The organism is Allobosea massiliensis (assembly GCF_042655245.1).
GTDB classification, from domain to species: domain Bacteria; phylum Pseudomonadota; class Alphaproteobacteria; order Rhizobiales; family Beijerinckiaceae; genus Allobosea; species Allobosea massiliensis.
The window spans coordinates 1-55,124 of record NZ_JBHSLU010000019.1 but is presented as its reverse complement, the minus strand read 5'-3'; the positions used below and the strand labels follow the sequence as shown (position 1 = coordinate 55,124).

Here is a 55,124-nt window from a genome sequence, read left to right as displayed (position 1 = left end):
CCGGCGGTGGCCTCGTCGACCCCGGCTGCGCCGGTTCAGGTCCGTGCGCCGTCGCCGGTCGACGACGCCTCGCGCGAAGAGCGCGTCAAGATGACGAAGCTGCGCCAGACCATCGCGCGCCGCCTCAAGGAGGCGCAGTCCAACGCGGCCATGCTGACGACCTTCAACGAGGTCGACATGAGCAACGTCATGGCGCTGCGCAACCAGTACAAGGACGTCTTCGAGAAGAAGCACGGCGTGAAGCTCGGCTTCATGGGCTTCTTCGTGAAGGCCTGCGTGCAGGCGCTGAAGGAGATCCCGGCCGTCAATGCCGAGATCGACGGCACCGACATCATCTACAAGAACTACTACCATATCGGCGTTGCCGTCGGCACCGAGAAGGGCCTCGTGGTTCCGGTGGTGCGCGACGCCGACCAGCTCTCCATCGCCGGCGTCGAGAAGAAGATCGGCGAGTTCGGCAAGAAGGCCCGAGACGGCGCCCTCAAGATCGAGGAGATGCAGGGCGGCACCTTCACCATCTCGAACGGTGGCGTCTACGGCTCGCTGATGTCGACGCCGATCCTGAACGCGCCGCAGTCGGCGATCCTGGGCATGCACAAGATCCAGGAGCGCCCGGTCGTGGTCGGCGGCAAGATCGAGATCCGCCCGATGATGTATCTGGCGGTTTCCTACGACCACCGGATCATCGACGGCAAGGAAGCGGTGACCTTCCTCGTCCGCATCAAGGAAGGGCTGGAGGACCCGGCCCGTCTCGTCCTGGACCTCTGAGGCCGTGGCCGTGCAGGGGGATGGAGCCATGGCGGCGCTGGGCGTCGCGGGCGTCGTCCTCCTGCTCGTCCACATCGCCGCCCAGGTGACGAGCGTCACGCGCGAGCGCGGTTCGGCCTGGAATGCCGGCCCGCGCGACGAGGGCAGCGCTCCCATGGGGAAGTTCGCCGGACGCGCCGACCGCGCGCTGCGCAACTTCCAGGAGACCTTCCCGGCCTTCGTGCTTCTGGTCGCGCTACTGATGCTGCGGGATCGCGCCGACGGGATCGGGCTGCTCGGCGGCCTGATCTGGCTGGTGGCGCGGGTGGTCTATCTGCCGCTCTATCTCGCGGGCGTCCCCCGCCTGCGTACGCTGGTCTGGCTCGTCTCGCTCGCGGGGCTGATGCTGATGGCGGTGCGGGTGGTTTTCTGAGGGCAAGGGAGACGTCCATGGCCATCCGTCCCGTTCGCTTGCGTCCGATCCCGGGCCCCTCCCTCGCCCGAACCTGATATCATCGCCTGAATCTCACGAGAGAAGCTCCATGTCCTACGATCTCGTCGTCATCGGTACCGGCCCCGGCGGCTATGTCTGCGCCATCCGCGCCGCCCAACTCGGCCTCAAGGTCGCGGTGGTCGAGAAGCGCAAGACGCATGGCGGCACCTGCCTCAACGTCGGCTGCATCCCCTCCAAGGCGATGCTGCATGCCTCCGAGATGTTCGAGGAGGCCGCGCACAGCTTCGGCAAGCTCGGCATCGTCGTCGGCGAGCCCAAGCTCGACCTCAAGGCGATGTTCGCCCACAAGCAGGAGACGGTCGACGCCAACGTCAACGGCGTCAGCTTCCTGCTGAAGAAGAACAAGATCGAGCCCTTCCACGGCACCGCCTCGATTCCCGGAGCGGGCAAGGTCGTCGTCACCGCCGAGGACGGCTCCACCAAGGAGCTCGAGACGAAGAACATCGTGATCGCCACGGGCTCCGAGGCCGCAGGCCTGCCGGGCGTGACGATCGACGAGAAGACGGTCGTGACCTCGACGGGGGCGCTCGAACTCGCCGCCGTCCCCAAGGAGCTGGTCGTGGTCGGCGCGGGCGTGATCGGTCTTGAGATCGGCTCGGTCTGGAGTCGGCTCGGCGCCAAGGTCACGGTGATCGAATATCTCGACCGCATCCTGCCCGGCATGGATGCCGAGGTCGCCAAGCAGTTCCAGCGCATCCTGGAGAAGCAGGGCTTCACCTTCCGCCTCGGTGCCAAGGTCACCAAGGTCGAGACGGGTGCCAAGGGCGGCGCGACGCTGACGGTCGAGCCCTCGGCCGGCGGCGAGGCGAGCACGCTGGCCGCCGACATCGTGCTGGTGGCGATCGGCCGCCGCCCGAATACGGACGGGCTCGGGCTGGAGGGCGCGGGCGTCGCCACCGAGCGGGGCCGCGTCGTCATCGACGACCACTTCAAGACCAATGTCGCCGGCATCTACGCCATCGGCGACGTGGTGCGCGGGTCGATGCTGGCGCACAAGGCGGAGGACGAGGGCGTCGCGGTCGCCGAGATCATCGCCGGCAAGCACGGCCATGTGAACTACGATGCGATCCCCGGCATCGTTTACACCTCGCCGGAGGTGGCTTCGCTCGGCAAGACCGAGGAAGAGCTGAAGGCGGCGGGCGTCGACTACAAGGTCGGCAAGTTCCCCTTCACCGCCAATGGCCGCGCCCGCGCCATGCGCCAGACCGACGGCTTCGTGAAGGTGCTGGCGGACGCCAAGACCGACCGCGTGCTGGGCTGCCACATCATCGGCCCGCGCGCCGGCGACCTGATCGCGGAAGTGACCGTGCTGATGGAGTTCGGCGGTTCGTCGGAAGATCTCGCCCGCACCTGCCACGCCCATCCGACGCTGGCCGAGACGGTCAAGGAAGCTGCGATGGCGGTCGAGAAGCGCCAGATCCATATGTGAGGGCGGCCAATCTTCGCGTCTGGCCCCGTCTGGTGTAGGATGGGGCCATGACGCGGGATGAGGCCACGACCGAACTGGCACGACATGCGGATGCGCTGCGCGCCCGCGGGGCCGAGGCTGCTTATCTGTTCGGTTCGACGGCGCGTGGTGAGTCGCGAGACGACAGTGATCTCGATGTCTTCATCGACGTCGCACCGGGTCGAAAGTTCTCGCTGATTGATCTCGCCGGGATGCACGCCTTCCTCGTCGATGCGCTTGGAATCGAGATCGATCTGACGACGCGCAACAGCCTGCATCCCAAGCTCCGCGATCAGATCGAGAGCGAAGCCGTCCGGATCTTCTGATGGCGCGCGACGTCGCCGTCGTCCTGCAAGAAATCCTGGATGCCATCTCTCTCATCGAGGAGGCCGCAGCCGGGCATGATCTGGCCAGCTTCAGCGCCGACCGCTTTCTCCAACGCGGTACCGAGCGCTTGCTGGAGATCATCTCCGAAGCGGTGCGGCATCTCCCCGATGACCTTCTCGCAACGCGGAAGGATGTCGATTAGCACGGCATCCGCGCCATCGGAAACCTGATGCGGCACGAGTGCTACCGCATCGATCCGGACATTGTTTGGAATGTCGTCAGCGACGACCTGCCGCCATTGCGGCTGGTGATCGAAGGATTTCTGGCCTGACAGGGCCGATGGTGATCCGGATCAGCCGCCTCGCCGCGCCTTGAACGCCGTCAGCGTGTTGCGCAGCAGGCAGGCGATCGTCATCGGGCCGACGCCGCCGGGGACGGGGGTGATCGCGCCGGCGATCTCGACGGCCTCGGCGAAGGCGACGTCGCCGGTGAGCTTGCCGTCGGGCAGGCGGTTGATGCCGACATCGATGACGGCGGCGCCGGGCTTGATCCACTCGCCCCTGACGAAGCCGGGGCGGCCGACGGCGGCGACGACGATGTCGGCGCGGCGCACGACGGCGGCCAGATCCCTGGTGCGCGAATGGGCGATCGTCACCGTGCAGTCGGCCTGAAGCAGCAATTGCGCGACGGGGCGGCCGACGAGCTCGGAGCGGCCGATCACCACCGCCTCCAGCCCCGACAGCGCAGGCAGGACGCTCTTCAGCAGCAGCATCGAACCCAGCGGCGTGCAGGGCACGAGCAGCTGCTCGGGTGCGATCTTGCCGCCGGCGAGACGGCCGGCATTGAGCGGGTGCAGCCCGTCGACATCCTTGGCCGGGTCGATGGCGTCGATCACGGCGGCGGTGTCGAGATGCTTCGGCAGCGGCAATTGCACGAGGATGCCGTCGACCGCGTCGTCGGCGTTGAGCTCGGCGAGCTTGGCCAGCAGCGCGGCCTGGGTCGTCTCGGCCGGCAGGCGGTGAGCGACCGAATTCATGCCGACCTCGACCGCCAGCTTCTCCTTCGACGCGACATAGACGCGGCTCGCCGGATCGTCGCCGACCAGCACCACATGCAGGCCCGGCACCTGGCCGCTCGCTGCCCTGATGACGGCGATCTCGGTCGCGATCTCGGCACGCAAAGCAGCGGCGATGGCCTTGCCATCGATCAAGCGGGCCTGCGGCATGGGGACACTCTCCATCGGCGGGAAGCCGCCCTCATGCGGCGCCGGCTTGCCCGCCGTCAAGCGCGCCGGTATCGATCGTGCATGGCGAGGCCGATGGAGATGCTGTTCCCGTGAGTACCGGTTTCGCCGCTGTGCCGTCCGCCCCGTCCTTTCGCCTGACGGCCGCCCGCGTGCCGCTCTGCCTCGTCGAGGCTGGCGGGCTCGCCGCCGATCGCGACGGACTGGCGCTGGTCGATCTCGCGCTGGAGGAGGGGCGGATCGCCTCGATCCTGCCGGCTGGGGCCGAGGGGCTTGGCGAAGGGCCTGCCGTCGATCTCGACGGCGGCATCGTGCTGCCGCGCCTGGTCGATTGCCATATCCATCTCGACAAGGGCCATATCTGGCCGCGCCGGCGCAATCCCGACGGCAGCTTCATGGGCGCGCTGAACAGCGTGATGGCCGACCGCGAGGCGAACTGGTCGGCAACCGATGTCCGCGCAAGGATGGAGTTCGGCCTGCGCTGCGCCTTCGCGCATGGCACGGCTGCCGTGCGGACGCATATCGATTCTTTGGGGAAGCAGATCGGCCTTTCCTGGCCCGTGTTGGCGGAGTTGCGGGCGGAATGGGCGGGGCGGATCGCGATCCAGGGCTCGCCGCTCTTCGGCATCCAGTTCGCGCTGGACGAAGGCCATATCCGCGATGTCGTCGCGGCGGTGAAGGCTCATGGCGACCGCCTGTTCGGCTGCGTCAGCTACATGATCCCCGAGCTCGATGCGGCGCTGGACGTGGTCTTCCGCACGGCGATCGACCACGGTTTCGATCTCGACTTCCATGTCGACGAGACCAACGATCCGGCCGCGCGTTCGCTCGAGCACATTGCGGACGCCGCGATACGGCATCGCTTCACCGGCAGGATCCTCGCCGGGCATTGCTGCTCGCTGGCGCTGCAGGAGCCGCAGGCCGAGGCCCGCATCATCGCCAAGGTCAGGGAGGCCGGCATCGCGGTCGTCTCGCTGCCGATGTGCAACATGTATCTGCAGGACCGCCAGCCCGGCCGCACCCCGCGCTGGCGCGGCGTCACTGCGCTGCACGAGCTGAAGGCGGCCGGTGTGCCGGTGATGATCGCCTCCGACAACACCCGCGACCCGTTCTACGCCTATGGCGATCTCGACCTGATCGAGGTGCTGCGCGAGGGCACCCGCATCCTCCAGCTCGACCATGCCGGGACCGACTGGGCCAATGCGGTGGCGCGGACGCCGGCTGCGATCATGGGGCTGGACGGGAAGGGCGTGCTGTCGCCCGGCGGCCCGGCCGACCTGATCCTGACCCGCGCACGCGACTGGACCGAGTTCTTCGCCCGCCCGCAGGCCGACCGCACGGTGCTGGTCGCCGGCCGCGCGATCGACACGACGCTGCCGGACCATCGCGAACTGGACCACCTGATGGGCGTGCGGTCGTGAGTCTCTTGTTCGCCTTGACCGTCATGGTCGGGCTTGTCCCGACCATCCACGTCTTGGTTCGTCGAGACCTGAGTTCAAGGCGTGGATGCTCGCCACAAGGGCGAGCATGACGGTGGAGCCGCATCACATGACCACCCGCTACGACATCGCCGCGCTCAAGGCCCGCCTCGGCTCGATCCGCAGCGAGGACAATCCGGCGCTGGTGAAGCAGAAGAGCCGCGACTTCTTCTGGTACTCGCCGGTGCTGAAGCGCCAGCTCGACCATGTCACCGCAGATCTCGTGGTCTCGCCCACGAGCGAGGCGCAGGTGCTGGAGGTGCTGGGCGCCTGCCATGCGCTCGGCATCCCGGTGACGCCGCGCGGCACGGGCACGGGCAACTACGGCCAGGCGATGCCGCTCTCGGGCGGGGTGCTGCTCGATCTCTCGGGCTTCGACCAGGTGCTCGACATCGCACCCGGCCGCTATGTCGCGGAGCCCGGCGCGATCATGGCGCGGATCGACGAGCAGACGCGGGCGCATTCGCGGCAGGAATTGCGGCTGCACCCCTCGACCTACCAGACGGCCTCGATCGGCGGCTTCATCGCCGGCGGCTCGGGCGGCGTCGGATCGATCAAATGGGGTGGCTTGCGCGACTGGGGCAACATCATCCGGCTCAGGGTCGCGACGATGGAGGCGAGCCCCCGCATCCTCGAGCTCCAGGGCGAGGATCTGCACAAGGTCGCCCATGCCTATGGCACCAACGGCATCATCACCCAGGTCGAGATGCCGCTCGGGCCGGCCTATGAGTGGGTCGACGCGATCCTCGGCTTTCCCACCCTGCGCGCGGCGACCGAGTTCGCTAACAGTCTCGGCGAGCAGGACGGGCTGGCGCTGAAGAATCTCTGCGTCGTGGCCGCGCCCGCGCCGCACGACTATTTCCTGCGCCACCGCAAGTTCCTGCCGCGCGACAGCCATCTCGTCATCGTCATGGTCGCGGATTTCGCGGTCGAGTCGCTGCTCGCCTATGCGCGACGCTTCAAGGGGGCGGACCTGCTGCTGCGCTCGGACAAGCTCTCGCCGGAGGAGGCGAAGGGCCTGCCGCCGGCTTACGAACTGGGCTGGAACCACACCACGCTGCGGGCGCTGCGGGTCGATCCCGCGATCACCTATCTGCAGGTGCTCTATCCCTTCCCGAACCAGGTCGATCTGGTCGATCGCATCCATGCCCGCTTCGGAGACGAGGTGGTCTGCCATCTCGAATTCGTTCGCTTCGACGGCAAGGTCACCTGTTTCGGCCTGCCCCTGGTGCGCTTCACCACGGAGGAGCGGCTGGAGGAGATCATGATGATCCATGAAGAGATGGGCGCGCCGATCTTCAACCCGCACCGCTACACGCTGGAGGAAGGCGGCATGAAGCAGACCGACGAGGCGCAGCTGTCCTTCAAGCGCGAGGCGGACCCGCAGGGCCTGCTCAACCCGGGCAAGATGATCGCCTGGGAAGACCCCTCCTACGACTACAAGGCGGGCGGCACCTTCCTGTTCCGCAGCCTGTCCGAAGCCGGGGTCGCCTGAGGATGCGCGTCCTCGTCCTCTACGCCCATCCCAATCCCGAGAGCTTTGGCGCGGCGCTGCATGCGACCGTCGTCGAGGCGGTGACGGCGGCCGGGCACGAGGTCGATGATTGTGATCTCTATGCCGAGGGCTTCGATCCGCTGCTGAGCCGGGCCGAGCGTGTCGGCTATCACGACCTCGCCACGAACACCGATCCGGTTGCCGGCTATGTCGCCCGCGTCCAGGCGGCGGAGGCGCTGGTGCTGTGCTTCCCGGTCTGGAATTTCGGCTATCCGGCGATCCTCAAGGGCTTCTTCGACCGCGTCTTCCTGCCCGGCATCTCGTTCAAGCTGGTCGACGGCAAGGTCCGGCCCAATCTCTGGAACATTCGCCGGCTCGTCGCCGTCACCACCTATGGCGGCACCCGCTGGCGGGCGTTGCTGATGGGGGACCCTCCACGCAAGGCGGTCTGCCGCGTGCTGCGGGCGGTGTGTCACCCGACAGCGCGGCCGCGCTATCTCGCCCATTACGACATGAACCGGGCGACGCCGGAGGGACGGGCGGCTTTTCTGGCGAGGGTCGAGGCGCAGATACGTGCTCTGTGACAGCGCGGCCGGAACTGTCATCACACCGTCATCTTGCCGGGCGAACACGCAGCCGGCGAAGCGACTTCCTGATCCGCATAAGGATCAAGCCCGGAGTTGAGCTGGGGAGCGAGCGAGATGACCAAGGCACTCGAGAAGAGCGTCGGGCGGGCCTTGCTCGTCACGGCGCGGCTGCATCGCGCCCGGATGGGTGAGCGGCTCAACGCACTTGGCCTGTTTCCCGGGCAGGAGCAGGCGCTCAAGGCGCTCCAGCCGGCGCCGATGACCATGGGCGAGCTCGCCTCGCTGTTGCGCGTCAAGCCGCCGACCGTTTCCAAGACCATCGGCCGGCTCTCGACCCAGGGCCTGGTGACGCGTGAGGGCGGTGGGCGCGACGGGCGGCTCGTCCAGGTCGCACTGACGGAAAGCGGACACAAGACCGCCGAGGCGCTGGATGCTGTCTGGACACAGGTCGAGGAGGAGCTGCTCGACCGGCTCGACGGTAAGGAGCGCAAGCAGCTGCGCCGGCTGCTGCGGAAGGCGGCCAAGGGATTGTCCAAGGCCGGTGTCGAGGCCGACGACGCGGATGCGGATGGCGACGAGGCGGACAGCGACGCCTGAGCCCCACATCGCGGGCGCAGCGCGTCCCGGTCGCGCATGGAGCGCATGCGCCGCGGCGCTGGCCGACCGGCGCAAATCGGTTCAATCTGGCGCGGCCATTCCAGCCGCGCATGACGGGACCCGTATTGCCCGCCGCCTCCACCCACCTGCCTGAAACCCGCCGCTCCCGACTGATCGCCATCGCGCTGATCTGCGGCGCGGTGCTGTTCTTCGCCCTGCTCGATACCAGCGCGAAATGGCTGTCGGCCTATATGGATCCCGTCCAGATCGTGTTCGCGCGCTATGCCGGCAGCATGGTGCTGGTGCTGATGCTGCTGAACCCCTGGAGCCGGCCGGGCGTCCTGCGCACGCAGCGCCCGGTGCTGCAGGGGGTGCGCTCGCTGCTGCTACTCGGCTCGACGATGCTGAACTTCGTCGCGGTCAAGTATCTGCAATTGGCCGAGACGGTCTCGATCATGTTCGCCAGCCCGCTCCTGGTCGCGCTGGTGGCGGGGCCGATGCTGGGCGAATGGCCGGGTCCGCGCCGGCTGGCGGCCATCGCGGTCGGCTTCATCGGCGTGCTGGTGATCACGCGGCCGGGCTTCGGAGGGCTGCATCCGGCGGCGATCCTCAGCGTGTTCGGCTGCATCTGCTACAGCTTCTATGCGCTGGCGACGCGGCAGCTCGCGGCCTTCGATCCGCCCGAGACGACGATGGTCTATTCCGGCGTGGCGGGCACGGTGGCGATGTTGCCGCTGATCCCATTCTTCTGGTCGATGCCGCAGACGCCGGTGGTCTGGGCGATCCTGCTCGGGACCGGGCTGATCGGCGGCTTCGGCCACTGGCTGCTGATCCTGGCGCACCGGCTCGCGCCCGCGACGGTGCTGGCGCCCTTCATCTATTCCCAGATCATCTGGATGATCGCCCTCGGCTGGTTCGTCTTCGGGCAGTTCCCCGATGGCTGGACCTTCGCCGGCGCGACGATCGTGATCGCGTCAGGCCTCTATCTGCTTTATCGCGAGCGGGTGCGGAAGGTGCCGGAGACGGCGGCGCGGATGGATTGACTTTAGGCCGTCATTGCGAGCGTAGCGAAGCAATCCAGGGGACGTCGAGCGCTGCGGCTCTGGATTGCTTCGCTACGCTCGCAATGACGGCGAGCCGTCACACCGTGACCTGCGTTCCCACCTCGACGACGCGGCCGGTCGGGATCTGGAAGAAGCTCGTGGCGTCGGTCGCGCTCTTGGTCAGCGAGATGTAGAGATTGTCCTGCCAGACCGGCATGCCCGACTGCGGCGAGGCCTTGATCGAGCGGCGCGAGAGGAAGAACGAGGTCGACATGATGTCGAACTTGAAGCCCTGCTTGCGCAGCACGGCCAGCCCCTTGGGGACGTTCGGGCTCTCCATGTAGCCATAGACGAGGTCGACCCGCCAGAAATCGTCCGTGATGCGGGAGAGCCGCACGCGCTCCTCCTCGGCGACGCGCGGCGTGTCGGCCGAGCGCACGGTCAGGATCACGTTGCGCTCATGCAGCACCTTGTTGTGCTTGAGGTTGTGGAGGAGCGAGGCCGGCGCGGTTTCGGGATCGCTGGTGAGGAACACGGCCATGCCCTTGACCCGATAGGGCGGGCTCTTGGAAAGCATGCCGACGAGTTCGAGCAGCGGCACGTCGGTCTTGCGGGTCTTGTCGAAGAGGATCTTGGTGCCGCGCACCCAGGTCCACATCAGGACGATGAGCATGATCGCGAGCAGCACCGGCACATAGCCGCCGCTGAACAGCTTCAGCATGTTGGCCGCGAAGAAGGCGACGTCGATGACGAGGAAGGGCGTCACCACCGCCAGCGTGGCGGCCAGCGACCAGCGCCAGCCCTTCCAGATGACGATGAAGGCCAGAAGCGAATCCACCATCATCGCGCCGAAGACCGAAATGCCATAGGCATGCGACAGGTTGGACGAGGTCCGGAAGGTCCAGACCAGCAGCAGCACCACGACCAGCAGCATCACGTTGATGCGCGGGATGTAGATCTGGCCCGAAGTCTGTTCCGAGGTGTGGCGGATCTCGAGGCGCGGCAGCAGGCCAAGCTGGATCGCCTGGCGCGTCAGCGAAAAGGCGCCGGTGATCACGGCCTGGCTGGCGATGATCGTCGCCACCGTCGCCATCACCACGAGCGGCAGGATGAAGCCTTCCGGGGCCAGCTTGTAGAAGGGGTTGTCGATGGCCGTGGGGTCGGAGAGGATCAGCGCGCCCTGGCCGAGATAGTTGAGCCAGAGGGCCGGAAACACCATCCAGATCCAGGCGCTGCGGATCGGCCCGCGGCCGAAATGGCCCATATCGGCATAGAGCGCCTCGGCGCCCGTCACCGCCAGGCAGACTGAGCCGAGCACGGCGAGCGAGACGCCGGGATGGTCGAAGAAGAAGCGGAAGCCCCAATAGGGGTTGATCGAGGCGAAGACGCCGAGATCGTCGGCGATGTGATAGATGCCCAAGCCTGCGAGCGTCAGGAACCAGACCATCATGATCGGGCCGAAGAAATTCGCGACCTTCGCGGTACCGCGGCTCTGGACGAGGAAGAGTGCGATCAGGATGCCCGAGGCGATCGTCACGACATAGTCGTTGAGCGCCGGCGTCACGAGCTTGATGCCCTCCACCGCCGACAGCACGGAAATCGCCGGCGTGATGACGGCGTCACCGTAGAACAGCGCCGCCCCGGCCATGCCGAGGAACAGCACGACGCCACCGCGCATGCGGCCCAGGGCCCGCTGCGCCAGGGCGACGAGGGTGAGCGTGCCGCCTTCGCCGTTGTTGTCGGCGCTGAGCAGCAGCACGACATATTTGAGCGTGACGACGATGACGAGCGACCAGAGGATCAGCGAGAGAACGCCGATGATGATCTCACGCGGGATGGGGGCCGCCAGCACGATGTCGGACGCGCCGCCATGGCCGCCCGAGGCCGCGCCCGTCGCAGCCAGCACGGTTTCGCGCAGGGCGTAAAGCGGGCTCGTGCCAATGTCGCCATAAACGACGCCGAGCGCGCCCAGCGCCAGCGCCGCGTAGCTGCCATGGCCATGCTTGGCCGGGCCGTGATGTCCGTTGTGACCGTTGTCCAGGCCGAAACGGGAATCCTCCGTCCTCTGGGTCGGGGGATTCGTCAGGTCATGCCCCATCGGGGATCTCCGCGCGCGCTGCGCTGCAGCGAAAGGCCGGGGCCTCTAGCATAACGGCGTCCTCACGCAAAGGCACCGTCATGCATCCGGAACACGACAGGCGTTGCGCCGTCGTGTCACTCGGCCGCATCGGCGCGCCGGCCGTAGCGCTGGGTCACGTAGTCGGCCACCATCGCCTTGAATTCGGCGGCGATCGCCGGACCGCGCAGGGTCTTGACCTTCTTTCCGTCGACGAAGACCGGAGCCGTCGGCTCCTCGCCGGTGCCGGGCAGCGAGATGCCGATATCGGCATGCTTGGATTCGCCCGGTCCGTTGACGATGCAGCCCATCACCGCGACGTTCAGCGCCTCGACGCCGGGATAGCGCGTCTTCCAGTCCTGCATCGAGCCGGCGATCCAGTCCTGGATGTCGCGGGCGAGTTCCTGGAACACGGTCGAGGTGGTGCGGCCGCAGCCGGGGCAGGCGGCGACCTGCGGCACGAAGGCGCGGAAGCCCATGGTCTGCAGCAGTTCCTGCGCCGCCTTGACCTCGAGTGTGCGGTCGCCGCCGGGCTCGGGCGTCAGCGAGAAGCGGATCGTGTCGCCGATGCCCTCCTGCAGCAGGATGCCGAGTGCCGCCGAGGAGGCGACGATGCCCTTGGAGCCCATGCCGGCCTCGGTGAGGCCGAGATGGATGGCGTAGTCGGAGCGCTGGGCCAGCATGCGGTAAACCGTGATCAGGTCCTGCACGCCCGAGACCTTGGCGGAGAGGATGATCTGGTCCTTGCCGAGCCCGATCTCCTCCGCCCGAACCGCCGAGAGCAGGGCGGACTGGACCATCGCCTCGCGCATGATGGCGCGGGCATCGAGCGGGCGCGGCTGGAGCGCGTTCTCGTCCATCAGCGCGGTCAGCAGCTCCTGGTCGAGCGAACCCCAGTTGGCGCCGATGCGGACGGCCTTGCGGTGTTTGATCGCGAGCTCGACGATCTGGCCGAACTGGCGGTCCTTCTTGTCCTTGAAGCCGACATTGCCGGGGTTGATCCGGTATTTCGCCAGAGCCTCGGCGCAGGCCGGATGCTCCGCCAGAAGCTTGTGGCCGATATAATGGAAATCGCCGATCAGCGGCACGTCGATGCCGACGCGGTCGAGACGCTCGCGGATCTTGGGCACGGCAGCCGCCGCCTCGTCGCGGTCGACCGTGATGCGGACGAGTTCCGAGCCCTGCCGGGCGAGCGCCGCGACCTGCGCCACGGTGGCGGCGATGTCGGCGGTGTCGGTGTTCGTCATCGACTGGACGACGATCGGCGCGCCGCCGCCGACGAGCACATTGCCGACGCGCACGGGCACGGTGAGATGGCGCGGCTGCGGCCCCGAATGCTCGGCGCCGAGGCAGGGGAGGGCCCGCTCGTTCATCGGCCGTGCTCCGTCTCGCGCGTTCCGTTCATGACTGCAGGTTCCGGCAATGCTCGCAGCGCCCGACGATCTCGACGACCTGATGCGAGGGGGCGAACTGGCGAGACTGGGCGATGGCGGCTACGGCCTGCTTCATCGCCGGCGAGGAATCCTCGTCGACGCCGCCGCAGGCCTCGCAGATCAGGAAGGCGACCACATCGCCCGCGCCATGGCCGTGCAGGCAGGCGACATAGGCGTTGCGCGAGGAGAGCCGGTGGACGAAGCCCTGCTCGACCAGGAAATCCAGCGCACGATAGATCGAGATCGGCGCCAGCCGGCGCCCGCCGGCGGGCGAGATGCGGTCGGCGAGATCATAGGCGCCGACGGGCCGGTGATCGGCATGGAGCGCCTGCAGCGCCTTGGCACGGATCGGCGTCATGCGCAGGCCGCGCTCGCGGCAGATCCGCTCGGCGCGGGCGAGCGCTTCCTCGGCATGGGCGCGGTGGTCATGGGCATGGCGGCATTCGCCGGCCTCGTGCGAGGCATGGGCATGGTCGCCATGGCTGTGGGCGTGCGGCTGCATTTTGGTCATGTTGCGTTGCGAAGGGTCATCGGGCAACGTGCGGCGATCCTGTCCGGGCGGTCCCGCCGCGGCGGCGCTGCCCTGTCCGGCCGAACCTAAGCACTTTTCGAGCGATTGTCAGGAGCCCAGACGCCGATGTTTCTCAAAGACCGTGCGGCCGCCATCACCGGATCCACCTCCGGCATCGGGCTCGCCTATGCCAGGGCTCTCGCCAAGGAGGGCGCCCATCTCGTCATCAACGGCATCCTGCCCGCCGACGAGGCGGAGACGCTGCGCTCCGAACTGGCCAACGAGTTCGGGGTCAAGGTGCTGTTCTCGGCCGCCGACATGACCAAGCCCGAGGAGATCGCCGGCTTCATCGCCCAGGCGGAGGCCGAGTTCGGCGCCGTCGACATCCTCGTCAACAATGCCGGCATCCAGCATGTCGCTCCGGTCGACGAGTTCCCGCTGGCGAAGTGGGACCAGATCATCGCGATCAACCTGTCCTCGGCCTTCCACACCACCCGCGCCGCGCTGCCGAAGATGAAGGCGAAGGGCTGGGGCCGGATCATCAATACGGCCAGCGCGCATGCCTTCGTCGCCTCGCCTTACAAGAGTGCCTATGTCGCGGCCAAGCACGGCATCGCCGGCTTCACCAAGACGGTGGCGCTCGAGGTCGCGACCAAGGGCATCACGGTGAACGCGATCGCGCCGGGCTATGTCTGGACGCCGCTGGTGGAAAAGCAGATCCCCGACACGATGAAGGCGCGCGGGCTGACCAAGGAGCAGGTCATCAACGACGTGCTGCTCACGGCCCAGCCGACCAAGGAGTTCGTCACCGTCGAGCAGGTGGCGGCGCTCGCCGTCTTCCTCTGCACCGATGCGGCCAAGTCGATCACCGGCACGACGCTGCCGATGGATGGCGGCTGGACCGCCGCGTGACCGGCCGCAAGAAAGCGGCATCGCCCATCCTGGGGCTCGCCGGCCCCAAGGCGCAGAAATCGGTCTCGCTCGCGCTTCAGGGCGGGGGCGCGCATGGCGCCTTCACCTGGGGCGTGCTGGACGCGATCCTGGAGGATGGGCGGCTCGCGATCGAGGCGCTGTCGGGCACCAGCGCGGGGGCGATGAACGCCGTCGTGCTGGCGGAAGGCTGGATCGAGGGCGGGCCCGAGGGCGCGCGCAGCAAGCTCGAGACCTTCTGGCGGGCGATCAGCGTCGACGGGAAATATGGCGGCTCCGAGCGCTCGCTGATCGACACGCTGCTCGGCGCCTGGGGCGGCAGCAACGGCGTGCCGCCGGGCATGCTCTGGTTCGAGATGTTCTCGAAGGTGGCGAGCCCCTACGACATCAACCCGCTGAACATCAATCCGCTCCGCGGGGTGATCGCGGATCTGATCGATTTCGACAAGGTCCGCGCCTGCACGCAGGTGAAGCTGTTCATCGCCGCCACCAATGTCCGCAGCGGCAAGATCAAGCTGTTCAACGGGCCGGAGCTGACCGCCGACCATCTGATGGCCTCGGCCTGCCTGCCGATGCTGTTCCAGGCGGTCGAGATCGGCAAGGAGGCCTATTGGGACGGCGGCTATATGGGCAATCCGGCGCTGTTCCCGCTGTTCTACGAGGCGGCGGGCGACGACATCCTGCTGGTCCAGATCAACCCGCTGCTGCGCAAGGAGCTGCCGACCAAGGCGCGCGACATTCAGGACCGGCTGAACGAGATCACCTTCAACGCTTCGCTGCTGCGCGAACTGCGCGCTATCGACTTCGTCAACCGGCTGGTCGACAGCGGCAAGCTCGACAAGAACGAGTACAAGCGCGTGCTGATGCACCGGATCGATGGCGGCCCGCCGCTGGCGGAGATGACCTCCTCCTCGCGGCTCAATGCGGACTGGGATTTCCTGCTGCGCCTGCGCGACATCGGTCGTGCGGCGGCCAGGCGCTGGCTGAAGCGCAATTACGAGGCGATCGGCACGGTCGGGACGCTCGACCTGAAGGCGGCGTTCTCGTAGCGGCCGAGCGCCGTCACAGCGTCAGTCTGCGGAGGCTGCTGGCGTGGACGACGGCGAGGATCCGGACGCCAGTCTGCATCTCTTCATAGAGGATGACGTGCGCGCGATGCTCGTGGCGCCGCACGCCCGGCGCGATGGCCTGGGCCACGCGGCCCATGCGTGGATGGTCAGCCAGCAGGCCGAAGACGTGATCGAGTTCGGCGAGATAGGCCTCGACCTGCCGTTCGCCGAACCGCTCCAGGCCGAACAGGGCGATGTCGAATAGATCGGCCTCCGCTCTTTTCGTCAGCCTGAAATCAGCCATTGCGGCCAGCCTTGACCTCCGCAGCACGTTTCGCCTGAGCCAGAATGTCCGGCAGTGTCTTTTCGCTGGTGCCGCTGGCGCGCGATTCCGCGACGATGCGCTGGAGATCCGCCAGGGTCAGCTCGGGATGCGCGCGTCGCTCGCGATCGCGCCTGACGAGGTCGCGGACATAGTCGCTCGTGCTCGCGTATTCGCCCTGCTTGATCTGGGCCTCGATCCATTCCTTCATCGGATCGGGCAAGGAAATCGTCATTGTCGCCATGGCGCACCTCCTTATGCTAGGGTAATCGGGATAAGATCATTTCACAAATAATCTTATTCTACCGTCTCGTGGCTCGGCCCCCTCAGGGCGTTCCCGGCGGTAACGGCATCCATCTCAGAGGCGCACCCGCATGTCCCAGCTCATCGTCACCGCCGGTCCCTTCACCTTCGAAGCCAAGCTCGAGCTCGAAAACGCGCCCAAGACCTGCGCCGCCTTCCTCCGGCACATGCCGTTCACCAGCAAGATCGTGCATGTGCGCTGGAGCGGCGAGGGCGTCTGGATGCCGCTCGGCGATCTCGATTTCGGCGTCGGCTACGAGAACCACACCAGCTATCCGGCGCCGGGGCAGATCATCCTCTATCCGGGCGGCATCAGCGAGACCGAGATCCTGCTCGCCTATGGCGGCGTGCATTTCGCCAGCAAGATGGGCCAGCTCGCCGGCAACCACTTCATCACCCTGACCTCAGGGCTCGAGAACCTCTACACGCTCGGCCGCAAGACGCTCTGGGAAGGCGCGCAGGACATCCGGTTCGAGATGGTCTGAGATCGCCTCAGGTCTGGCGCCGACGAACCCCGTCATCCTGGACAAGCCGCGTAGCGGCGCAGGCCGGGACCCATCATTGAGCGCCGTCGCAGTCCTCCGATGGATCCCGGTCGAGCTTCGCTCGCCCAGGATGACGGCCGGTGTTTCCGAGCCAGTTGTTTCGCCGTTCAAGCCGCCGGCGTCGCGTCCTTTGCATCAGGCGGCTCTCCGGCCCCGCAGAGCGCCAGCATGGCGCGGGCGATCTCGGCTTCGCCCATGATCGTCAGCGTGGCGCCGCAGCGGGTCAGATGCGCCACCTCGGCGTCCGAATGGGCGCGGGCGACGATCGGCAGGGCCGGGTTGTCGCGCCGCGCCTGTTCGCAGACCTGACCCGCCTCGAAGCTCTGCGGGATGGCGACGAAGAGCCGCCGCGCCCGGTCGAGACCAGCGGCCGCCAGCACCGCCGGATCGGCCGCATTGCCGAGCAGCAGCTCCGCGCCGTCGCGCCGCGCCGTCGCGACCGCATCGCCCTGTTCCTCGATCACCAGCACCTTTTCGCCGCGCGCCTTGAGCCCGGCGCCGAGCAGCGCTCCGACTCGGCCATAGCCCACGACGACCATGTGGTCGGAGAGCGTGGTCGGAGTGATGTCGAGATCGGGCGCCGGCTCCGCCGCGGATACCGGTGGGGAGGCGTCACCAACGCCCGCGGCGGGGGATGGCGTCGGCTTGGGCTTGGGCGCAGCGTCGCCGGCGAAGCGGTCGACCAGCGCGAACAGCACCGGGTTGAGCAGAATCGAGAGGATCGCGCCGGCCAGGATCAGGTCGCGGCCCTGCGGCGGCAGGATCGCGAGCGAGACGCCAAGCCCGGCGAGGATGAAGGAGAACTCGCCGATCTGCGCGAGCGAGGCCGAGATCGTCAGTGCCACCCCGTTCGACTTGCCGAAGGCGCGCACGATCAGCCAGGCCGCGAGCGACTTGCCGATCAGGATGATCGCCAGCGTCGCCAGCAGCGGTCCGGGCGCCCGCAGCAGGATCGCGGGGTCGAACAGCATGCCGACCGAGACGAAGAACAGCACCGCGAAGGCATCGCGCAGCGGCAGCGATTCCTCCGCCGCGCGCTGGCTCAGCGGGGATTCGCTCAGGATCATGCCGGCGAAGAAGGCGCCGAGCGCGAAGGAGACGCCGAACAGGCTGGCCGCGAGGAAGGCGACGCCGAGCGCCACCGCCAGCACGGCGAGGCGGAAGAGCTCACGCGAGCCGGTATGGGCGACCCAGTGCAGGATCCAGGGAATGACGCGCCGCCCGACGACGAGCATGAAGGCGATGAAGGCAACGACCTTCATCAGCGTGAAGCCGAGAACACCCCAGAGGCCGAGGTCGAACTGGCTCGAGAGCGGCGAGGGGATACCGGGCTGGGCGCCGTGCAGCGCGTCGGCGACGGCCGGGATCATCACCAGCGCCAGCACCATGGCGAGGTCCTCGACGATCAGCCAGCCGACGGCGATCTTGCCCTTCTCGCTCTGGACGAGCCGCCGCTCCTGCAGCGCCCGCAACAGCACGACCGTGCTCGCCACCGACAGCGCCAGCCCGAAGACGAGGCCGGCGATCCAGCCCCAGCCCATCAGCAGGCCGAGGCCCATGCCAAGCAGCGTCGCGACGCCGATCTGGACGATGGCACCGGGCACGGCGATCGCCTTCACGGACAGCAGGTCCTTCAGCGAGAAATGCAGGCCGACGCCGAACATCAGCAGGATGACGCCGATCTCGGCCAGTTCGTTGGCGAGGTTCTGGTCGGCGACAAAGCCGGGGGTGAAAGGGCCGACCGCGACGCCGGCAACGAGATAGCCCACCAGGGGGGAGATGCGGAGCTTCTGGGCAAGCGCCCCGAAGACGAAGGCCAGGCCGAGGCCCGCGACGAGAATGGCGATCAGCGGGCCGTGATGCATGGGTCTCCCGGTCGGTCAGAAGGCGTCGGAGGCAAATCGGGTGCGAGCGGCGACCATGGCGGCTGCCCTATGCAATTTCAACAGTGAAGCGCGCGGTCGGACCGAAAACGCGGCTGCGATGGTCAGTCTCGCGCAGGTTTCGCGACGAAGAGATCAGGCTCGCGGTTTTTCGAGCAGGATCTGTCCCTGCTTCTCGACGCCAATCTTCAGCTTTTCCGCGAAGACAGCCAGGACCCAGGGCAGCATCATCTCGACCCTGACCAGCGTCTGCTCGACATCGAGCCGGCCGCGGACGGTATAACCCAGAGCGGCCACGCCGAAATGCAGGCTGTCGCCCTCCCAGTGCTCCTCGACGAGATCCATCTTCACCATGCCCAGCCGGTCGCGAATGCGGTCGAGCCCGTCGCGCAGGCGCGCGACGGCGCCCTCGCGGCCGAGTTCGTGGGAGACGGTGATGCTGACGGGCTTGGCCATGGCGGATCCTGCTGCGGCGGGCTGTGCCCCGAGAATGGGGAGCGGTGGTCCCGATTTCCAGAACGAAAACGGCCGGCGCGCGGTGCGGCCGGCCGTGGTTCGATCCCTCATCGCCGAGCGGTCAGGCGTCGCGCTCGTTCAGGCGGCGCTGGCCATGCTCGGTGATGCGCCAGCTTTCGCCGGCGGATTCGACCAGGCCGCGATCCGCCAGCACATGCAGCATCGAGTCGTCGAAGACGAAGCGTGAGGTCTGCTCTTCGATGCTCTCCAGGGCGATCCATTCCGGATCCGAGAGGATTCCGGGGTGCGGGATGAGGAGGTGCTGAACATCCATTCGCGTCTCCTTTCTCTGCAGGATGGGAATCGAGGGATCGCATCCAATCGCGGCCTCCTCGTGACGATGCTGCGTCGCAATGCCGCCTTCTCTGTTTCCGTCCGCTCGATGTGCCAGCCGAGCGGATTCCTCGGGAACACTCCCGGCCATGGGTCGTTCTCTCCGCAACGGCCCGAGCCGCCGGCGACGGCGCCCGCACGGGCATTCCCTTTCGCCGCCCGCATGAGGAGATCCGACGATGGCGACCATGAACAGCTTCCCGCCCGACGTGCCTAAGAGCATCGACGAGGCTCGGGACGATGCCGAGAACCTGGCCGGTACCGTCCGCGCCAAGGCTTCCAATCTGGCCGAGAAGGCGACCGACACTGTTCGCGACGGCTATCAGCGCGCCAAGGATGCGCTGACCGAATCCGACCCCATGGAAATGGCGCGCGAGGGCGGCGAGGCGGTTCGCGACGCGGTGGAGCGGCATCCGCTGGCCGCTTTCGGGCTCGGCGCGCTGAGCGTCGGCCTGATCGCCTGGGCCGCCATGCGCCCCTCGCCTTCCCGCTTCGAGCGTTACCAGCCCGATTTCGGCCGCTGGACGCGGATGCTCCAGGGCTATGGCAGCGAGGCTGTCGATTCGGGCGAAGGCCTGCTCAAGAACGGGGAGAAGTGGCTGCGCAGCCATTCCGGCAGTGCGCGCAACCAGGCTCGCGACTATGTGGATCAGGCGCGCGACTATGCCGATTACGGAAGCCGCATGATCGCACACAGGGCCGAGCGCGAGCCCATCGCCGCCATGATCGGCGTCGGCATCGCGGTCTATGTCATCGGGTCGCTGATCGCCTCGGCGACGACGAGCGACAACCCGCCCCCGCGCCGGCGCTCCACGAAGCGCTGATCCCGACGCACGGTCGAAGCGATCAACGTCGCAATGAAAAAGCCCTGCCGCATCGCTGCGGCAGGGCTCTTTGCGTCAGCGCGCCGCGCGAGCGGCACGCCGTGATCTCACCACCAGTAGCCGGGGCCGTAATAGTAGCCACGGCGATAATAGCCGCGGTTCGCGGAGGCCGCGATCGCGCCGCCGACGACACCGGCGGCAACGCCGGCCGCCACCGCGCTGCCGGCCTCGTTCGAGGCGCGGCGGTTTTCCACGTAGTTGGCGGAGCGGCACTGCTGATAGGCGCGCGTGCCGGGGCGGAAGCCCTGCGCCTCGCAGGTGATCTCAGCATCGGCGAGCGACTCCTGCGCCGTCTGGCAGCCGGCGAGCACAGTCGCCAGAGCTCCGACAATCAGAATGGTACGCATTTCTTGTCCCTTTTTGCAGCCTCCCAAAGGCTGCTTGGACTAAAATGCAGGAGCTTGGGCAGGTCAAGGACAAGGGCGCCTTTTGGGTTAAATCCCTGTGCGCGTTGCTTGTCGAACACCCGCCGCGTCTCGCGCCGTCGGCCGTTTCAGCCCGCCTTGCGGGCCGGCTTCTCGGCCGGCTTGCCCGAGCGGGTCAGGCTGGCGATTTCGAGCGGCGGCATGCCGGACTTCTCGGCGATGAGGCGGTCCTGCTCCATGATGGCGTCGCGGGCCGGTTCATCGCCGTCGAGCCCGCCGAGCAGGGCGGTGGGCACACGCCGGTTGGAGCGGCGCGAGCCATCGACATAGACGACGTCGAACATCACGAACTCAGCCTCGAGCGGCTTCGATTTCTTGCGGGCCATGACAGGCTCCTCTGCAACGATGGGCAGGACCGGCGCCGCGCGGGGATAGGGTCGCCTCGGGGCGCGGCGACGAAGCGCCGGGCCGCTGCGGTGAAACGGGGCCGGAGGATGATGGCGGAGCCCTAGCCGATGAGGGCGCGCCTTGCAATGCGGCACGCCCCGACGAGAACGCGCAGGCCTCCGCGCATGATGCGGCTTGCCGCCGCGACGGCGGCATCCTTAGCTGCGGCCGCAAGCTCTTCTCCAGCGAACGCGCCGCATCCCTGCGGATGGCCGGCGCCACCTGACCCGACGAAAGGTCCCTTGGTGAGAACTCTGATCTTCGGCGGGGCCGGCTTCGTCGGGCTGAACATCGCAGAGGCGCTGCTGCGCGCCGGGCATGCGGTGACGGCTTTCGACCGCTCGCCGATCCCTGAGGCCGCACTGCAGGCCTTCGCCAAGCTGCCGGGCGGCTTCATCGCCATCCAGGGCGACGTCACCGACGAGGCCGCCGTGGCGGCGGCGATCGAGCCGGGCACCGATCTCGTCGTGATGGGCGCGGCGATCACCGCCGGGCGCGAGCGGGACGCAAGCGACCCGGCGACGACGCTGAAGGTCAATCTCCTGGCGCAGGTGCCGATCCTGGCGGCGGCGCGGGCGACCGGCGTGCGACGGGTGGTCAATCTGAGCTCGGCGGCCGCCTATGGCGCGACCGGCGAGCGTGTCGCCGAACTGGAGGAGACGACACCGGGCGATCCCGTCGGGCTCTATGCCATCACGAAATGGGCCAGCGAACGGGTCGGTGCACGGCTCGGCGATCTCTGGGGGCTCGACGTGGTGAGTCTTAGGCTGAGCGGGGTCTTCGGGCCCTGGGAGCATGCGACGGGCGTGCGCGACACGCTGAGCCCGCATTGCCAGATCCTGGCGGCAGCCGTGGCGGGCGAGCCCGCGATCCTGCCGCGGCCGGGTCTTCGGGACTGGATTTACGCTCCCGACGTGGCGGACGCCTTGCTGGCGGTGGCCGCAGCCGAGAAGCTGGGCCACGGCGTCTACAATGTCTCGACGGGAACGCGCTTCACGCTGCTCGACTGGGGGCAGCGGCTGGCGCAGGCCTTCCCGGGTTTCGTCTGCCGCCTGGCCGAGCCGGGCGAGGCGGCGACCATCGATTTCCACGGCCCGTCCGACCGCGCGCCGATGGCCGTGGCCCGGATCGCGCATGACATCGGCTGGTCGGCTCAGACCGAGGGGCTGGCGTCGGCCGACAGGCTGGCCGCCTGGTGGCAGGCTCACGGACGAAGCATGGAGACGGGACGATGAAGCTCGCCGGCAAGACGGCCCTGGTGACGGGCGCGGGCTCTGGCATCGGCCAGGCGATCGCGCTCCTGTTCGCGGCCGAGGGCGCGCAGCTCGCGCTGGTCGACCGCGACGAGGCCGGCCTCGCGGAGACGCTGGCGAAGCTCACCGCGTCGGGAGGCGCGGGCATTGTCCAGTGCGGCGATGTGGGTGAGCCTGGATTGGCCGAGGCAGCCGTGGCGGCCTGCGAGGCCCGTTTCGGCGGCCCGGACGTGCTGGTGACCGCGGCGGGGTTCTCCTGCGGCGGCACGGTGACGACGACGGCGCCCGACGATTGGGAGGCCGTGTTCCGCGCCAATGTCGGCGGCACCTTCCTGTTCGCGCGCGCGGCGATCCCGCGGATGCAGGCCCGCGGCGGCGGAGCGATCGTGACCTTCGCCTCGCAACTTGCGCTCGCCGGCGGGCGCGGCAACAGCGCTTACATCGCCGCGAAGGGCGCGATCCTTTCGCTGACGCGGACGATGGCCCTGGATTACGCCGCCGACGGCATCCGCGTGAACGCGATCGCGCCCGGTGCCATCGACACGCCGATGCTGCGACGCAGCTTCGCCCGCCATGCCGATCCGGAGCCGGTGCGGGAGGCCTCGCGCAACCGCCATGCGATGAAGCGCTTCGGCCGCGCGGAGGAGGTGGCGCAGGCCGCCCTCTATCTCGCCAGCGATGCCTCATCCTTCAGCACGGGCACCACGATGGTGGTCGATGGCGGCTGGCTGGCGGCCTGAGCGGAGAGGGCGCCGTGGACGGCATGAACGCTGCATCGGGGGCGGCCATGAAACATGACGGTCTCTCCCTGCTCGAAAGCCGCGTCGCGGCCGATCTCGCCCGCATCGCCCATCCGCGTGCACCCTGGCTGACGCCGAAGACGGGGCCGGACGGCCAGCCGGCCCATGACGTGATCATCGTCGGCGGCGGCCAGTGTGGCCTCGCCACGGCCTTCGGCCTGCTGCGCTCGCGCGTCGACAACATCCTGGTTCTGGACAAGGCGCCGGCCGGGCAGGAGGGCCCCTGGCGGAGCTATGCGCGGATGCACACGCTGCGCAGCCCGAAGGACTTCACCGGCCCCGACCTCGACGTGCCGAGCCTGACCTACCAGTCCTGGCATGAGGCGAAATACGGCGCCGACAGCTGGAATGAACTGGCGCTGATCCCGAAGGGCTACTGGGCCGATTATCTCGACTGGTTCCGCCATGTCACCGGCCTGCCCGTCCGCAACGAGGCCGAGGTCGTCGACATCGCGCCCGCGGACGGGCTGCTGGCGCTGACGGTCCGCAGCCATGGCGTCGAGAGCCGGCTCTATGCGCGCAAGGTCGTGCTGGCGACCGGCCAGGAGAGCATGGGCGACTGGAGCTTTCCGGGGGTGATTGCGGCGCTGCCGCCGACGCGCCGGGCCCATTGCGCGGAAGCGATCGACTTCGCGGCGCTGGCGGGCAAGCGCGTCGCCGTCATCGGCGCCGGCGCCTCGGCCTTCGACAATGCCGCGACCGCGCTGGAGGCCGGGGCCGCCGAGGTGCATCTGCTCTGCCGGCGCCAGGAGATCCAGGTGGTGCAGCCCTATCGCTGGCTGACCTTCCGCGGCTTCCTGCGCCATCTCGGCGATCTCGACGATGCCTGGCGCTGGCGTTTCATGAGCGCGATCATGGGGCTGCGCGAGGGGTTTCCGCAGGCGACCTATGATCGCTGCGCCACCCACGACGCCTTTCGGCTGCATCTGGGATCGCCTGTCGCGAGCGCCATCGACGGGTTGGGAGGGGTCGAACTGGCGACGCCGTCCGGCGGCCTGACCGTGGATTTCGTGATTTGTGCGTCCGGCATCGAGATCGACTTCGCCGCGCGGCCGGAACTCGCGCGCTTTGCCGGCAACATCGCCTCCTGGGGCGATCGCTACACCCCGCCCGTCGCCGAGCGCGACGAGCGGCTGGCGCGCTTTCCCTATCTCGCCGACGATTATGCCCTGACCGAACGCGTGCCCGGCGCGACGCCCTGGATCGCCGACATCCATCTCTTCAGCATCGCCTCGACGATGAGCTTCGGCGCCTCGGGCTCCTCGATCAACGCCATGACGACGGCCGTGCCCCGGTTGGTGAGCGGGCTGACCCGGGGTCTGTTCCGCGCCGACATCGAAGGGCTCTGGGCGGAATTCCAGGCCTATGACGAGCCGCAGGCGGTGATCCGGCCCCCGGCGGCGGCGGGCTGAGCGTGGCGCGCATGGCACCCCGCTTGCATCCTGTTCCGTTCGGAACCAACCTGTCGACCGAACCACAAAAACAGAGGGGATCATCATGAGCATGCTGCGGACCGCCTGCCTCGCGGCGGCACTGTTGACGACAACGGCGCTGCCGGCTCTGGCGCAGACGCGCGCCGAGACACTGCGCCACGTCACCGGCGCCGCGATCAACACGCTCGATCCGAACATTCCGGGCTCGACCCGCGAGGCTTTCGGCCTCTCGCTCCTGACCTATGACCGGCTGCTCTCTTTCGGAAAGAAGCAGCTCGACGGCAAATGGGTCTTCGATCTGGACAAGTTCCAGCCCGAGCTCGCCGAGAGCTACACGGTCAGCCCCGACGGGCTGAAGATCACCTTCAAGCTGCGCAAGGACGCCAAGTTCCACGACGGCACGCCGGTAACGGCGGAGGACGTGAAGTGGTCGCTCGACCGCGCCGTCACGGCCAATGTGCTCGGCAAGGGCCAGCTTCTGACCGGTTCGCTGACCAGCCCCGACCAGTTCAAAGTCGTCGACGCCCACACCTTCGAGGTGACGCTGCCGAAGCCGGACAAGCTGGCGCTCGCCAATCTCGCCGTGGTCTATCCGGTGATCTTCAACTCCAAGCTCGCCAAGTCGAAGGCGACGCCGGAGGACCCCTGGGCGCTGGCTTGGCTGAAGGAGAACACCGCCGGCTCCGGCGCCTATATCATCGAGAGCTTCAAGCCGGGCGAGACCACGATCCTGCGCCGCAATCCGGACTGGAACCGCGGCTCGGCCGACAAGCCCGCCGCCTTCAAGCGCATCATCACCCAGACGATTCCCGAGGCGGCGACCCGCGCCAACCTCGTCGAGAAGGGCGATGCGGACATCGCCATCGACCTGCAGGCGACCGACGCGGCCGATCTCGAGAAGAAGGGCAAGCTCAAGGTCATCTCGACCCCGCAATACAACGCCATCACCTTCGTCTCGTTCAACAACCAGATGCCGCCCTTCGACAAGCTCGAGGTGCGCAAGGCGATCGCCTATGCGCTGCCCTATGAGGACATGTTCAAGGCGGCGCTGTTCGGCCGCGGCAAGCCGCTCTATGGCGCGACCTGGGCGGATGGCAAGGCGCCGACGGGCGAGACCTTCCCGATCCCGCAGCCGGTGAAGACCGACCTCGCGGAGGCCAAGAAGCTGCTGACCGCGGCGGGCTTCCCCGACGGGTTCTCGACGACCTTCTCCTTCAATGTCGGCCAGGCCGGCACGGCCGAGCCGATGGCGGCGCTGCTGAAGGAGGCGCTCGCCAAGATCGGCATCAAGGTCGAGATCCAGAAGCTGCCGGACGCGCAGATGTCGACGCTGATCAACGAGAAGAAGGTGCCGTTTTTCACCGAGGGCATCGTCGCCTGGCTGCCTTCGATGGACTACTTCTACCGCAACTTCTACATCGGCCCGATCCGCTGGAACTATTCCTCGATCAACGATCCGCAGATCACGGACTGGGCCCAGACCGCCCGCTTCGAGCCGGACATGGCCAAGTATGCGGCGCTGGGCAAGCAGCTCAACACGCGGCATTTCGAGCTGATGCCGCAGATCCCGCTCTGGCAGCCCTCGCAGGACGCGGTGATGGCGCCCTCGATCGAGGGCTATGTCTACCAGTTCCACCGGCAGATCGACTTCCGGGATCTGAGCCGGAAGTGATGTTGGGCTGATCGGCTCGCAAACGCACACCGTCATCCTGGGGCTTCGCGCATGCGAAGTCCCGGGATCCATCATAAAGCACTGCGGTGCCCTATGATGGATTCCGGCCTGCGCCGCTTCGCGGCTTGTCCAGGATGACGGTGAGGAATTGATCAAGGGCGAGCGAGACAACTCATGTCGCAACTCTCCACCACCGCCAAACGGGCCGGCTGGCGCTTCGCTTCGTCGCTGCCGGCGCTGTTCGGCGTGCTGGTCTTCACCTTCCTCTTGATGCGGGTGCTGCCGGGCGATCCGGCGGTGTTCTTCGCGTCCGGCCCCAGCGCCGGGAAGGAGGAGATCGAGATGATCCGCAAGCAGATGGGCCTCGACAAGCCGGTCCCCGAGCAGCTGCTGCGCTATCTCGGCGATATCGGCTCAGGCAATCTCGGCCGCTCGCTGACCACGGGGCAGCCGGTGCTGGCGGATCTCAAATCGCGGCTGCCGGCCTCTCTGGAGCTGACCTTCTCGGCGCTGCTGATCGCGCTGCTGACGGCGATCCCGCTCGGCGTCGCGGCGGCGCTGCGGCAGGGCTCCTGGATCGACCATCTCGTGCGCTTCATCTGCGCGCTCGGCGTCTGCGTGCCGACCTTCGTCTCGGGGCTGCTGCTGATCTACGCCTTCTATTATCTGCTGGGCCTCGCGCCCGACCCGACGGGGCGCGTCGACATCTTCACCTCGCTGCCGCCGCGCGTGACCGGCTTCCTGCTGATCGATTTCGCGCTGGCGGGCGACTGGGAGGGCTGGCGGGCCGCCGCGGCGCAGCTCGTGCTGCCGGCGACGACGATGGCGCTGTTCGTGGTGGCGCCGCTGGCGCGCATCACGCGGGCGGCGATGCTGGCTTCGCTCGGCAGCGATTTCGTCCGCACCGCGCGTTCGCTCGGGCTGCCGCCGGCTAAGGTCATCGTCACCTATGCGCTGCGCAACGCGCTGCTGCCGGTGCTGACCATCGCGGGCATCGTGTTCTCGACCATGCTCGGCGCGAACGTGCTCGTCGAGAAGGTGTTCTCCTGGCCCGGCGTCGCTTCCTATGCACTCGATGCGCTGCTCTCGTCTGACTACGCCCCTGTGCAGGGCTTCGTGCTGCTGATGGCCTCGATCTTCGTCGTGGTGAACCTGACCGTGGACGTGCTCTACGGCATCGCTGATCCCCGGGTGTCGGTGGAATGAGGGGTTTTTCAGCACATGTCATGGTCGGGCTTGACCCGACCATCTCGGAAACGAGGGTCTCCTGCGCGAGATTCTCGGGTCTGCGCTTCGCTTCGCCCGAGAATGACGGCGGAGTCTTTGCGCCATGACCTCCTCGACGCTGCGTCACACCGTCTGGATCCTGCGCGGCAACCCGGTCACGGCGGTCGCCGCCGCCGGCGCCTTCATTCTCTGCGTGCTCGCCGTGATCGGCCCCTGGATCGTGCCGTTCGACCCGATCGCGTCGGATGTCGCCAATGCGCTGAAGCCGCCGAGCGCGATCTATTGGGCGGGCACCGACCAGCTCGGCCGCGACGTGTTCAGCCGGCTGATCGTGGCGGCGCGGCTCGACCTCGCGATCGCGGCCTCTGCCGTCAGCCTCTCCTTTGTGCTCGGCGCGGTCATCGGCGCCCTCTGCGGCTATACCGGCGGGCGGCTCGATCGCTATGTCGGGCGCTTCGTCGACGTGCTGATGGCGTTCCCGCTCTTCGTGCTGGCGATGGCGATGGTCGCCGCGCTCGGCAACCGGGTCGAGAACATCGTCATCGCGACCGCGATCATCAACCTGCCGTTCTATATCCGCTTCGCGCGAGCCGAGGTGAACGTCCGCCGCAATGCCGGTTGGGTCGAGGCGGCGCGCGCCAGCGGCGACAGCCATGTCTCGGTGGTGCTGCGCTTCCTGCTGCCGAACGTGCTGCCGGCGATGGCGGTGCAGGTCTCACTCAATCTCGGCTGGGCGATCCTGAACGCGGCGGGGCTTTCCTTCATCGGGCTCGGCGTCTCCGCGCCGACACCGGAATGGGGCATCATGGTCGCGGAGGGCGCGCGCTTCATCTCGACCGGCAAATGGTGGCTCGTCGCCTTTCCGGGGCTGGCGCTGATGCTGACGGTCCTGTGCTTCAACCTGCTCGGCGACGGCCTGCGCGACATCCTCGACCCGCGGATGCGGACGTGATGGTCGTTTCATGCCGGAACCTCTCCGTCATTCCGGAGCGGCCCGAAGGGGCGAGCCCGGAACCCAGAACCTCAGGCTTTATGCGGAAATGACGGGACGTGCTTCGCCTCCTGCCCAGCCGGCATCGGTTCTGGGTTCCGGGCTCATCGCTGCGCGATGCCCCGGAATGACGAAGAGGGTCCGAGCCACGGGCGCGAGACCATGAACACTATGCCTGCCAGCACCGCCCCCCTCCTCGCCATCGACGATCTGCACGTCACCTTCTCGACGCGGCGGGGGCTGGTCGAGGCCGTGCGTGGCGTGTCCTTCTCGGTCGCAGCCGGCGAGACGCTGGGCGTCGTCGGCGAGAGCGGCTCAGGTAAGTCGGTGACGGCCTTTGCGGTGACGCGGCTGCTCGATGCGTCGGGCCGGGTCAGCCAGGGCCGCATCCGCTTCGCCGGCGAGGACATCACCACGGCGTCGTCGAAGCAGCTGCGCCGCCTGCATGGCGCGGCGATCTCGATGATCTTCCAGAATCCGCGCGGCGCGCTGAACCCGATCCGCACGGTCGGCCAGCAGATCGCCGACGCGATCATGGCCCATGAGCCGATCTCGGCGGGCGAGGGCCGGGCGCGGGCGCTCGAGCTGCTCAAGGCGGTGCTGATCCGCGAGCCCGAGAAGCGGCTCGACGCCTATCCGCACGAGCTCTCGGGCGGCATGTGCCAGCGCGTCATGATCGCCATGGCGATCGCCTGCGCACCCAAGCTCCTGATCGCCGACGAGCCGACGACGGGGCTCGACGTCACCACGCAGAAGACGGTGATGGACCTGCTGTCGCAGATCACCGCCGAGCGCGGCATGGCGATGATCCTGATCACGCACGACCTCGGACTGGCCTCGCGCTATTGCCAGCGCGTCTGCGTGATGGAGCAGGGCAAGGTCGTCGAGGAGGCACAGCCGCTGTCCCTGTTCAGCGCGCCGCAGCACCCCTACACCAAGCGCCTGGTCGCAGCCTCCCCGACAGCGACCTCGACGATCGCCGATCTGGCGCCGGAGGCCTTGGCGCCGTCTGCCGTCGCCCACAGCCCTCATCCTGAGGAGGCCGCGCCAGCGGCCATCTCGAAGGATGGTTCAGTGGTCTCGGAGCCTCCTGGAGCATCCTTCGAGACGAAGCCTGCGGCTTCTCCTCAGGATGAGGGCTCAAGAAAGGCCAAGCCCGCGCCGGGCACGCCGCTGCTGCTCGAAGTCCAGAACCTGGTGAAGCGCTATGACCGCGGCGTGGTCGCGGTGAACGACGTCTCCTTCGCGATCCGGGCCGGCGAGAGCCTCGGCCTCGTCGGCGAATCCGGCTCGGGCAAGAGCACGATCTCGCGGCTGGTCTGCCGGCTGATCGACGCCAGCGAGGGCGAGATCCTGTTTGACGGCCAGGCGATCGGCACTCAAGCCGCGCGCGACTTCCACCGCTCGCCGCTGCGCAAGGACATCCAGATCGTTTTCCAGGACCCGACCGACAGCCTCAACCCGCGCTTCAACGCCTTCGACTGCATCGCCCATCCGCTGCGGCGGCTTCTGAACATGAAGGACGGGGCGGCGCTCACTGCCCGCGTCAGCGAATGCGCGGAGCGCGCCGGGCTGCCGAGCAGTCTGCTGGAGCGCTTCCCGCACCAGCTCTCGGGCGGGCAGAAGGCGCGCGTCGGCATCGCGCGCGCCATCGCTTGCCGGCCGCGACTCCTGATCCTCGATGAGCCGACGGCGGCGCTCGACGTCTCGGTTCAGGCGGTGATCCTGCAATTGCTCGACCGGCTGCGGCGCGAGGACGATCTGGCGCTGCTCTTCGTCAGCCACGACCTCAACGTCGTGCGGATGATGTGCGAGCGCACCGTGGTGATGCAGAACGGGCGGATCGTCGAGCAGGGAGAGAGCCTCTCGCTCTTCGCCGCGCCGCAGACGGACTATGCGCGCACGCTGCTCGACGCCGTGCTGCATCTCGGCGGGCCGACTGCTCGTTAGCCAGCCGATCGCGCCTTGAATTTGCGGCAAAGCGGCGGATCATGGCGGACGATGTTTCGCCACCGCCCGAGGACAGCCTTCATGCCCCGTCTCCCGCTGCTGCCGGCCCTCGTGCTGCCCGTCCTGCTCGGCGCCTGCGCGATCCCGACCTCGCGGTCGAACATCGTCGTGCTGACGGACAACAAGGCGGTGGTGGAATCCTGCACCAGCCTCGGTGAGATCGACGGCGCCTCCGAGCTGCATTCCGTCCTGATCCTCGACAAGGCGCGGGACGCTGCGATCTCGCGGCTGAAGATCCGGGCGGCCGATCTCGGCGGCACCCATGTCCTGACCAGCGTCGCCGACATCAAGTGGAAGGGGCCGTCGACGACCGGGACGGTTTATAAGTGCGGGGGGTGAGGGGGGGCGCGTCGTCATGGTCGGGCTTGACCCGACCATCTCCGGCTCGAGCATTCTCGTCCTGAGGTTCTCGGGGCAAGCCCGAGAACGACGCCAGGACATCGGCCGCCTCACAGCTTCGTCAGCCACTCATGCTCGGCGGCGTTGTGGAACTTCCAGGTCCGCTTCGGGCCGGCCATGACATTGAGATAATAGAGATCGTAGCCATGGCAGGTGGCGCAGGGGTGGTAGCCCTTCGGCACCAGCACGACGTCGCCATCCTCGATCGCCATGGCCTCGTCGAGGCTGCGGTCGTCGGTGTAGACACGCTGGAAGCCGAAGCCCTGCGGCGGGTTCAGCCGGTGGTAATAGGTCTCCTCGAGATGGGACTCGCGCGGCAGGTCGTCCTGGTCGTGCTTGTGCGGCGGATAGCTCGAGGTGTTACCGGCCGGCGTGATCACCTCGACGACGAGGAGCGAATCCGCCGGCTCGTTCTCGGGTAGGATGTTGGTGACGTGGCGGGTGTTGCTGCCCTTGCCGCGGATCTCCTGGCCGAGATCGTCGGGCGCGATCACCCGCACCGGCAGGCCGCCCTTCAAGCCGGGCGCGGTGCAGACCGCGAGTTCCAGATCGGTGGTCGCCGTCACCGACCAGTCCGACCCTTGCGGGACATAGAGCGACCAGGGCTTGCCCTCGAAGGGGCTCATGCGCTGGCCGAGGGTGCCGAGAGCCTGTCCGCCGGCCGCGACCTCGCCCTTGCCCGTGACGAAGACGAGGCAGGCCTCGCGATCGCCCGTCGCCGCCGACACGCTCTCGCCGGCCTTGAGCCGGTGCAGCTCGAAGCCGACATAGGTCCAGCCGGCGCTGTCAGGCGTGACGCGGGTCACGAGCCCGTGGCGGCCGGTGGGGCGGATCTTGAGGTGGGACATGGGGTGCGTCCTTGAGGTCTAAGGTACTGGCTGGCGAACCGCGCCGTCATTCCGGGGCTTCGCGTCAGCGAAGAGCCCGGAACCCATAACCGCTGTCGATGCCGGACAGGGTGGCGGCGTTCCGGACTGTTCGTCGACACCTGCGGTTATGGGTTCCGGGCTCGCCCTGCGGGCGCCCCGGAATGACGGGGGAGGTTGATCAGCCCAGCCCCGCTTCCTTGACGAAGCGGCTGAGATTGGCGTGGCCGAGCTTCGCATAGGTTGCGGGCTCTGCCTTCTTCGGGTCCTGCTCGGCCTCGACGACGATCCAGCCGGAATAGCCCTGCAGCTCCTTGAGCACGCGGACATAGTCGATCAGCCCGTCGCCCGGCACGGTGTAGACACCGGCCAGCACCGATTGCAGGAAGGACCAGTCCTCCCTGTTGGACTGCCACATCACGGCCTCGCGGATGTCCTTGCAGTGGACATGGTGGATGCGCGCTTTCCAGTGCCTTGCGATGCGGGCGGGATCGCCGCCGCCCCAGGTGGCGTGGCCGGTGTCGAGCAGGAGCCCGACGGCGTCGCCGGTGACGGCCATGAAGCGGTCGATCTCGGATTCGGTCTGCACCACCGTGCCCAGATGGTGGTGATAGACGAGCTGAAGGCCGTATTCGGCTTTCAGGCCCTGGGCGAAGTTTGTGAAGCGCGCGCCGAATGGCGCCCAGTCGTTCTTCGCCAGCACCGGGCGGGCCGAGAGCGGCCTGGCCATGTCGGAGTGGATGGCGTTCGAGGTCTCGGCCGCGATCAGAACGGTGCAGCCCATGTCGCGCAGCAGGGTGGCGTGAGCCTTCACGGCCTCCATCTCGGCGGCGACGTCGCGGATCAAAAGCTCGGTCGAGTACCAGCCCGAGACGAGTGCGTGGCCATGGGCGTCGAGGATCGGCTTCAGCGCGGCGGCGGTGCGCGGGAACTTGTTGCCGAGCTCCATGCCGGTGAAGCCGGCCGTGCGGGCCTCGCTCAGGCAGGTCTCGAGCGGAATGTCGCCGCCGATCTCCAGCATGTCGTCATTCGACCAGCCGATGGGGTTTGCGCCGATGCGGATCATGTGTGGGGTCTTTCTTCCATTCGCTGATCGTCTTCGCCCGTCATCCTGGGCTTCGCGCAGCGAAGACCGGGATCCATCAGAGGGCGCTGTGGCCTATGATGGATCCCGGTCGACCTGCGGTCGCCCAGGATGACGGCGACGTTGTACCGATTACACACCGATCGTCTGCCGCTTGCGGCGCTCGTCATAGCTCGCCCGTGCGGCGCGGACTTCGGCGCGTTCGCTGACCTCCGGCACCGTGACATCCCACCAGGCGCCGCCCGCGCCGGTCGAGACCAGCGGGTCGGTGTCGATGACGACGACCGTGGTGCGGGTGTTTATCTTCGCCCGGGCCAGAGCAACTTCCAGTTCGGCGATCGAGGCGGCCTTCACGGCGATCGCGCCGAGGCTGGCGGCGTGCTGGACGAAGTCGATCTCGGGCAGGGTCTCGTGGCGGGCGTCCTTCAGCAGGTTGTTGAAGGAGGCGCTGCCGGTCGCGTTCTGGAGGCGGTTGATGCAGCCGAAGCCGCGATTGTCGAGCAGCACGATGGTGAGCCTGAGGCCGAGCATCACCGAGGTCGCGATCTCGGAGTTCATCATCAGATAGGAGCCGTCGCCGACCATGACGACGACCTCCTTGTCGGGCCGCGCCATCTTGGCGCCGAGCCCGCCGGCGATCTCGTAGCCCATGCAGGAGAACCCGTATTCGGCGTGGTAGGAGCCGGGCGAGCCCGCCTGCCAGAGCTTGTGCAATTCGCCGGGCAGGCCGCCGGCCGCATGCAGCAGGATGACCTCCGCGCCGAGGCTGCGCTGGACGGCGCCGATGACCTGAGCGTCCGAGGGCAGCGCGGCGTTGGTCGCGGCGGTGACCGCCGCGGCCTCCTTCCGCCACGCGGCCTTGCCGGCCTTGGCGTCGGCGGTCCAGCTCGCGGGTGCCTGCCAGCCAGCGAGGGCGTCGCGCAGTTCGGCGAGGCCCTCGCGGGCGTCCGCCACCAGCGGCAGGGCGCGGTGCTTGCCGGCGTCGAAGGCCTGAACGTTGAGGCCGATCACGCTCTTGCCGGCGGCGAAGAGCGCCCAGGAGCCGGTGGTGAAATCCTGCAGGCGCGTGCCCACCGCAAGGATCAGATCCGCCTCCGCCGCGAGGCGGTTGGCGGCGCCCGTGCCGGTGACGCCGACGGCGGCCATGTTCAGCGGCGCCTCATCGGGCAGGGCCGACTTGCCCCCTTGCGTCTCGCAGACGGGGATGCCGGTCTGCGTCGCAAAGCGGGCGAGTTCGTCGCTGGCGCCGGAATAGAGCACGCCGCCGCCGGCCACGATCAGCGGCTTCTGCGCGGCCTTCAGCGCGGTGGCCGCCGCCGCGAGTTCGGCCCGGTCGGGCCGCGGGCGGCGCGGCGTCCAGAGGCGCTCCTCGAAGAAGCTCTCGGGATAGTCATAGGCTTCCGCCTGCACGTCCTGGCAGAGCGCGAGCGTGACGGGCCCGCATTCGGCCGGATCGGTCAGCACCTGCATGGCGCGATGGAGCGCCGGGATGATCTGCTCGGGCCGGGTGATGCGGTCGAAATAGCGCGAGACCGGCTTGAAGCAATCATTGGCGGAGACGGTGCCGTCGCTGAAATGCTCGACCTGCTGGAGCACGGGGTCGGGAATGCGGTTGGCGAAAACGTCACCGGGCAGCAGAAGCACCGGCAGGCGGTTGACATGGGCGAGCGCCGCTGCGGTAACGAGATTGGTCGCGCCGGGGCCGATCGAGGTCGTCGCGGCCATGAAGCGGCGGCGCATGTTCGCCTTGGCATAGGCGATGGCCGCATGGGCCATGGCCTGCTCGTTATGGGCGCGGAAGGTCGGCAGGCGCTCGCGCTCCTGCCAGAGCGCCTCGCCGAGGCCCGCGACATTGCCATGGCCGAAGATCGCCCAGACGCCACCGAAGATGGGCAGGCGCTGCCCGTCGATCTCGGTCATCTGGCGGCTCAGATAGCGCGTCAGCGCCTGGGCCATGGTGAGGCGGATGGTGGCGGTCATGTCGGGATTCGACTCTCTGTACGATAACCGGCTGTCATCCCGGGCGAGCGGGGCGAGACCCGGGATCCATTCCGGAGCCTAACCCGCAAAGGCTCCGGAATAGGTCCCGGATCTCCGCTGCGCTCCGTCCGGGATGACCCGCGCGGGTGGAATGTCGGCATGGAGCCTACGCCGCCTTGCGGTCGCGGGTGGCGATCCAGAGCTCGGTCAGCGCGCCGAAGCGGCGGGCCATGTCGGCGATGGCGGTCTCGTCGTCCATGCGGCCGGCGAGCCAGGCTTCGGCTGCGGCCATGAAGATGGTGCGGCCGACGGCGAAGCCCTTGACGATGGGGGTGGCGGCGGTGGCGGCGAAGCCCGCCTCCAGCTCCTCGGCGGGGGCGTCGAGCCCGAGCAGCAGCACGCCGCGGCACCAGGGGTCGTTGCGGGCGATGGTCTGCTCGATCGCGGCCCAGGCGGCGGGCGAGGCCTGCGGCTCGAGCTTCCACCAGTCCGGCTTGATGCCGAGGTCGTAAAGCTCCTGCATAGCGCGGGCGATGGTGTCGGGGCCGAGCGGGCCGTGCTTGCCGGCGATGATCTCGACCAGCAATTCGCGGCCGACCTTGCGCGCCGCATCGAAGAGCGTGCGCAGCTTCTCCTGCTGGGCCTGCTTGAGCGCGGGCTCGTCGTCGGGATGGTAGAAGCAGAGCGCCTTGATGCAGTGATCGACCGGCCATTCCGGCAGAGCCGAGCCGATGTCCTGGCTGCCCTCGAAGCGCAGCGGCCGCGAGCCCGGCAGCTCGACCGGGCGGCCGAGCCAGGAGAAGGGGTGGCGGGCGAATTCGAACATCGCCTCGCGGCCATGCTTCTCGTCGAGCAGCATGCCGTAGCCCGGCCGGCCGGCCGCGACGCGGGCGGCCGCCTTGACGGCGAGCACCTTGAAGTCGCGGATGCGGGCGGGGTCGGCCCCGAGCTTCTGCGCGACCTCCTCGAGCTGGGCACGGTGGTCGCAGGCGAGCGCCATCAGCGAGGGGATGTCGCGGCGGCGCGTGGTCGCCCAGTGGATGTGGTTGATCGCCTCGTCCTTGCGGAGCGCGCGATGCGGGCTGCCGTTCCTGAGGAAATACTGCAGCTCCGCGAAGGTCGGGCTTTCGGGCGAGCAGAGCAGGCGCGAGACGGCGAAGGCACCGCAGGCATTGGCCCAGGTCGCCGCCGTCTGCAGGCTCTCGCCGCCGAGCCAGCCGCGCAGGAAGCCGGACATGAAGGCGTCGCCCGCGCCGAGCACATTGTAGACTTCGATCGGGAAGCCCTTGCCGACGATGCCGTCCTCGAGATCGTCGGAGATCGCGCCCTCATAGACGATGCAGCCCATCGGGCCGCGCTTGAGCACGATGGTGGCGGGGGTGAGCGCGCGGATCGTCTTGAGCGCCGGCAGCAACTCGCTCTCGCCCGAGGCGATCAGCACCTCTTCTTCCGTGCCGACGACGAGGTCGCAGCCGGGCAGGACGCTCTTCATCCGCTCCGAGACGGCGGCCGAGGCGATGTAGCGGTTGTCGCCGGCGGCATGGCCGGCGAGCCCCCAGAGATTGGGGCGGTAGTCGATGTCGAGGACGACCTTGCCGCCCTGCGCCCGCATCAGCCGCATCGCCTTGCGCTGGGCGGCCTCGGTGTTGGGCTTCGCGAAATGGGTGCCGGTGACGACGACGGCGCGGGCCGTGGCGAGGAAGGCCGCGTCGACGTCCGCTTCCTCCAGCGCCATGTCGGCGCAGTTCTCGCGGTAGAACAGCAGCGGGAAGGACTTGTCGCTCTCGACCGAGAGGATGGCGAGCGCGGTCAGCCGCGTCGGGTCGGTCTTCAGCCCGCCGAGATCGACGCCCTCGCGCGCGAGCTGCTCGCGCAGGAAGCGGCCGAACTGCTCGTCGCCGACGCGGGTCAGCAGGGCCGAGCGCAGGCCGAGCCGCGCGGTACCGATGGCGATGTTGGCCGGGCAACCGCCGACCGATTTGGCGAAGCTGCCGACATCCTCGAGCCGCGAGCCGATCTGCTGGCCGTAGAGATCGACCGATGCGCGCCCGATGGTGATGACGTCGAGCGACGGCGCGGGTCCGCCCTGCGATGCCGCCATGTCGTTCTCCCGGCTCTTCCTGCCCCTGGTCCCGGCTGCGCTGCGCGCTCCGGCGATCCGTCGCTTACGAAATAACAGTTCTACTTTCCAGTCAATTCGGAACGGACGTTCCCGATTGGGAGAAGGGGTCGAGGGCGTCAGGAAGAATTGCGCGCGCGGCCGCGCGGCTTGCCGGGCTTGCGGTCCCGGCGGGCGTCGCCGATGCCGACGGCGAGCGCCATCGACAGCGCCATGGTGGCCGAGAGCGTGCGGAAGCCGCCGAAATCAGCCTCCGCCACCTCGAACCAGAGCGTGGCGAACTGGACCAGCGGCGAGAAGGCGCTGTCGGTGATGGCGACGACCGGCACGCCGCGCTCCGAGAGCTGGCGGGCCTCGTTGATCGTCTCGGCCGCATAGGGCGAGAAGCTGACGGCGAGCGCGACGTCGCGCGGCGTCGCGAAGGAGAGAATCTCGGGACTCAGGCCGGCGGCCGATTCGACGAGCTGGTTGCGCACGCCGAGCTTGCCCAGCGCATAGGCCATGTAGCTCGCGACCGGATAGGAGCGCCGCCGCGCTATTATATAGACCGTTTCCGCCCCGGCCAGGGCCGCGATGGCGCGGTCGAGCTGCGCCTCGTCGAGCGAGCGGGCCATCAGGTCGAGCGAGGTACCGGATGCGGTCAGGAAGCCTTCGAGGATGCGGTGATTGGCGCCGTTGCCGCCGACATCGGCGCGCAGCGCGTTGAGCCGCTCCTCATAGCTCGAATTGCGCTCGCGCAGCCGTTCGCGGAAGACGCTCTGCAGGCTGGTGAAGCCATCGAAGCCGAGATGCTGGGCGAAGCGCACCAGCGTCGAGGGCTGGACGCCCGCGGCGTCGGCGATGCTGGCCGCCGTGCCGAAGGCGATCTCGTCGGGGTTGTCGAGCGCATAGGCGGCGACCTGGGCAATGCGCTTGGGCAGCGACTGGCGGCGGGCGAGGATCAGCGATCTCAGGCCGTCGAAATCGCGAGGGGCCGAAAGGGCCGTCTCGTCCGTCATGCCATCTCTCTCCCGGCCGCGCGCGGCTTCGCCACCCCTTACTGGCAGCGCGCGCGGAATGGATCAAGTGTTCCAGCGATGGAACGCGCCGCGCCGTGCTCGCCGTCCCCGCTGGATCGCCGGCCCGCGCCATGGCACGCAGCCTGCAGGCGCCGCGCGCCCACGCCAAGAGAGCGAGACGCAATGAAGATCCTGCTGCTGAACCCCAACACCAGCGAAAGCCTGACGACCCGGCTGCTCGATGCGGCGGTACAGGTCGTCGGGCCGGAGACGCAGATCGTGCCCGCCACGGCCCCGCGCGGCGTTCCTTACATCTCGACGCGGGCGGAGGCGCAGATCGGCGGCGCGATCGCGCTGGAGATGCTGGCGGAGCGGGCGGGCAGCTATGACGCGGCGGTGATCGCGGCCTTCGGCGATCCCGGCCTGTTCGCAGCGCGCGAATTGTTCGAGGTGCCGGTGGTCGGCATGGCGGAGGCGGCGATGCTGACGGCCTGCATGCTCGGCCGACGCTTTGCCATCGTCACCTTCGCGAGCGCGCTTGGGCCCTGGTACCAGGAATGCGTCGAGATGCACGGCATGGCCGATCGCTGCGCCGGGATCCGCATGCTCGACGGCGCCTTCCGGTCGATCTCGGATGTGCAGGAGGAGAAGGAGGAGCTGCTGGTCGCGCTCGCCAATGACGCGGTCGCGAGCACGCAGGCCGATGTGGTGATCCTGGCCGGGGCGCCGCTGGCGGGGCTGGCGGCGAAGGTTCGCGAGCGCATTCCCGTGCCGGTGATCGACCAGGTTCAGGCGGCGGTGCGGCAGGCGCAAACGCTGGCGCTGCTGCGCCCGCTCAAGGCGCGCACGGGCAGCTTCGCGCGCCCTGCGGGCAAGGAGAGCGTCGGGCTGGCGGGACCGCTGGCGGACTGGATCGCAAGGCGGGGGTGAGGACTCTGTTAGCCGTGAACGCGTAAAACGGACGGGAACGCCCAATCATCGGGGCTCGATCCATCATGCGAATGGATTTAGCCCCCAGTTGGAGGTTTCCATCGATGCCGGCACGAATGAAGAAGCCGCACGGTTCGGTGGCGCAATGAAGAGGACGAGGCCGGCTTCGGAAGGAATGGTGTTGGTCGGGATGGCGTTGCCTCGCAGGGGTGTCTCCCCGTCTTCCGGATGCCGGTGAGCGGTTCGCCATGCTGAAGCGCGTCGCCATGATCGTTGCGGCCCCGCTGCTGATCCTGATTGGCCTCAAGGCTTGCTGGTCCATCGCCTTCCCGACAAACAGCTTCCGCTACAAGTTGACGGTTGAGGTCAACACTCCTGATGGCGTGAAGTCCGGCTTCAGCGTGGTCGAGGTGTTCGAGACGAAGCAGCCCCGAGGCTTCTCGGGCGGCATGCGCATCGTCGGCGAGGCCGTGACCGTCGATCTGGGTGCGCGAGGACCGATTTTTGTGCTGTTGAAGAACGGCTCGCGCGAGGAAGGCTTCAACTCCGAACCGGGCTCGATCGTCTACTCGGCCTTTCCGAGGGATAGCCGGCCAGGGCATAGGGGCGGTGAGGCCCTGCCCGAGAACCTGAAACGCTATCGTGACGAGCATCTGGTGGCGCCCCTTCGGCCCGAACAAATGCCGTTGATGGTCCGTTTCCTCGATCCGCGTGATCCAAAGACGGTTTCACGTGTCGATCCAACCAATATCGCAGCGAGCTTCGGCCCCGGTTATGGTTTCAAGAGCGCAACACTGGAGACAACGCGTGATCCTGTGACCGTCGGTGTCCAGAGATATTTGCCGTCATTTGGCCCGGAAACCGGCTTTGGCGAATGGATTAGCAAAATTCCGTCTTGGGATTTTCGATCTATAACGTTGTCCGAATTCAAGAGAGGCGCGTGATCGGCGCGGCTGTGCCGTTGACGGCGCAGGGCGGGCTTTGAGCGGCCGGCGGGCAAGGAGAGCGTCGGTCTGGCGGGGCCGCTGGCGGAGTGGATCGCGCGGCGTGGGTGACCGTCGCAACTTGCAGCCAGAACCACCCCCGTCATCCTGGACAAGCCGCGCTGCGGCGCAGGCCGGGATCCATCATCGGGCTCCGCGGCGCCCGATGATGGATCCCGGTCGGCCTTTGGCCGCCCAGGATGACGGCGCGTTTCAGAGCATGATCGGAATGACGGCAGACCTCTACCCCACCCCGCTCGCGCCGCAGGTCTGGCCGCCGTCGACCGGCAGGCAGACGCCCGTGATGAACTTCGCCTCGTCGGAGGCGAGGAAGACGGCGGCGTTGGCGATGTCCCAGGCGGTGCCCATCTTGCCCATCGGCACGAGCGCGTCGCGGGCGGCGACCATCTCCTCGACGGAGGGGTACTGCGCCGAGATCTGCTTGTAGATCATCGGCGTGTCGATCAGCCCGGGCATGATGCAGTTCGCCCGGATGCCTTGCCTTGCGTATTGCATGGCGAGCGCCACCGTCGCCTGGTTCACGGCGGCCTTGGTCGCGTAATAGGCGAAATAGGGATAGCCGACCCAGCGGATCGCCGCGATCGAGGAGATGTTGACGATCGCGCCGCCGCCGCCTGCCAGCATATGCGGGATCACGGCCTTGGAGCAGCGGTAGACCGGGCCGAGATTGAGGTCGATCGCGGCCTGGAACTGCTCCTCCGACAGTTCGACCGGCCCGCCCATATGGGTGACGCCGACATTGTTGTGGAGGATGTTGATGCGGCCGAAGCGCGTCATCGTCGCCGCCACGGCCGAGTCGATTGAGGCCTGGCGGGTCACGTCGGCGGCGAGCGCGATGGCGACACCGCCCTCGCCATTGATGATCGCCGCGGTCTCCTCGGCCGCCGCCTGGCTGATGTCGATACAGGCGACGCGCGCGCCCTCGCGGGCGAAGGCGACGGCCGCCGCCTTGCCATTGCCCCAGCCCTCGCCGGAGGAGCCGGCGCCGAAGACGACGGCGATCTTGCCCTTAAGGCGGTCGGCCATGGTGGACGCTCTTCGATCGGTTGCAGAAACGGGCCGTCATTGCGAGGAGGCGCAGCCGACGAAGCAATCCAGAGCGGCAGAGCGCTTCAGTCTGGATTGCTTCGCTGCGCTCGCAATGACTGCTGAGCAGCCTCAGCTCAGCGAGCCGCCGACGGCCTTCTCGAGGATGCCCCAGGCCTCGTCGCCGTACTTCTTCTTCCACTCGGCGTAGAAGCCGGCCTTGCGCAGGGCGTCGCGGAAGGCCTCCGCCTTGGTCTCGTTGAAGACCATGCCCTTGGACGTCAGGTCGTCGCGCAGGCCGGCGTTGAGCTTGGCGACGTCGGCTCGCTCCAGCTCGGCGGCGGCGTTGAGGTTCTTGGCGACGATGGCGCGCAGATCCTCCGGCAGACGCTCCCAGGCGCGGCGGTTGCCGAGGAACCAGAAGCCGTCCCACATATGGTTGGTGACGGAGAGATATTTCTGCACCTCGAAGAGCTTGGCTGTCGAGATGATCGCGAGCGGGTTCTCCTGCGCATCGACGATCTTGGTCTGCAGCGCGGTGTAGACCTCGGCGAAGTTGATGCTCGCCGGGGCCGACTGGAAGGCGGTAAACATCGAGGTCCAGAGCGGCGAGACCGGCACGCGGATCTTCAGGCCCTTGAGATCGTCGGGGGTGTTGATCGGGCCCTTGGACGAGGTGATCTGGCGGAAGCCGTTGTCCCAGATCTTGTCCATGACGACGAGGTTGGCCTTCTGGATCTGGCCGCGGACATAGGCGCCGAGCTCGCCGTCCATCGCCTTCCAGACGGCGTCGTAGTTCGGGAAGGCGAAGCCGATGCCCGAGACCGAGGCGTTGGGCACGAGCGTCGAGAGGATCAGCGGCGACAGCGTGAAGAACTCGACGCCGCCCGAGCGGACCTGGCTCAGCATGTCGGTGTCGGAGCCGAGCTGGTTGTTCGGGAAGATCTGGATGACGACCCGACCATTGGTCTCGGCCTTGATCTTCTCCACCGCCTCGTTGGCACGCTGGTTCATCGGATGCGTCAGCGGCAGGTTGTTGGCGTATTTGTAGGTGAACTCGGCGCTCTGGGCCGAGGCACGGCCGATCGAGAAGGTGCCGATGGCGGAGGCTGCGGCGGTGCCCTGCAGCAGGGTGCGGCGTGAGATGGTCATGGTCGTTTCTCCCAGTGGTTTGTTATGGGGTGTTCGGGTCGGCGTCACAGCACCCAGGTCGAGAGGCCGGGCACGACGGCGATGACGACGAGGCCGATGAGCAGGGCGATGAGATAGGGCCAGATCGCGCCCATCGCCTCGTCGGGCGAGACGTTGCCGATCTTGCAGGCGATGTAGAAGCCGATGCCGATCGGCGGGGTCATCAGGCCGATGTTCATCGCCGTGACCACCACCATCGAGTAGTGCACGTCGTTGATGCCGAGGTTCTTGGCGATCGGGAACATCAGCGGCGCCATCAGCACGATGGCCGGCAGGCCCTCGAGCACGCAGCCCAGCACCATGAAGACGACGATGGTGACGGCCATGAAGGTCAGCCAGCCGCCGGGCAGCCCGGTCATGAAGGCGGCGAGGTCGCGGGCGAAACCTGTCTGCGTCAGGGCCCAGGCCATGGCGAGCGCCGTGCCGAGGATCATCAGGATCGCGCCGGACAGGGCCGCGGTCTCGACCAGCATCGCATAGAGCTTGCGCCCGCTGATGCCGCCATAGAGCACCATGCCGATGATCAGCGCGTAGAGCACTGCGATGGTGGAGACCTCGGTCGCGGTGGCGACGCCGCCGCCGACCGCGGCGCGGATGATGAAGGGCAGCACCAGGGCCGGCCCCGCGACCAGCGCCGTCTTGCCGATGACGCCGAAGGAGAGCCGGCGCACGCCCGCCATGTCCTCGTGCCGCGCCTTCCAGCGGGCGAGAACGGCGAGCGCCAGCAGCAGCACCATGGCGATGGCGAAGCCGGCGTTGAACAGCCCGGCGATCGAGACTCCGGCGACGGAGCCGAGCACGATCAGCACGATCGAGGGCGGCACCGTGTCGGCCATCGCCGCGCCGGTGGACAAAAGCGCGATCAGCTCCTTGGGCTGGTAGCCGCGCCGCTTCATCTCCGGGAAGAGGGCGGGCGCCACGGTCGCCATGTCCGAGACCTTGGAGCCGGAAATGCCCGAGACCAGGAAGAGCGAGCCGAGCAGCACATAGGACATGCCGGCGCGGATATGGCCGAGCATCGACGCCAGGAAATCGACGATCGCCTTGCCCATGCCGGTGGCGTCGAGGATGCAGCCGAGCAGCACGAAGATCGGCACCGAGAGCAGGATGATGCTCGACATGCCCTCGTCCATGCGGCCGACCATCACCAGCATCGGCACATTGGTCGAGAAGACGAGGAAGCAGAGCGTGCCCATGCCGAAGCAGAAGGCGATCGGCACGCCGGCCGCGAGGCAGAGCGCCACGATGATGACGAGGAAGATCAGGATGTTGCCGTAACCCAGCCCCTTGAAGGTCGGCGTCAGCCACCAGAAGGCGAGGCCGAGGGCGAGGATCAGCGCCGCCGCCAGGGCGAGGTCGCGCAGCGTCGAGCTGCGCCAGGCGTGGCGCAGCGCCAGCAGCGCCATCAGCACGATGCCGGTCGCGAGCGCCGAGACGCGCCAGCTGTTGGGGATGTTGAGCGCGGCCGAGGTGACGAAGCTCTCCTCGATCGCATAGTCGATCGCCGGGTAGATCATCGCCAGCAGGAAGGCGGCGACGACGAGCAGCGCGAAGCTGTTGGCGAAGCCGCGCAGGCGCTCCGGCATCATGCCGACGAACAGTGTCAGCCGCAGATGCTCGTTGCGGTCGATCGCGATGGCGGAGCCGAGCATGGCGAGCCAGAGGAAGGAGATCGAGGCGACTTCGTCGATCCAGATCACCGGCAGAGAGAAGACGTAGCGCGAGGTCACGCCCAGCAGCAGCACGCCGATGATCAGCGCGACGAGCGCGGCCGCAATCGCCTCGACCGGGCGCATGAAGGGCGAGCCCGGGCGGACGTCCTCGAGCTCGGCGATGGTTTCGGGCAGGGCGATCCTGTCGGCGACGTCGACCATGGCGGCGCTCAGCCTTCGCGGCGTGCGGCGCGGCGGTGCAGCGCTGCGCAAACGAGGCGGCTGCCCGCGATGAGGGGCTCTATCGGCATGTCGTCGTCCTCCCGGTCGCATCGCGCTCGTTTTGGCTTGTCGGGCAGCCGGCGGTGCGGTCCACATCGTGATCGGGATCACCATGGAACGGCGCGGAGATTACACGACAACCCTCGCATTGCAATCCGCAAAAGCCCGATCTAGGCTCACGGGATAAGAATAAGGTCCATATGGTGGACCCTTAGCGAGGACGCTTCGTGGGAGCTAGCGAGGAGGCGCGGTCCGGCCTATCCGGTTCGCAGAGCGTTGACCGCGCCCTGCAACTGCTCGCGCTCGTCGGCCGCGAGCCGGCGGGCGGGCTTCCGCTGGCCGACATCGTCGCCGGCAGCGGCCTCAACAAGCCGACGGCGCGGCGGCTGCTGCTGGCGCTGATGCGGGCGGGGCTGATCGAGCAGGAGCCGCAGACGCGGCATTACTGCCTTGGCGAGGAAGCCTTCGTGCTCGGCGTGCTGGCGGCCCGCCGGCATGGTCTGCTCGAACTCGCGATGGAGAGCCTGCGCCGCCTCGCGGCCGTCTCCATGGATACGAGCTTCCTGTCGGTCCGGCGCGACAATTACTGCGTCTGCCTGCATCGCGAGGAGGGCACCTATCCGGTGCGGACCCATGCGCTGCAGACCGGCGACCAGCACCCGCTCGGCGTCGGGGCCGGCTCGCTCGCGCTGCTCGCCGTGATGCCGGACGACGATGTGGACCGCATCATGGCCGCCAATGCGCCCGTCCTGACGACGCGCTATCCCGGCTTCGCGCCGGAGGTCATCCGCGCCGATCTGGCGGCTGCGCGGCAGCGCGGCTTCGCCCTCAACCCCGGACGGCTGGTCGCCAGCTCCTGGGGGATCGGCATGGCCTTCCGCTATCCGGACGGGCGCGTCGCCGGCGCGCTCAGCCTCGCCGCCATCGACAGCCGCATGGGGCCGGAGCGGCAGCAGGAGCTGGCCGCCCATCTGCGCGCCGAGGCCGCCGCGATGGAGCGGCGGCTTTCGGAGATGTTCGGGCCGGGTCGCACGGTTGCCGGCCGCGGCGGGCGGCCCGTCGCGGCGGCAGTCGAGGCGAGGCGGGTGTGATGGTCGCGGACCTTTTCGTGTTGCCCGACAGACCGTCGTGGCTCGGGTCATCCCGGACAAGCCGCGTCAGCGGCGCCGATCCGGGATCCATGCCTGAACCGTTCCGGAATGGGTCCCGGGTCTTCGCTTCGCTGCGCCCGGGACGACCGCGCCCTACCGCCCTGGAGAGATCAACATGATGCAACAGCAAGCCATGGCCCCCGTAGGCGGCGTCGTGCCGATGACGCGACGGGTGATGAATCTCGGCCATATTGTCGCGCAGAACGGGCGGCGCCTGGCGGCCCACCCCGCCTTCGTCTGGGGTGAGCTGACGCTGAGCTGGGCCGATCTCGATGCGCAGGTCTCGGCGCTGGCGGCGGGCCTGCGGGCGCGCGGCATCGGCAAGGGCGACCGCATCCTGGTGCATTCCAAGAACTGCGACGCGATGTTCGTGTCGATGTTCGCGACCTTCCGGATCGGCGCGGTCTGGGTGCCGACCAATTTCCGGCTGCTGCCGGACGAGGTCGCCTATCTCTCGACCTCCTCGGGCGCGAAGGCCTTTCTCTGCCATGGCGACTTTCCCGACCATGCGGCGGCGGTCGCGAAGGCCGCGCCGGCACCGGATTTCACCTGGCGGATCGGGGCAGGCGCCTTCGGCGAGGACGAGGTCGGCGCCGTTATCGCCCGTCACAAAGGCGAGCGCGTCGCGGATGTCGCCGTCGAGCATGACGATCCCTGCTGGTTCTTCTTCACCTCGGGCACGACCGGGCGCTCCAAGGCCGCGGTGCTGACCCATGGCCAGATGGGCTTCGTCATCACCAACCATCTCTGCGACCTCGTGCCCGGCACGACGGAAGCCGATTGCTCGCTGGTGGTGGCGCCGCTCTCGCATGGCGCCGGCGTTCATCAGCTGATGCTGGCTTCGCGCGGGGCGGCCTCGATCCTGCTGCCGACCGAGCGCTTCGACATCGACGAGGCCTGGCGGCTGATCGCGCGCCACCGCGTCACCAGCCTGTTCACCGTGCCGACGATCCTGAAGATGCTGGTCGAGCATCCGGCGGTCGAGCAGCACGACCATTCGAGCCTGCGCTATGTCATCTATGCGGGCGCGCCGATGTATCGCGAGGACCAGAAGCGTGCGCTTGCCACGCTGGGCTCCGTGCTCGTGCAGTATTTCGGGCTGGGCGAGGTCACCGGCAACATCACCGTGCTGCCGCCCTCGCTGCATGTCGCCGAGGACGGGCCGCAGGCACGAGTCGGCAGCTGCGGCTATGCCCGTACCGCGATGCAGGTCCAGATCCAGGACGAGGCCGGCGAGGAGGTCGCGTCCGGCGTCCAGGGCGAGATCTGCGTGATCGGCCCGGCGGTCTTCGCCGGCTATTACGACAACCCGGAAGCCAATGCGAAGTCGTTCCGGAACGGCTGGTTCCGCACCGGCGATCTCGGCCACATGGACGAGGAGGGCTTCGTCTACATCACCGGCCGCGCCTCGGACATGTACATCTCCGGCGGCTCGAACATCTATCCGCGCGAGATCGAGGAGAAGATCCTGACCCATCCCGCCATCGCGGAGGTCGCGGTGCTTGGCGTCCCCGATCCGGTCTGGGGAGAGATCGGGGTCGCCGTCTGCGTCTGTCGCGGCGGGGCCCGCGCCGACGAGGCGGAGATCGCCGGTTTCCTCGCCGAGAAGATCGCCCGCTACAAGATGCCCAAGCGCTTCTTCTTCTGGGAGGCGCTGCCGAAATCGGGATACGGCAAGGTGCCCAAGCGCCTCGTGCGCGACGAGTTGGAAGCGCGCGGGCAGCTGGACTGGCTGAGGGGGCAGGGCTCGTGAGGCGCATCCAGCAGCCCGGGCCGGAGACGCCCGGCCGCATCCAATGGGCGGAGTGCCACGGCCTGCGCTTCCCGCTGACGCTGCAACCCGGCCTGACGCTGCTCGAGGCCGTCCGGCGCGGTTTCGCCGCCGCCGGCTTCGTCAGCGGGACGGTGAAGCTCGACGGGCTTTCGCTCTCGCCCTTCGCCTATGTGATGCCGGCGCTGTCGCAGACGCCGGAGCATGCGGCCTTCTACAGCGGCACATTCAGGCCTGTGGGCGTCGCCCGCATCGAGGTGGGCGCGATGACCTTCGGCCTGCGCGACGGCGCGCCTTTCTTCCATGCCCATGCGCTCTGGGTCGAGGGCGACGGGCGGCGCAGCGGCGGCCATATCCTGCCCGACGAGACGATGGTGGCGGAGGAGATCACGCTTTCGGCGGTGGGGCTCGACGGCGCCGCCTTCCTCGGCGAGGTCGATCCGGAAACGAACTTCAAGCTGTTCGGGCCGCGGCCGGCGGGGCCGCTCGGCGCCACGCGCGAGGGCCGCTTTTTCGCGCTGCGCGTCAAGCCGAACATCGATTTTTGCGGGGCGCTGGAGGGGTTCTGCGCCGAGCGCGGCATCGGGCGGGCGACCATCCATGGCGGCGTCGGCTCGACCATCGGCGCGCGTTTTGAGGGTGGCGGTCTCGTCGAGAACTTCGCCACCGAGGTCGCGATCACGGGTGGGCTGATTGTGGATGACGGCGGCGGGCCGGAGGCGCAGATCGACGTCGCGCTGGTCGACTACACCGGGGCCATGGCGGCGGGACGCTACCGGCGCGGCGACAACCCGGTGCTGATGACCTTCGAGCTGGTGCTGGAGGTGGAGTAGAGCGCGCGCCGGGCGCACGTCATTCTCGGGCGGAGCAAAGCGCAGACCCGAGAATCTCAGGACGGTAGGCCTCCTCCGGCCAGAGATGCTCGGGTCAAGCCCGAGCATGACGCCTTTCAGCCCGCTTGCCCCTGTTGCATCCGCGCCATCTCCCTGTCCCGCAGATCCTTGCGCCGGATCTTGCCGGTCGCGGTCATCGGCAGCTCCGTCACGAACTCGACATGACGGGGGTACTGGTAGGCGGCGAGCCGGTTGCGCACGAAAGCCTGGATCTCGGCGGCCAGCGCCTCGGATGGCGCGATGCCGGGCCGCGGCAGCACGAAGGCCTTCACGGCTTCGGTGCGGATCGGGTCCGGCACGCCGACGACCGCGACCATCAGCACGGCCTCGTGGCGCATGATGCAATCCTCGATGTCGCCCGGCCCGATCCGGTAGGAGCCCGAGGAGATGATGTCGTCGTCGCGGCCCTGGAACCAGAGATAGCCCTCCTCGTCGCAATGGCCGGTGTCGCCGGTGAGGAGCCAGTCGCCGGCGAATTTCGCCGCCGTTTCCTCGGGCTGGCGCCAGTAGCCCAGCATCATGACGGGATCGGGCCGCGCCACCGCGATCAGGCCCGGCGTGGCCGCGGGCAGGGGCTCGCCCTCGGACGAGACCACCGCGACGCGGTGGCCCGGCACGGCGCGGCCCATCGAGCCGGGGCGGATCGGGAAGAGATCGGCATTGTTGGCGACGAGCAGATTGGCTTCCGTCTGGCCGTAGAACTCGTTGACCGCGAAGCCGAAGGTCTCAGCGCTCCAGTCCAGCATGTCGGCGCCGAGCGTCTCGCCGCCGCTGCCGATCGAGCGCATCGCGTAGCCGAAGCGGCGGGGCTCGCGGACCTGGCGCATCAGCTTGAGCGCCGTCGGCGGCAGGAAGGCGTTGCGGACCCTGTGCCGCGCCATCAGCTCGAAGGCGGCCTCGGGATCGAATTTGCGGGCGCGCGAGGCCAGGACCGGCACGCCGAAATAGAGGCTCGGCAGCAGCACGTCGAGCAAACCGCCGATCCAGGCCCAATCGGCCGGAGTCCAGAACAGGTCGCCGGCCTGCGGGAAGAAGGCCTGCGGCATCTGCACGCCCGGCAGATGGCCGAGCAGGACGCGATGGGCATGGAGCGCGCCCTTCGGCTTTCCCGTGGTGCCGGAGGTGTAGATGATGACGGCGGGATCGTCGGCGCTTGTGTCGACCGGCGTGAAGGCGTCGGAGGCCTTCGCCATCTCGCTCGCGAGGTCGAGCGTGCCGCCGGGGCCGGGACCGTCGGCCAGGATGATCAGCCGCAGATCCGGCAGGGCGTGGCGGATCGCCTCGATCTTCGGCAGGTTTTCGGCATCCGTGATCAGCGCCGCTGCCCCGCTGTGCTGCAGCCGGTGTTCCAGCGCCTCGGGCCCGAACTGGATGAAGAGCGGCAGCGCGATGGCGCCCAACTTGTAGACCGCGAGATGGGCCATGGCGGTTTCCGGACGCTGCGGCAGCAGGATGCCGACACGCTCGCCCGCCGCGACGCCGTGCCCGCGTAGCAGATTGGCGATGCGGTTGGAGGCGCGCCTGAGGTCGTCGAAGGAGAGCGTGACGAGCCCCGCCGCCCCGTCCTCATAGAGCAGCGCCGGCTTAACTGTCCCGTCGGCATGGCGGTCGCAGCACGCGACGCCGATGTTGAACCGTTCGGGGATGGCCCAGCGGAACCGCTCGAGGGTTTCGCCATAGGTCGCGTGGCGCTGGAGCATCGGCCTCACCTGCTGTGTCCTGGAGCGGGATTTGGCGTGCCCCGCGCAGCGCTGGCAAGGCCCAGTCATGCAGGTTTGTCGGGCGGAACAAAGCCGGGGTGGGTGACGTTCCGTCGCCGGCCATCGGGCCGCCGGAGATGTGAGCCTTGTCGCTGACTGCCCTGAATGCCCTCAATTTCTTCATGGCCGATGTCCGCGACGGCCTCCGTCCCTTCCTCGGGGTCTATCTCCAGGAGAAGGGCTGGGGGCCGCAGGATATCGGCCTGGTGATGACGGTGGGCGGGCTCGCCGGCATGGCGGCGACGATACCGCTGGGGGCGCTGGTCGACCATACGCGCTTCAAGCGGGCGGTGATGATCGTCGCCTCGCTCGCGATCATCGCGGCGACGCTGACGATGCTCTACGTGCCGAGCCTCAAGGTCACCATCGGCGCGCAGATCGTCCAGGGCGTGGCCGGGGCAGTGATCGCGCCGGCGATCGCCGCGATCACGCTCGGCCTCGTGCGCCAGGCGGGCTTCGCGCGGCAGCTCGGCCGCAACGAGGCTTTCAACCATGGCGGCAACATGTTCGCCGCGCTGGCGGGCGGCGCGCTCGGCTATGTCTTCGGGCTCCAGGCGGTGTTCTGGTTCATGACGGCGATGGCGGTCGGTGCCATCGCGGCGGCGCTGATGATCCCGGCCGAGGCGATCGACCACGACGCGGCCCGCGGCTGCGAGACCGGCGATGTCGAGGCGCGCGAGGGCTCGGGCTGGCGCATGCTGCTGACTTCGGCGCCCCTCGGCATCCTGGCGCTGGTCATGATGCTGTTCCATCTCGGCAATGGCGCGATGCTGCCGCTGCTCGGCCAGTCCATGGTCGCGAGCGGGCAGGGCGACCCCAGCACCGCGACGGCCCTGACCGTCGTGGTGGCGCAGCTCACCATGATCCCGATGGCGCTGTTGGGGGCGAAGCTGGCGCAGAGCCGCGGCTATGGCTTCGTCATCGTGCTCGCCCTGCTGGCGCTGCCCCTGCGCGGGCTGATCGCGGCCTCGATCCCCGGCTTCTGGGTGCTGGTGCCCGTGCAGATCCTCGACGGTGTCGGGGCCGGGTTGCTCGGCGTCGCGCTGCCGGGCCTCGTCGCCCGCATCCTGCGCGGCACGGGACATTTCAATGTCGGGCTCGGCGCCGTGATGACGGTGCAGGGCATCGGCGCCTCGCTGAGCCCGACGCTGGGCGGCTGGGTGGCTCAGTCCTTCGGCTACGGCCCGGCCTTCCTGGCGCTGGGTGGCATCGCGGCGGTGGCGCTGGCGGTCTGGCTGGTCGCGACGATGGTGTTCGACGGGACGTGGGCGGGGCGAGCCCAACCGGGGGATTCGATCGCTGCAGCCAGCGGCTGACAGACGGGCTCCGGAGTGTTATACGGGATGTATAACGGGAGCTGAGCCTATGAACGAGACTGTGGCGCTGCGGGGCGGTGAGTCTGTTGCTGACGTCGTCCAGCTTCGGAAAATCGGAAACTCGGTCGGCATCATCCTGACCAAGGACATTCTGGCGCGCTTCCGCCTGGCGGAGGGGGACCGCTTCACGGTGGTCCAGCAGCCGGGCGGCGAAGTGAAGCTCGTTCCCTATGACGATGTCCATGCCCGGGGCATGGAGATCGCGCGACGCTCCTTCAAGAAATACGCCGCCACCTATCGCGAACTCGCCAAATGAGCGAGCCGATCTGGGTGAGTGTCGAGCTGGCGAGCGACATTCACGCGGAACAGCTCGCGCTCTTCGGTGGACCCGCCGGCTTGCGGGACCGGGCGTTGCTCGAATCGGCTCTGGCACGCGCACCGAACAAGCATGCCTATGGCGAAAGCGACATTGCTGCCCTGGCCGCGGCCTATGCTTTCGGGGTGGCGCGCAACCATCCCTTCGTCGACGGGAACAAGCGCGCGGCGTTCGGCTGCATGATCGTGTTCCTCGGCCTCAATGGTATCGATTTCGATGTCGATCCCGCTATGGCCGCCGCCGCGATCCTTGCGCTGGCCGCCGGCGAGGTCGAGGAGGACGGGCTGACGCGCTGGATTCGCGACAACTGGCCGAAGGATGCGCCGGCATAAGGACACCCCGATGACCACACCCATCTGGATCGAGGCCGCGATCAACGGGCCCTGGGGCGTCGCGCGCCAGCCGGGCATTCCGATCGCCATTCCCGACATCGTCGCGGACGGGATCGCGGCGGTGGAGGCCGGCGCGGCGATCGTGCATCTGCATGTCTACGACCTCGAAACCGGGCGCCAGCGTGACGACTGGGAGCTCTATGCCCAGGCGATCGAGGGCATCCGCGCGAAGGTCGACGCCATCGTCTATCCCACCATCCCCATCGTCGGCTCGGGCTATGCGGGGGACATCATCGGGTCCGGCCGCTACACGCATCTGGAGGAACTGGCCAGGCGCGGACTGGTCGAATGGGGCGTGCTCGACCCCGGCTCCTGCAACTGGACGACGTTCGACGGAATCCCGGAAGGCGAGGCCGGCTTCATCTACCAGAACCCCGGCGAGCATATCCGCGAGGGAATGGCGGTGGCGCAGGCGCACGGGATCCATCCGAGCTATGCGATCTACGAGCCCGGCTTCACCCGGCTGGGCGCGGCGCTGGCCAAGGCCTATCCGGGCATGCCGACGCCGATCTACCGGCTGATGTTCTCGGACGCCTTCGCCTGGGGCTTCCCGCCGCGCGACTGGGCGCTCGACGCGCATCTGAAGCTGCTGGCGGAGGATGCGCCCGAGGCGCCGGTGATGATCGCGGGGCTGGGCGTGGACCTGACCGGGCTGATCCCGGCCGCGGTCGCGCGCGGCGTGCATGTGCGCGCCGGGCTGGAGGATGCGCCCTTCGGCTGCGGGCGGAGCAATGCCGATCTGGTGGCGGAGACGGTGCGGCTCGTCGAGGCCGCCGGCGGGCGCCCGGCCAGCGTCGCCGAGGTGAGGGCCCGGCTGAAGGCCGTGGGCTGAGCCCGCCATGGCGACGACGAGCTGCGATGTCGTGATCCTCGGCGCGGGCCATAACGGGCTCGTCTGCGCGCACCGGCTCGCCCAGGCGGGGCTGTCGGTCACGGTTCTGGAGCGGCGCGGCGTCGTCGGCGGCGCGGCGGTGACCGAGACGTTTCATCCCGGTTTCCGCAACTCGACCGCGAGCTACACGGTCAGCCTGCTGCGGCCCGAGATCATCGCCGCGATGGAGCTTCAGCGCCACGGCCTGCGGATCGTCGAGCGGCGGATGGCGAATTTCCTGCCGCTGCCGGATGGGCGCCATCTCGCGGCCGGCCCAGGCCGGACGGCGGCCTCCGTCGCCGCCTTCTCGGAGCGCGATGCGCAGCGCCTGCCGGCCTATGAGGCGCGGCTGGAGACGGTCGCCGCGGTGCTGCGCGATCTCGTTCTGCAGGCGCCGCCCAATCTCGGCGATGGCGGCTGGCTGGCTGCGCTGCCGGATCTGATCGATGCCGGCCGGGTGGCGCGGCGGCTGTCGCGGCTCGATCTCACCGCCAAGCGCGACGTGATGGACCTCTTCACCAAATCGGCCGGGGACTGGCTCGACGGCTGGTTCGAGAGCGAGCCGATCAAGGCGCTGCTCGGCTTCGACTCGGTCGTCGGCAACTATGCCAGCCCCTACACGCCGGGCTCGGCCTATGTGCTGCTGCACCATGTCTTCGGCGAGGTGAACGGCCACAAGGGCGCCTGGGGCCACGCCATCGGCGGCATGGGCGCGATCACGCAGGCGATGGCGAAGGCCTGCGCCGAAGCCGGCGTCGCGATCCGGCTCGACAGCCCCGTTGCTGAAGTGCTGAGCGAGAAGGGCCGGGCGGTCGGCGCGGTGACGGCGGAAGGCGATGTGGTGCGGGCGCGCGCCGTCGTCTCGAACCTGCATCCGCGGCTGCTCTTCGCCAAGGTCGATCCCGCGATCGTGCCTGCGGATTTCACCGAGCGGATGACGCGCTATGCCTCGGGCTCCGGCACCTTCCGAATGAATGTCGCGCTGTCGGCGCTGCCGCGCTTCACCAGCCTTCCCGAACCCGGCGACCATCACACCGCCGGCATCATCATCGCGCCGAGCCTGGCCTATATGGACCGCGCCCATGCGCAGGCGCGTCTCTCAGGCTGGTCGCAGGAGCCGATCGTCGAGATGCTGATCCCGTCCACGCTCGACGACACGCTCGCCCCGCCGGGCGGCCATGTCGCGAGCCTGTTCTGCCAGCATGTCGCGCCGGTGCTGCCCGAGGGGCTCGACTGGGAGTCCTGCCGCGACAGGGTCGCCGATCTGATGATCGAGACCGTCGACCGTTATGCGCCGGGCTTCAAGGCCTCGGTGGTCGGGCGGCTGGCGCTCTCCCCCGCCGATCTGGAGGCGCGTTTCGGGCTGGTCGGGGGCGACATCTTCCATGGCCGGCTGACGCTCGACCAGCTCTTCTCGGCCCGCCCCGTGCTCGGCCATGCCGATTACCGCATGCCGGTGCCGGGGCTCTATCTCTGCGGCTCGGGCGCCCATCCCGGCGGCGGCGTCACCGGCGCGCCGGGGTTTAATGCGGCGGCGGCGGTGCTGGCGGACCGGCGGCGGAGGCGGTTCTGAGGGTCGATTTGGGGCGGTGGATGGGCGGGGGCAAGCGTGGTGATGGCCGTTGTGGATCAGGAGCCGACGTTGGGCCCCACCACCTGTAGATCAGCCGGGCGAAACGAACCGGGGCCGGTGTTTCTGAAGCGACCCCGGTTCTTAGCTGCCTAGATTAGGTCTGGGACTTCGATGTGAGCGCGCTAGGGCGCACCGAGACATTGAGTGCCTCGATTTTGGGATTATCCGCAATCAGCTGCACTAAGCGTTCGGCGAGCGCCTCGCTGTTGTGCTTGAGGACATAGCGATGCACGGCGATCGTCACTGTGCCCGTAGCATCATCCCTGCCAGTAATCTCAAAGCCTTCCAGATCGTCCGTGCCGGTCTCGTCGGTCATCATGGTCTCCATCTATGCGGGCTTGAACAGTCAGTACTTTAATTGGGCCGGAATCTTTGGATATTTCTGAAGCGGCGGGAGCGCGGGACTCTGGTCACCCGCTCCGCAGGGACTGCTTGTTGGCTGCGGCTACATCATGAGGGTCGGCGGAGGCGGATTGTTCGGTTCTCGACTTGCTTTGCAAATTGCTTGCCTCAAACGCTCAATTGGAAACCAGTCATCAATCTGGTCCGGATCTGTCAGAGGCAGGCGATGGGCGATGCCCGGCATCATAGCTCGGGCTTGGCGAATGGTTGGGAGCATCCTCACGCTATGGACGAACCCGCACTTTTCGATGTCCAACGCGGCCTGTAGGAGTTCCGGGTCGGCAACCGTCATGTAACGACCCGTAAAGCTGGCTGAGAGATCGCTGAGAGAGTTTGCCTGCCCCGCGAAATACAACTCCCAAGTCGTTGGAGGGGCTGTCTTAGACGGGGCGGAAAGCTCGATCATCGTTAAGGCATGCAGCGCCTCCGGGGTCGTGTCCCTGCTGGTGGTGTAGCTTCGCAGAGCCACCGCGTGCCGGCTTTGGTCGGGCTGGTCAGGCGGCCACGGCTGGCAGGCTGACGATGGG

General features: G+C 68.1%; 52 protein-coding genes and 1 pseudogene (1 of these 53 running past the window's edge). 32 read left to right on the top strand and 21 right to left on the bottom strand.

Features of this window, described 5'->3' with window-relative positions; translation table 11 throughout:
- From odhB to ACFPN9_RS10380, 5 genes and pseudogenes are all read left to right on the top strand, one after another.
- On the top strand, positions 1-768 hold the 3' portion of the coding sequence (gene odhB / locus ACFPN9_RS10400) for a 2-oxoglutarate dehydrogenase complex dihydrolipoyllysine-residue succinyltransferase (RefSeq protein WP_068075083.1). The gene continues 522 nt to the left of window position 1, outside the view; the window shows 768 of its 1,290 coding nt (coding positions 523-1,290); the start codon falls outside the window, past its left edge; its stop codon occupies positions 766-768.
- 28 nt (positions 769-796) lie between these two features.
- A complete protein-coding gene (locus ACFPN9_RS10395; protein WP_068075081.1) occupies positions 797-1,180 on the top strand; it encodes an MAPEG family protein in 384 nt (127 codons plus the stop codon).
- 109 nt (positions 1,181-1,289) lie between these two features.
- The gene (gene lpdA, locus ACFPN9_RS10390; protein WP_377816825.1) at positions 1,290-2,690 is read left to right on the top strand and encodes a dihydrolipoyl dehydrogenase; all 1,401 of its coding nucleotides are present in this window, start codon (positions 1,290-1,292) and stop codon (positions 2,688-2,690) included.
- Positions 2,691-2,737: 47 nt separating this feature from the next.
- The gene (locus ACFPN9_RS10385) at positions 2,738-3,034 is read left to right on the top strand and encodes a nucleotidyltransferase family protein (RefSeq protein ID WP_068075073.1); all 297 of its coding nucleotides are present in this window, start codon (positions 2,738-2,740) and stop codon (positions 3,032-3,034) included.
- A pseudogene (locus ACFPN9_RS10380) lies at positions 3,034-3,366 on the top strand (HepT-like ribonuclease domain-containing protein). The gene ACFPN9_RS10385 and the pseudogene ACFPN9_RS10380 overlap by 1 nt, the downstream one beginning before the upstream one ends.
- Before the next feature lie 21 nt (positions 3,367-3,387).
- On the opposite strand, the gene folD reads toward ACFPN9_RS10380, so the two are convergent.
- The gene (gene folD / locus ACFPN9_RS10375; RefSeq protein ID WP_068075096.1) at positions 3,388-4,260 is read right to left on the bottom strand and encodes a bifunctional methylenetetrahydrofolate dehydrogenase/methenyltetrahydrofolate cyclohydrolase FolD; all 873 of its coding nucleotides are present in this window, start codon (positions 4,258-4,260) and stop codon (positions 3,388-3,390) included.
- A gap of 110 nt (positions 4,261-4,370) precedes the next feature.
- Here folD and ACFPN9_RS10370 point away from each other — a divergent pair, with 110 nt between their 5' ends.
- From ACFPN9_RS10370 to ACFPN9_RS10350, 5 genes are all read left to right on the top strand, one after another.
- Positions 4,371-5,699, top strand: coding sequence for a cytosine deaminase (locus ACFPN9_RS10370; protein ID WP_068075065.1), 1,329 nt, complete (start codon positions 4,371-4,373; stop codon positions 5,697-5,699).
- Positions 5,700-5,826: 127 nt separating this feature from the next.
- Positions 5,827-7,251 (top strand): FAD-binding oxidoreductase, encoded by a 1,425-nt coding sequence (locus ACFPN9_RS10365; protein ID WP_068075093.1) that lies wholly within the window; start codon positions 5,827-5,829, stop codon positions 7,249-7,251.
- 2 nt (positions 7,252-7,253) lie between these two features.
- Complete coding sequence (locus tag ACFPN9_RS10360; RefSeq protein WP_068075062.1) at positions 7,254-7,835, top strand: NAD(P)H-dependent oxidoreductase; 582 nt, start codon at positions 7,254-7,256, stop codon at positions 7,833-7,835.
- A 117-nt stretch (positions 7,836-7,952) separates the two neighbouring features.
- Positions 7,953-8,435 carry a MarR family winged helix-turn-helix transcriptional regulator gene (locus tag ACFPN9_RS10355; protein ID WP_067997493.1) on the top strand — a complete coding sequence of 161 codons (483 nt, stop codon included), beginning with the start codon at positions 7,953-7,955 and terminating at the stop codon, positions 8,433-8,435.
- A 110-nt stretch (positions 8,436-8,545) separates the two neighbouring features.
- Positions 8,546-9,478, top strand: a complete 933-nt coding sequence (locus ACFPN9_RS10350; RefSeq protein WP_067997496.1) for a DMT family transporter — start codon at positions 8,546-8,548, stop codon at positions 9,476-9,478.
- A 97-nt stretch (positions 9,479-9,575) separates the two neighbouring features.
- On the opposite strand, the gene ACFPN9_RS10345 is transcribed toward ACFPN9_RS10350, so the two are convergent.
- From ACFPN9_RS10345 to ACFPN9_RS10335, 3 genes are all read right to left on the bottom strand, one after another.
- A complete protein-coding gene (locus ACFPN9_RS10345) occupies positions 9,576-11,576 on the bottom strand; it encodes a potassium transporter Kup (RefSeq protein WP_082732972.1) in 2,001 nt (666 codons plus the stop codon).
- Positions 11,577-11,692: 116 nt separating this feature from the next.
- Positions 11,693-12,967 carry a flavodoxin-dependent (E)-4-hydroxy-3-methylbut-2-enyl-diphosphate synthase gene (gene ispG, locus ACFPN9_RS10340; protein WP_066726051.1) on the bottom strand — a complete coding sequence of 425 codons (1,275 nt, stop codon included), beginning with the start codon at positions 12,965-12,967 and terminating at the stop codon, positions 11,693-11,695.
- Positions 12,968-12,995: 28 nt separating this feature from the next.
- The gene (locus tag ACFPN9_RS10335; RefSeq protein WP_082737675.1) at positions 12,996-13,538 is read right to left on the bottom strand and encodes a transcriptional repressor; all 543 of its coding nucleotides are present in this window, start codon (positions 13,536-13,538) and stop codon (positions 12,996-12,998) included.
- A gap of 126 nt (positions 13,539-13,664) precedes the next feature.
- Here ACFPN9_RS10335 and ACFPN9_RS10330 point away from each other — a divergent pair, with 126 nt between their 5' ends.
- Both ACFPN9_RS10330 and ACFPN9_RS10325 read left to right on the top strand, forming a co-directional pair.
- Complete coding sequence (locus ACFPN9_RS10330; RefSeq protein WP_066726054.1) at positions 13,665-14,450, top strand: 3-hydroxybutyrate dehydrogenase; 786 nt, start codon at positions 13,665-13,667, stop codon at positions 14,448-14,450.
- Positions 14,447-15,517: a patatin-like phospholipase family protein gene (locus tag ACFPN9_RS10325; protein WP_066726057.1), complete on the top strand. Its 1,071-nt coding sequence runs from the start codon at positions 14,447-14,449 to the stop codon at positions 15,515-15,517. Before ACFPN9_RS10330 ends, ACFPN9_RS10325 begins: the two co-directional genes overlap by 4 nt.
- 13 nt (positions 15,518-15,530) lie before the next feature.
- On the opposite strand, the gene ACFPN9_RS10320 is transcribed toward ACFPN9_RS10325, so the two are convergent.
- Together ACFPN9_RS10320 and ACFPN9_RS10315 are read right to left on the bottom strand one after the other, a co-directional pair.
- Positions 15,531-15,821, bottom strand: coding sequence for a type II toxin-antitoxin system RelE/ParE family toxin (locus ACFPN9_RS10320; protein ID WP_066726060.1), 291 nt, complete (start codon positions 15,819-15,821; stop codon positions 15,531-15,533).
- Positions 15,814-16,083 carry a type II toxin-antitoxin system ParD family antitoxin gene (locus ACFPN9_RS10315; protein WP_066726064.1) on the bottom strand — a complete coding sequence of 90 codons (270 nt, stop codon included), beginning with the start codon at positions 16,081-16,083 and terminating at the stop codon, positions 15,814-15,816. Before ACFPN9_RS10315 ends, ACFPN9_RS10320 begins: the two co-directional genes overlap by 8 nt.
- A 130-nt stretch (positions 16,084-16,213) precedes the next feature.
- Between ACFPN9_RS10315 and ACFPN9_RS10310 the strand changes: the two genes are divergently transcribed.
- On the top strand, positions 16,214-16,627 hold the full coding sequence (locus ACFPN9_RS10310) for a DUF3830 family protein (protein ID WP_066726067.1): 414 nt from the start codon (positions 16,214-16,216) through the stop codon (positions 16,625-16,627).
- Between the two features lie 167 nt (positions 16,628-16,794).
- On the opposite strand, the gene ACFPN9_RS10305 is transcribed toward ACFPN9_RS10310, so the two are convergent.
- The 3 genes from ACFPN9_RS10305 to ACFPN9_RS10295 all read right to left on the bottom strand — a co-directional run bounded on the left by ACFPN9_RS10305 (position 16,795) and on the right by ACFPN9_RS10295 (position 19,609).
- Positions 16,795-18,552 (bottom strand): cation:proton antiporter domain-containing protein, encoded by a 1,758-nt coding sequence (locus ACFPN9_RS10305; RefSeq protein WP_066726070.1) that lies wholly within the window; start codon positions 18,550-18,552, stop codon positions 16,795-16,797.
- A gap of 153 nt (positions 18,553-18,705) precedes the next feature.
- The gene (locus ACFPN9_RS10300; protein ID WP_066726073.1) at positions 18,706-19,026 is read right to left on the bottom strand and encodes a polyhydroxyalkanoic acid system family protein; all 321 of its coding nucleotides are present in this window, start codon (positions 19,024-19,026) and stop codon (positions 18,706-18,708) included.
- Between the two features lie 121 nt (positions 19,027-19,147).
- Positions 19,148-19,609 carry a hypothetical protein gene (locus ACFPN9_RS10295; protein ID WP_156451789.1) on the bottom strand — a complete coding sequence of 154 codons (462 nt, stop codon included), beginning with the start codon at positions 19,607-19,609 and terminating at the stop codon, positions 19,148-19,150.
- Here ACFPN9_RS10295 and ACFPN9_RS10290 point away from each other — a divergent pair.
- Complete coding sequence (locus tag ACFPN9_RS10290) at positions 19,599-20,243, top strand: hypothetical protein (RefSeq protein WP_066726079.1); 645 nt, start codon at positions 19,599-19,601, stop codon at positions 20,241-20,243. The two genes, ACFPN9_RS10295 and ACFPN9_RS10290, sit on opposite strands and share 11 nt — an antisense overlap.
- A 107-nt stretch (positions 20,244-20,350) precedes the next feature.
- Here the strand turns inward: ACFPN9_RS10290 and ACFPN9_RS10285 are convergent, their stop codons facing one another.
- On the bottom strand, positions 20,351-20,650 hold the full coding sequence (locus ACFPN9_RS10285; RefSeq protein ID WP_066726082.1) for a hypothetical protein: 300 nt from the start codon (positions 20,648-20,650) through the stop codon (positions 20,351-20,353).
- 146 nt (positions 20,651-20,796) lie between these two features.
- Positions 20,797-21,054, bottom strand: coding sequence for a hypothetical protein (locus ACFPN9_RS10280; protein ID WP_066726085.1), 258 nt, complete (start codon positions 21,052-21,054; stop codon positions 20,797-20,799).
- A gap of 306 nt (positions 21,055-21,360) precedes the next feature.
- On the opposite strand from ACFPN9_RS10280, the gene ACFPN9_RS10275 reads away from it, so the two are divergent.
- From ACFPN9_RS10275 to ACFPN9_RS10240, 8 genes are all read left to right on the top strand, one after another.
- Positions 21,361-22,350, top strand: coding sequence for an NAD-dependent epimerase/dehydratase family protein (locus ACFPN9_RS10275; RefSeq protein WP_377816810.1), 990 nt, complete (start codon positions 21,361-21,363; stop codon positions 22,348-22,350).
- The gene (locus ACFPN9_RS10270) at positions 22,347-23,108 is read left to right on the top strand and encodes an SDR family oxidoreductase (protein ID WP_066726087.1); all 762 of its coding nucleotides are present in this window, start codon (positions 22,347-22,349) and stop codon (positions 23,106-23,108) included. The genes ACFPN9_RS10275 and ACFPN9_RS10270 overlap by 4 nt, the downstream gene beginning before the upstream one ends.
- A 47-nt stretch (positions 23,109-23,155) precedes the next feature.
- Entirely contained in the window at positions 23,156-24,580 is a 1,425-nt protein-coding gene (locus ACFPN9_RS10265) for an NAD(P)-binding domain-containing protein (protein ID WP_066726089.1), read from the top strand.
- A gap of 85 nt (positions 24,581-24,665) precedes the next feature.
- Positions 24,666-26,273 carry an ABC transporter substrate-binding protein gene (locus ACFPN9_RS10260; RefSeq protein WP_066726092.1) on the top strand — a complete coding sequence of 536 codons (1,608 nt, stop codon included), beginning with the start codon at positions 24,666-24,668 and terminating at the stop codon, positions 26,271-26,273.
- A gap of 174 nt (positions 26,274-26,447) precedes the next feature.
- A complete protein-coding gene (locus tag ACFPN9_RS10255; RefSeq protein ID WP_066726095.1) occupies positions 26,448-27,479 on the top strand; it encodes an ABC transporter permease in 1,032 nt (343 codons plus the stop codon).
- A gap of 124 nt (positions 27,480-27,603) precedes the next feature.
- Positions 27,604-28,452, top strand: a complete 849-nt coding sequence (locus ACFPN9_RS10250; protein ID WP_066726098.1) for an ABC transporter permease — start codon at positions 27,604-27,606, stop codon at positions 28,450-28,452.
- Positions 28,453-28,653: 201 nt separating this feature from the next.
- The gene (nikE, locus tag ACFPN9_RS10245) at positions 28,654-30,441 is read left to right on the top strand and encodes a nickel ABC transporter ATP-binding protein NikE (protein ID WP_245282379.1); all 1,788 of its coding nucleotides are present in this window, start codon (positions 28,654-28,656) and stop codon (positions 30,439-30,441) included.
- Between the two features lie 81 nt (positions 30,442-30,522).
- Positions 30,523-30,840 carry a hypothetical protein gene (locus ACFPN9_RS10240; RefSeq protein ID WP_066726104.1) on the top strand — a complete coding sequence of 106 codons (318 nt, stop codon included), beginning with the start codon at positions 30,523-30,525 and terminating at the stop codon, positions 30,838-30,840.
- A gap of 110 nt (positions 30,841-30,950) precedes the next feature.
- Here the strand turns inward: ACFPN9_RS10240 and iolB are convergent, their stop codons facing one another.
- The 5 genes from iolB to ACFPN9_RS10215 all read right to left on the bottom strand — a co-directional run bounded on the left by iolB (position 30,951) and on the right by ACFPN9_RS10215 (position 37,947).
- On the bottom strand, positions 30,951-31,748 hold the full coding sequence (gene iolB, locus ACFPN9_RS10235) for a 5-deoxy-glucuronate isomerase (RefSeq protein WP_067254285.1): 798 nt from the start codon (positions 31,746-31,748) through the stop codon (positions 30,951-30,953).
- 199 nt (positions 31,749-31,947) lie between these two features.
- Complete coding sequence (iolE, locus tag ACFPN9_RS10230; protein WP_066726110.1) at positions 31,948-32,832, bottom strand: myo-inosose-2 dehydratase; 885 nt, start codon at positions 32,830-32,832, stop codon at positions 31,948-31,950.
- A 150-nt stretch (positions 32,833-32,982) separates the two neighbouring features.
- The gene (iolD, locus tag ACFPN9_RS10225; RefSeq protein WP_377816803.1) at positions 32,983-34,830 is read right to left on the bottom strand and encodes a 3D-(3,5/4)-trihydroxycyclohexane-1,2-dione acylhydrolase (decyclizing); all 1,848 of its coding nucleotides are present in this window, start codon (positions 34,828-34,830) and stop codon (positions 32,983-32,985) included.
- Between the two features lie 166 nt (positions 34,831-34,996).
- Positions 34,997-36,931 (bottom strand): bifunctional 5-dehydro-2-deoxygluconokinase/5-dehydro-2-deoxyphosphogluconate aldolase, encoded by a 1,935-nt coding sequence (locus tag ACFPN9_RS10220; protein ID WP_066726116.1) that lies wholly within the window; start codon positions 36,929-36,931, stop codon positions 34,997-34,999.
- A 137-nt stretch (positions 36,932-37,068) separates the two neighbouring features.
- Positions 37,069-37,947, bottom strand: coding sequence for a MurR/RpiR family transcriptional regulator (locus ACFPN9_RS10215; protein WP_066726119.1), 879 nt, complete (start codon positions 37,945-37,947; stop codon positions 37,069-37,071).
- 183 nt (positions 37,948-38,130) lie between these two features.
- Between ACFPN9_RS10215 and ACFPN9_RS10210 the strand changes: the two genes are divergently transcribed.
- Both ACFPN9_RS10210 and ACFPN9_RS10205 read left to right on the top strand, forming a co-directional pair.
- Positions 38,131-38,877, top strand: coding sequence for an aspartate/glutamate racemase family protein (locus ACFPN9_RS10210; RefSeq protein ID WP_066726122.1), 747 nt, complete (start codon positions 38,131-38,133; stop codon positions 38,875-38,877).
- Between the two features lie 248 nt (positions 38,878-39,125).
- On the top strand, positions 39,126-39,821 hold the full coding sequence (locus ACFPN9_RS10205; RefSeq protein WP_066726125.1) for a hypothetical protein: 696 nt from the start codon (positions 39,126-39,128) through the stop codon (positions 39,819-39,821).
- A 282-nt stretch (positions 39,822-40,103) separates the two neighbouring features.
- On the opposite strand, the gene ACFPN9_RS10200 is transcribed toward ACFPN9_RS10205, so the two are convergent.
- From ACFPN9_RS10200 to ACFPN9_RS10190, 3 genes are all read right to left on the bottom strand, one after another.
- Positions 40,104-40,907 carry an SDR family NAD(P)-dependent oxidoreductase gene (locus tag ACFPN9_RS10200; RefSeq protein ID WP_066726128.1) on the bottom strand — a complete coding sequence of 268 codons (804 nt, stop codon included), beginning with the start codon at positions 40,905-40,907 and terminating at the stop codon, positions 40,104-40,106.
- A gap of 132 nt (positions 40,908-41,039) precedes the next feature.
- A complete protein-coding gene (locus ACFPN9_RS10195; protein ID WP_066726131.1) occupies positions 41,040-42,059 on the bottom strand; it encodes a TRAP transporter substrate-binding protein in 1,020 nt (339 codons plus the stop codon).
- 44 nt (positions 42,060-42,103) lie between these two features.
- Positions 42,104-43,972: a TRAP transporter large permease gene (locus ACFPN9_RS10190; protein WP_066726134.1), complete on the bottom strand. Its 1,869-nt coding sequence runs from the start codon at positions 43,970-43,972 to the stop codon at positions 42,104-42,106.
- A gap of 287 nt (positions 43,973-44,259) precedes the next feature.
- Between ACFPN9_RS10190 and ACFPN9_RS10185 the strand changes: the two genes are divergently transcribed.
- From ACFPN9_RS10185 to ACFPN9_RS10175, 3 genes are all read left to right on the top strand, one after another.
- A complete protein-coding gene (locus ACFPN9_RS10185; RefSeq protein ID WP_066726136.1) occupies positions 44,260-45,123 on the top strand; it encodes an IclR family transcriptional regulator in 864 nt (287 codons plus the stop codon).
- Positions 45,124-45,298: 175 nt separating this feature from the next.
- Positions 45,299-46,936, top strand: a complete 1,638-nt coding sequence (locus tag ACFPN9_RS10180; RefSeq protein ID WP_377816796.1) for an acyl-CoA synthetase — start codon at positions 45,299-45,301, stop codon at positions 46,934-46,936.
- Positions 46,933-47,787 carry a PCC domain-containing protein gene (locus ACFPN9_RS10175; protein WP_066726139.1) on the top strand — a complete coding sequence of 285 codons (855 nt, stop codon included), beginning with the start codon at positions 46,933-46,935 and terminating at the stop codon, positions 47,785-47,787. Before ACFPN9_RS10180 ends, ACFPN9_RS10175 begins: the two co-directional genes overlap by 4 nt.
- Before the next feature lie 116 nt (positions 47,788-47,903).
- Here ACFPN9_RS10175 and ACFPN9_RS10170 read toward each other — a convergent pair whose 3' ends face one another.
- Positions 47,904-49,547 carry an acyl-CoA synthetase gene (locus ACFPN9_RS10170; protein ID WP_066726148.1) on the bottom strand — a complete coding sequence of 548 codons (1,644 nt, stop codon included), beginning with the start codon at positions 49,545-49,547 and terminating at the stop codon, positions 47,904-47,906.
- A 146-nt stretch (positions 49,548-49,693) separates the two neighbouring features.
- On the opposite strand from ACFPN9_RS10170, the gene ACFPN9_RS10165 reads away from it, so the two are divergent.
- Genes ACFPN9_RS10165 through ACFPN9_RS10145 form a run of 5 tightly spaced genes read left to right on the top strand, consistent with a single transcriptional unit; the run spans position 49,694 to position 54,135 of the window.
- Positions 49,694-50,923 (top strand): MFS transporter, encoded by a 1,230-nt coding sequence (locus tag ACFPN9_RS10165; RefSeq protein WP_377816793.1) that lies wholly within the window; start codon positions 49,694-49,696, stop codon positions 50,921-50,923.
- 49 nt (positions 50,924-50,972) lie between these two features.
- Positions 50,973-51,239 carry an AbrB/MazE/SpoVT family DNA-binding domain-containing protein gene (locus tag ACFPN9_RS10160; RefSeq protein WP_066726150.1) on the top strand — a complete coding sequence of 89 codons (267 nt, stop codon included), beginning with the start codon at positions 50,973-50,975 and terminating at the stop codon, positions 51,237-51,239.
- Positions 51,236-51,631: a type II toxin-antitoxin system death-on-curing family toxin gene (locus tag ACFPN9_RS10155; protein WP_066726152.1), complete on the top strand. Its 396-nt coding sequence runs from the start codon at positions 51,236-51,238 to the stop codon at positions 51,629-51,631. Before ACFPN9_RS10160 ends, ACFPN9_RS10155 begins: the two co-directional genes overlap by 4 nt.
- A gap of 10 nt (positions 51,632-51,641) precedes the next feature.
- Entirely contained in the window at positions 51,642-52,523 is an 882-nt protein-coding gene (locus ACFPN9_RS10150; RefSeq protein WP_377816790.1) for a beta-keto acid cleavage family enzyme, read from the top strand.
- A gap of 7 nt (positions 52,524-52,530) precedes the next feature.
- Positions 52,531-54,135 carry a phytoene desaturase family protein gene (locus ACFPN9_RS10145; RefSeq protein WP_066726154.1) on the top strand — a complete coding sequence of 535 codons (1,605 nt, stop codon included), beginning with the start codon at positions 52,531-52,533 and terminating at the stop codon, positions 54,133-54,135.
- A gap of 154 nt (positions 54,136-54,289) precedes the next feature.
- Here ACFPN9_RS10145 and ACFPN9_RS10140 read toward each other — a convergent pair whose 3' ends face one another.
- Positions 54,290-54,511, bottom strand: coding sequence for a hypothetical protein (locus ACFPN9_RS10140; RefSeq protein ID WP_068308058.1), 222 nt, complete (start codon positions 54,509-54,511; stop codon positions 54,290-54,292).
- Positions 54,512-55,124 lie beyond the last annotated feature (613 nt).

Excerpts from the sequence above, each read along its gene's own strand:
- ACFPN9_RS10395 (WP_068075081.1), top strand. The coding sequence starts at position 797 with ATGGCGGCGCTGGGCGTCGCGGGCGTCGTCCTCCTGCTCGTCCACATC.
- lpdA (WP_377816825.1), top strand. The coding sequence starts at position 1,290 with ATGTCCTACGATCTCGTCGTCATCGGTACCGGCCCCGGCGGCTATGTC.
- ACFPN9_RS10385 (WP_068075073.1), top strand. The coding sequence starts at position 2,738 with ATGACGCGGGATGAGGCCACGACCGAACTGGCACGACATGCGGATGCG.
- folD (WP_068075096.1), bottom strand. The coding sequence starts at position 4,260 with ATGCCGCAGGCCCGCTTGATCGATGGCAAGGCCATCGCCGCTGCTTTG.
- ACFPN9_RS10365 (WP_068075093.1), top strand. The coding sequence starts at position 5,827 with ATGACCACCCGCTACGACATCGCCGCGCTCAAGGCCCGCCTCGGCTCG.
- ACFPN9_RS10360 (WP_068075062.1), top strand. The coding sequence starts at position 7,254 with ATGCGCGTCCTCGTCCTCTACGCCCATCCCAATCCCGAGAGCTTTGGC.
- ACFPN9_RS10355 (WP_067997493.1), top strand. The coding sequence starts at position 7,953 with ATGACCAAGGCACTCGAGAAGAGCGTCGGGCGGGCCTTGCTCGTCACG.
- ACFPN9_RS10350 (WP_067997496.1), top strand. The coding sequence starts at position 8,546 with ATGACGGGACCCGTATTGCCCGCCGCCTCCACCCACCTGCCTGAAACC.
- ACFPN9_RS10345 (WP_082732972.1), bottom strand. The coding sequence starts at position 11,576 with ATGGGGCATGACCTGACGAATCCCCCGACCCAGAGGACGGAGGATTCC.
- ispG (WP_066726051.1), bottom strand. The coding sequence starts at position 12,967 with ATGAACGAGCGGGCCCTCCCCTGCCTCGGCGCCGAGCATTCGGGGCCG.
- ACFPN9_RS10335 (WP_082737675.1), bottom strand. The coding sequence starts at position 13,538 with ATGACCAAAATGCAGCCGCACGCCCACAGCCATGGCGACCATGCCCAT.
- ACFPN9_RS10330 (WP_066726054.1), top strand. The coding sequence starts at position 13,665 with ATGTTTCTCAAAGACCGTGCGGCCGCCATCACCGGATCCACCTCCGGC.
- ACFPN9_RS10320 (WP_066726060.1), bottom strand. The coding sequence starts at position 15,821 with ATGGCTGATTTCAGGCTGACGAAAAGAGCGGAGGCCGATCTATTCGAC.
- ACFPN9_RS10315 (WP_066726064.1), bottom strand. The coding sequence starts at position 16,083 with ATGGCGACAATGACGATTTCCTTGCCCGATCCGATGAAGGAATGGATC.
- ACFPN9_RS10310 (WP_066726067.1), top strand. The coding sequence starts at position 16,214 with ATGTCCCAGCTCATCGTCACCGCCGGTCCCTTCACCTTCGAAGCCAAG.
- ACFPN9_RS10305 (WP_066726070.1), bottom strand. The coding sequence starts at position 18,552 with ATGCATCACGGCCCGCTGATCGCCATTCTCGTCGCGGGCCTCGGCCTG.
- ACFPN9_RS10300 (WP_066726073.1), bottom strand. The coding sequence starts at position 19,026 with ATGGCCAAGCCCGTCAGCATCACCGTCTCCCACGAACTCGGCCGCGAG.
- ACFPN9_RS10290 (WP_066726079.1), top strand. The coding sequence starts at position 19,599 with ATGGCGACCATGAACAGCTTCCCGCCCGACGTGCCTAAGAGCATCGAC.
- ACFPN9_RS10295 (WP_156451789.1), bottom strand. The coding sequence starts at position 19,609 with ATGGTCGCCATCGTCGGATCTCCTCATGCGGGCGGCGAAAGGGAATGC.
- ACFPN9_RS10285 (WP_066726082.1), bottom strand. The coding sequence starts at position 20,650 with ATGCGTACCATTCTGATTGTCGGAGCTCTGGCGACTGTGCTCGCCGGC.
- ACFPN9_RS10280 (WP_066726085.1), bottom strand. The coding sequence starts at position 21,054 with ATGGCCCGCAAGAAATCGAAGCCGCTCGAGGCTGAGTTCGTGATGTTC.
- ACFPN9_RS10270 (WP_066726087.1), top strand. The coding sequence starts at position 22,347 with ATGAAGCTCGCCGGCAAGACGGCCCTGGTGACGGGCGCGGGCTCTGGC.
- ACFPN9_RS10265 (WP_066726089.1), top strand. The coding sequence starts at position 23,156 with ATGAAACATGACGGTCTCTCCCTGCTCGAAAGCCGCGTCGCGGCCGAT.
- ACFPN9_RS10260 (WP_066726092.1), top strand. The coding sequence starts at position 24,666 with ATGAGCATGCTGCGGACCGCCTGCCTCGCGGCGGCACTGTTGACGACA.
- ACFPN9_RS10255 (WP_066726095.1), top strand. The coding sequence starts at position 26,448 with ATGTCGCAACTCTCCACCACCGCCAAACGGGCCGGCTGGCGCTTCGCT.
- ACFPN9_RS10250 (WP_066726098.1), top strand. The coding sequence starts at position 27,604 with ATGACCTCCTCGACGCTGCGTCACACCGTCTGGATCCTGCGCGGCAAC.
- nikE (WP_245282379.1), top strand. The coding sequence starts at position 28,654 with ATGAACACTATGCCTGCCAGCACCGCCCCCCTCCTCGCCATCGACGAT.
- ACFPN9_RS10240 (WP_066726104.1), top strand. The coding sequence starts at position 30,523 with ATGCCCCGTCTCCCGCTGCTGCCGGCCCTCGTGCTGCCCGTCCTGCTC.
- iolB (WP_067254285.1), bottom strand. The coding sequence starts at position 31,748 with ATGTCCCACCTCAAGATCCGCCCCACCGGCCGCCACGGGCTCGTGACC.
- iolE (WP_066726110.1), bottom strand. The coding sequence starts at position 32,832 with ATGATCCGCATCGGCGCAAACCCCATCGGCTGGTCGAATGACGACATG.
- iolD (WP_377816803.1), bottom strand. The coding sequence starts at position 34,830 with ATGACCGCCACCATCCGCCTCACCATGGCCCAGGCGCTGACGCGCTAT.
- ACFPN9_RS10220 (WP_066726116.1), bottom strand. The coding sequence starts at position 36,931 with ATGGCGGCATCGCAGGGCGGACCCGCGCCGTCGCTCGACGTCATCACC.
- ACFPN9_RS10215 (WP_066726119.1), bottom strand. The coding sequence starts at position 37,947 with ATGACGGACGAGACGGCCCTTTCGGCCCCTCGCGATTTCGACGGCCTG.
- ACFPN9_RS10210 (WP_066726122.1), top strand. The coding sequence starts at position 38,131 with ATGAAGATCCTGCTGCTGAACCCCAACACCAGCGAAAGCCTGACGACC.
- ACFPN9_RS10205 (WP_066726125.1), top strand. The coding sequence starts at position 39,126 with ATGCTGAAGCGCGTCGCCATGATCGTTGCGGCCCCGCTGCTGATCCTG.
- ACFPN9_RS10200 (WP_066726128.1), bottom strand. The coding sequence starts at position 40,907 with ATGGCCGACCGCCTTAAGGGCAAGATCGCCGTCGTCTTCGGCGCCGGC.
- ACFPN9_RS10195 (WP_066726131.1), bottom strand. The coding sequence starts at position 42,059 with ATGACCATCTCACGCCGCACCCTGCTGCAGGGCACCGCCGCAGCCTCC.
- ACFPN9_RS10190 (WP_066726134.1), bottom strand. The coding sequence starts at position 43,972 with ATGGTCGACGTCGCCGACAGGATCGCCCTGCCCGAAACCATCGCCGAG.
- ACFPN9_RS10180 (WP_377816796.1), top strand. The coding sequence starts at position 45,299 with ATGATGCAACAGCAAGCCATGGCCCCCGTAGGCGGCGTCGTGCCGATG.
- ACFPN9_RS10170 (WP_066726148.1), bottom strand. The coding sequence starts at position 49,547 with ATGCTCCAGCGCCACGCGACCTATGGCGAAACCCTCGAGCGGTTCCGC.
- ACFPN9_RS10160 (WP_066726150.1), top strand. The coding sequence starts at position 50,973 with ATGAACGAGACTGTGGCGCTGCGGGGCGGTGAGTCTGTTGCTGACGTC.
- ACFPN9_RS10155 (WP_066726152.1), top strand. The coding sequence starts at position 51,236 with ATGAGCGAGCCGATCTGGGTGAGTGTCGAGCTGGCGAGCGACATTCAC.
- ACFPN9_RS10150 (WP_377816790.1), top strand. The coding sequence starts at position 51,642 with ATGACCACACCCATCTGGATCGAGGCCGCGATCAACGGGCCCTGGGGC.
- ACFPN9_RS10145 (WP_066726154.1), top strand. The coding sequence starts at position 52,531 with ATGGCGACGACGAGCTGCGATGTCGTGATCCTCGGCGCGGGCCATAAC.
- ACFPN9_RS10140 (WP_068308058.1), bottom strand. The coding sequence starts at position 54,511 with ATGACCGACGAGACCGGCACGGACGATCTGGAAGGCTTTGAGATTACT.